Raw genomic sequence first — 56,315 nt, 5'->3', positions numbered from 1 at the left:
CAGGCCGGCGCGCCCGACCGCGGCGGCGACATCCTGCCGCTGGTCAAGCAGCTGATGAAGCACCCGGACTTCTCCATCAAGAACCCCAACCGCGCCCGCAGCGTGATCTTCAGCTACTGCAGCGCCAACCCCGGCGCGTTCCACCGCCCCGACGCGGCCGGCTACGTGTACTGGAGCGAGCGCGTCATCGAGCTGGACGCCATCAACCCCCAGGTGGCCGCCCGCCTCGCCCGCGCCCTCGACCGCTGGAGCAAGCTGGCCGAGCCGTACCGCAGCGCCGCGCGCGAAGCGATTGCCCGCGTGGCCGCCAAGCCCGACCTGAGCAAGGACACGCATGAGGTGGTGACGCGTGCGCTGGCCGGTAACTGACAAACAAGGAACACAGGAAGCACATGGCTCAACAACAGAAGATCTCCCTCACCCGCTACCTCGTCGAACAGCAACGCGCCGACGGCCTCATTCCCGGCCAGCTGCGCCTGTTGCTCGAAGTGGTGGCCCGCGCCTGCAAGAGCATCAGCCAGGCCGTCAACAAGGGCGCGCTGGGCGGAGTGCTCGGCACCGCCGAGAGCGAGAACGTGCAGGGCGAGATCCAGAAGAAGCTGGACATCATCGCCAACGAAGTGTTGATCGAAGCCAACGAATGGGGCGGCCACCTTGCGGCCATGGCCAGCGAGGAAATGGACAGCATCTACGTGGTGCCCAACCGCTACCCGCAGGGCGAATACCTGCTCATGTTCGACCCGCTCGACGGCAGCAGCAACATCGACGTGAACGTGAGCATCGGCACCATCTTCAGCGTGCTGAAGAAACCCGACGACACCCCCGGCGTGCAGGAAGCCGACTTCCTGCAGCCCGGCACCCAGCAGGTGGCCGCGGGCTACTGCATCTACGGCCCGCAGACCACCCTGGTGCTCACCGTGGGCAACGGCGTGGCCATGTTCACGCTCGACCGCGAGCAGGGCAGCTTCGTGCTCACGCAGGAAGACATCCAGATCCCGGCCGACACCAAGGAATTTGCGGTCAACATGAGCAACATGCGCCACTGGGACGAGCCCATGAAGCGCTACATCGACGAATGCCTGGCCGGCAAGGAAGGCCCGCGCGGCAAGGACTTCAACATGCGCTGGATTGCCAGCATGGTGGCCGACGTGCACCGCATCCTGATGCGCGGCGGCGTCTTCATGTACCCGTGGGACAAGCGCGAACCCGAAAAGGCCGGCAAGCTGCGCCTGATGTACGAGGCCAACCCCATGAGCTGGCTGGTCGAGCAGGCCGGCGGCGCCGCCACCAACGGCAAGCAGCGCATCCTGGAGCTGCAGCCCACCAAACTGCACGAGCGCGTGAGCGTGATGTTGGGTTCGCGTAACGAAGTCGAGCGTTTGACCAAGTACCACGCCGAAAAGGCCTGACGGTGTTGCTATAATCCGAGGCTTCGCCGGTGTAGCTCAGTCGGTAGAGCAGCTCATTCGTAATGAGAAGGTCGGGTGTTCGATTCATCTCTCCGGCACCAAGTCAGTCAAGGAAACCTTGCTATCGAATAGATAGCAAGGTTTTTCTGTTTGGGCCTGTGTAGCCACGGTGTAGCCGACAGCACAGGGTTTCGGCATGGCTTCAACCACGCGCTGCCGCTTCGAAGTGCACCCGCGCTTGCGCCGCCCACACCTCGGGCCGCAGCACTTCGCCCACCAGCAACACACCCCCGGACAAGCCCGCCGCGGCGGCGCGCTGCATCGCCACCACCGGCGCCTCGTCACCGTCATAGCGCACCACCGCGCAGCCCTGCACTTGCTCCAGCGCCGCGAGGCGCCGCAGCATCGCCGCCCTGCTCGTCGCCATCATCTGCGCTGCTCCAACCGGTCGATGCGCGCCTCGAATTCGCTGGTCTCAATCAGGCGGCCGAGGATGGACAGCACGTTGGCCAGCTTGGAGACCTCGGCCGGCTCGCGCTGGCCGGCTTTGCCTTCGCGGTACAGCCGGGCCAGTTCGCGGCGAACGTCGTTCGCCGTGGCCAGCGGCAAGCGCAGACGGGTGGGGGGTGGCGGCGCATCGCGAGCATCGGCGCGGCCTTGGGGAAAATCGATTGTGCTTTTCGGTGCCATGTGAATGCCTTAAATGGGCCTGGGCGCGCCTCTTGCGCCCAGGCCAAGGGTTGCATCAAGCCGGCGCCGTCGCGGCGCGCTGCGCCTGTTCCCGCGACACCGCGGCGGCATCCAAGGCGCCGAAGCCGAACACGCGGTATCCGGCCGACTGGCGCTCGTTGCCAGCGAGCACCGCCGCGAGGATGCGACGTGCGGGCCACACGTCGGCGTCGAGACTGGCGACAAGCACGCCGGCCACCTGCGCGAGCCCACGGCGCGCCCACTCCACGACGGCGCGCCCCGCGGCGATGTCGATGCTCTCGCCCGGGTTGTCGTCGCACTTCGCCTTGTCCCACGCGCTGCGAACCACCTGCAACTCGTGGTCGGCAATCAGGACCGGCGAGCGCAGCAAGGCCAGCTCGATGCGCTGGAATTCCGGGCCGGCCTGGATGGCCCGCAGGGTGTCGCCGCGCTCCGCGATGGACAGGCTGCGCCACCACTGGCGAATCTCGACATCCTTCATGGTGTCGGCGAAGTTGCCGGCGGCCAGCTCCGGCACCGCGACGAGCGCGGCATACCGCGCATCGAGCGCGGCGGCCACCCGTTCAACCTCGGCCGCGCAAGCGCTCACCGTGCGCACGGCCGCATTGACCAGCGGCTCCAGCTTGCGCACGCGGCCGGCCGCGCTCAGGTTGTCGTCGAGCCCGATGGCGGCGGCGGCTTCCATGTAGTCGCTCACGGCATCGACGGCGGCGCCGAAGTAGTGGCCCGCGCCGCTCTGCCGGTCCTGCTTCATCAGGTTGGTCTGACGCACGACGGCGCCGTTGGCAAAGCGGATTTCGAACTCGTTGCTCGCGTTCAAGGTTTCGGCGATTTTCATGATGGTTACTTCCATGTAGTTGATAGAGGAGTGAATTGAATGAATTGAGGTAGGGCTGACCCCGAGCGGACAGACCTAGCCTTCCTGCTGGGCCTTCACATGCATCGACGTGACCCGTCGCGTTACATGACCCGGCAGCCGTTCGACGTTCGGGCGCTACCTTCGCCACCCTTACCCCTTCTTCCACGTCTATCCCACAGTAGGGGGTCTTCCCTCGTCGCTGCTGTCTTTTCCCGACCAACGAGGTGCATGCGACCGGCCGTTGCTACGGCTCGGCCAAATCGTCCAGCGGCTTCGTCGCAAGCCAATCCGAGAGCTTCCTGAAGTCGTTGGCCGTGAGCCAGTAAAGCCCCGGCCAGCACCGCTTCCCGTCACGATCCACGGACGCCAAACTGCAGTCGCACGGGATGTGCAGACCCCGGCGCCGCAACTCGGCCACCAGGGCCGGGCCGTTGCTGCAACCGGCAATCGCGTCCAGCCGTTCGCGCCGCACATCGACGCCGCGCATCAGTTCGATGAGGGCGCGCAGGTGCCGCGGGTTGAGCGTCCCCAAAAAGACGCCGTCGGCGTCTCCTCGCGTCTCGGTGGTGGGTGCTGCATTCATTTCGCGCCCTCCCCGCAGAGCTTGCGGATTTCGGACATCGGCCACGCCAGGCGCCCGTTGATGCGAAGCGGATTGATGGGACCCGCCGACGAGAGCGACCAGCACCGGAGGGTCTGGGGGCGCCTGTTCAGGTACCAAGCGGCCTGAGCGGTGGGCACGTTCGGGCGGGTTTCGGCTTCCAACGTCGGGAAAGCCTGTTGCGATTGATTCGACATTGATTCATCCAAAAAAAAACCGCACCAGCGAGGCCGGTGCGGCTTGATGAAACCGCCTGGCGGCGGTCTGATGGGAGGGGGCGGAATGTTGTTAGCTTCGTCGGCTATCACCTCTTTGCGCAAAGGACGTAAAAAAACCAGCGGCGGCGCTGGTTTGTTTGATTGCTGGAGCGCATGCGCAAAAGAACGCACGCAGTTCTCCCTCAACTCTTGCCGCTTGAGCGGAACCATGCGGCTGTCAGTCACCGCATGGGTACACGGCCTTAAAAGCCAGCGGCCTGCGCTGGATCCGTGCGACCAGTTGGAGCTCTCAGTTGCCCGACTGCAGGCACTTCTCCATTCACAAACGTATTTTATGGTTGCTGTTCATGACGTGCTCCAGTCATGTGGCCAGCGCACCACATCGACTGCATGCAGTGGATTTGCCTGGAACTTCTGCCGCTGTTGGTCGAAGGCGCCAACCGGGCCAAGCGGCAGGAGTCCATCATTTATCGCTGGGCGCCTGGACCGCCCCAGTCCTTATAGGCCGCCCGTCTGGGGCATGATGGAGCCATCAATCATCGATATGGCGATCTATACCTTGGGAGGTCAGAAATGGCAAAGCGATTGGTCTTGTTCAACCACAAAGGTGGCGTCAGCAAAACTACGACCGTCTACAACGTGGGATGGATGCTCGCCGCGCAGGGACATCAGGTCCTGCTGGTCGACGCCGACCCGCAATGCAATCTCTCCAGCTTGATACTCGGCGATGACTTCGACGCGTACTATCTGGAAGACGCTACGCGACTTCAGAACATCAAGGACGGTGTCGCGCCGGCCTTCAGGGGTAAGCCAACGCCCATTCAAGCTGTGAGCTGCAGGTCTCCAGCCGGTCAGCCTCGATTGCACCTGCTGGCGGGCCACGCAACGCTTTCCGAATATGACGCGTCGTTGACCTTCGCCCAGAACTCCAATGCGCTAGCCACTTTGCAAAACCTCCCCGGCGCGTTCAACGAATTGATCCGCAAAGTTGAGGAAGCTAATCAGATCGACTACACCATCATCGACCTCAACCCGGGGCTAAGCGCGGTTAATCAAAACCTGTTCTTGAACTCGGACTTCTTCCTGATTCCAACCAACCCAGACCCGTTTTCCATCATGGCGCTGGAGACGCTGGAATCCATCTTCCCGCGATGGGCGAACTGGAAAGTGGCCAACGAGGCAGTGTTCCAGGATTCAGCCTATCCACTGCGGCCGGGCTTGCCGAAATTCGCCGGAACGGTGGTCCAGCGCTTCAACGTTCGTAAAGGGCGAGCGGCAGCCCCGTATCGCGACAACATTGGCGAGATCAAGGCGGTCACCAAGGACCGGCTGTATCCCGCGCTCCGAACGGCGGGGCTCACGCTGCCCGACAACGACTACCCGGCCGCGCTGCGCGATGGGGGCTTCTGCTTGGAGGAGGTCCCGGACTTCGGCGCTTTGCTGCCGCGCTCCCACGAAGCGGGCGTGCCAGTGTTCGCGCTGCAGAACGCCGACCTTGTGGGCTACACCGGTCCCGTGTTGGCCAACGCGATCCAGAAGCGTGAGCAAATCCGAGGTCAGTTCAACAATGTTGCCGCCGTGCTTCGGGATCTCATGGTCTGAAGTCATGCTCAATGCGAAACTGGTCTTTCACAAAAACATCCAGCAGGCGAACGACCTCGGGGCCCTCTACGCCCAGCTGAGCCACATGGTCGAGATTCCCGAACAGTTCGACGATCTTTTGCGCTCGCAGATCGTCAATGCGGTCAGCGCATTCGACAAGCTGATGCATGACTTGATTCGCATTGGCATGGTGAAGATGTTCGAGAACCAGAGGCCGTCAACGAGCAAATACTTGGGCGAGAGCATAGCCATCCGTCATCTGCCTACGCTGATGGCCACTGCAGTCCCACCACCCGCTGTTCGGTTCGAGGAAATCGTCCGCGAAAAGCTCAGCGTGTTGTCATTCCAGGACCCTACGAAGCTCGCCGATGGCCTGAGCTTCATCTGGAATGCAGATCAAAAGTGGCAGCAAATTGCTCTAGGCCTCGGAATGTCCGATACCGACGCCAGGCTCACGCAGAAGCTGATCGCCACGCGCCGAAACGCCATCGTGCATGAGGCAGACCTTGATCCGGTGAACAACCAAAAACAAGCCATTACGCGGGCAGAAGCCACGGACATCGCCAACTTCCTTTTGGCTCTGGGCAATCGAATCTGTGACCTAGTTATCTGACCTGCATCCCGACATCGCCCAAAGCTGTCACGCGGCAGCACCGCCGACGAGGCGCAGCTTGCCGGGCTCTTCGTCAGGCCACACACACCACGCCGACCAGACCCAAGTTGTGCGATTCGATTAAAGTTATTCACGGCGTTCAACTCAGTGGCCATTGCTTGTGGCCAGCGTACGACGTCAGCCGCCTGGCCCCGGCCTGCTGGAGCAGGCCGTGCGAGCACTTGCCCTCAAGAAGCACAGACAAAGACCAGCTGCATTGGCCTGATTACTTTTCCGGCGACGCATGCTGGACGCACTGCGTTCCACCATATCAACAGATTGCCATGGTTACTCACAGCGAGCAACGCAGTGCCTCGCGCAACGTCTCGGATCTGCAACGCGCTCCCCTGCTCGCGACCTAGTGCGCCAAACGGACTACTAGTGCGCGAGGCGGACGGGGGTAGTCCGCCAGCCGAACATAAACCAGTCATTGAACCTATCAATAAGAAGAAGAGAGCGCGAGCGCGAAAAACGCCGTCGGCTTGGATGCCCAGACCGCATCTTCACCGCCAGTCTGCCGAGCACCTAGCCCTCCGAAGCGCGCCCATTCCCGCGTTGAAGGAGAACGCGTGCGCGACTCCGTGCGTCGGTTAAGAAGGCCCGAAGCTGCTGCCCGACAACATGAGGGCCACCCCACGCCTGCGCTTCTATGGCGGCCGCACAGCCCGCGACGCCACGTCCCCCTTCAGGCCAACCATTCGGGGCCCCTGCGCCCGTTTTAGACGCTTGGCGCCCTGGACTGAATCGGCGACTACTTCACGCAGCAGCACCACCGACCACGCGCAGTTTCCCGGGTGCGATGTCGGGCACGTACACGACACCGGTCAGACCGATGATGTACGCCTCGATTTGCTCCATGAACGGGCGCAGCGCGTCAATGCTCCGCGGCCGGTAGCCCTCGGCGGTGGCGCTGGGCTTGTGGCCCATGACCTGGGCAATGGCGCCTGCCGGCGCTCCAGCAGCTTCGCCCAGCAGCGAGAACGAGCGGCGCAGGCCGTGGATGGTCAGGCCCTCGATGCCGGCGCCCTGTAGCGCCTTGGCGTGGCTTGAGCGGGCATCGGCGATGCGGCCCGACTTGCTGGCGCTGGCGAACACGTACGGGCCGACCCTCGGCAAGCTGGCCAGCAGTTGGGCAAGGTAGGGCGTCAGGGGAATCGTGCGGGTCGCGTCCACCTTGTCGGCGATGGTCAGCTTGCGCCATTGGAAATCCACGTTCGCCCAGGTCAAAGCGGCCAGTTCTTCGCGGCGCGCCCCCGTCAGCAGCAAGGCGCGCAGGTAGGCCGATGCGGCGCTGTTGCCGAGTTGCGCCACGCCTGCCCACCAGCCGGGCACTTGCGCGGCCTCCAGAGCGTCGGTGCGGCGCGTATTGCTCGGCAGGTTCTCCACGATGGCGGCGGCCCTGCCGGCCTCGCGGTCGGTCTGCCCCCGGTATTCGGGACGGCCGGCACACCAGCGCAGAAAACCACGGAACATCATCAGGGCGCGAGCCGCCTGATGCTTGCCGGCCAGGGCTTCGCGGTCGTACCAGGCCTTCAGGCTGTCCTCGTTGATGGCCGCCAGCGGCAGCGCGAGCAATGGAGAGAGCGGCCCCGGCCGCGTCAGCCCCTCCCCTCTCTTTTTCTTCACCCCGCCGGGCGCCGCCATCGCCTTCAGGTCGGCCAAGTAGCGCGGCTTCCATGCTTCGCGGCGCTTGGGCCTGCCACGCTCCAAGTACAGCGGCCACACCTCGCCCACGGTGACGGCATGGGCCGCAGCGGCCGCAGCCCGTGCGGCCTTGTCGGCGGCTTGCTGGCGCTCGATTTCTCGCGGGTCCAGTCCGTTGTCCAAGACCACGGCCAGGCGGCGTGCCTCGGCACGCGCCTGCTCGATGGACCAGACGCGCACGTCGCCAATCGTGCGGCGGATGGTCTCGCGGTTCAGCTTGGATTCGAACACGAACGACTTCGAGCCGGTGTTCGTCACGCGCACACGCAGGCCGGGTACCTGGCTGTCGCGCAGGAAGGCCTGGGCCTTCTGGTCGGTGCGGCAAGTCAGGCGCTCGATGACGCCAAGGGTCAGGTTCACGCGCTGCGTGGTGTCGGGCGCTTCGTTTTTCTTCGGTCGGGCCATGTGCGGTGCTCCGGTCGGAAGTGGCTACACCGCAAGCCGTGTAGCCACCGTGTAGCCAAAATCGCCCAATTTTGGGGAATATCGATCAACGACTAACTGTACATTCAGCCAGCAATTCTACTGTAAGTTGTTGATTTATATCGATTCTATCTACGAAGCTCAACGCAGGCAAACAGGCCTATCCCATCATTCGTAATGAGAAGGTCGGGTGTTCGATTCATCTCTCCGGCACCAAATAAAAAGCCCCGTTGCTATCAGGACGATAGCGACGGGGCTTTTTTCTTAGGCGATGTAGTAGCCAATGTAAGAGGATTTGAGGCATGACTCTGATGCTGTCGCATTCCACGCCGATTCCTACCCGCCATGCGCTTTGGCGCCCGCTGTGCTTGGCCACTGCCCTGTTGGCCATCGCGATCTTCCCAGCCGCGGCGCAACACCCGGTCTATCGCTGCGAGACGAACGGCAAGGTCAGCTACTCGGACGCCCCATGCGTCGGGGCCAAGGTGATCGACGCGACACCCACGCAAGGCATGGACAAGATGAGCGGGCAGTCCCGCAAAGGCCGCGAGGTGCAGCGCGAAGAGTTCAATACGACCTTCGACAACGCACTCCGTCCGCTCCATGGCCGCTCGCATGCCGACATGGACGTGATGCGTCGCCGCGTCAAGCTGCCCAGGGACGATCAGGCCCAGTGCGCCAATCTCGACAATCGTCTATCCCAACTGGAGTCGGACGCAGCGGGAGCATCGGGCGAAGCAAAGGCTCGTGCCGATGTCGACCTTTACAAGGCCCGCAAGCGATTCTTCGATCTGAAGTGCTGAAACGCGCTTTGCACGCACGGCATCCGGGCGGCAAGCACCGCCGTCCACTCCGCCGGAGTGACCGGGCCGCCGCGTTCCGCTCTTGATCATGTCCCACTCCACGTCGTAAGACCCGCTCGCGAAAGGCTGTCTGATCCAGGTCGCCAGGCTATATACGAGCGATGCCTTCGACATCATCGATTTCGGCAAAGTTGGTGATCTTCACGGCACCATCGGGAAAGCGAGCCACTACCTCCAATTCGCCGCCCATCGCCTTGATGTGGCTACGCAGGGTCGAGAGGTACTATCCGTGCGTCGCTCCAGCTTCGCAATCGACGGCTGCTGCACGTGCAAAACCTCGGCGAGCACCTTCTGAGAAAGATCGCGCGCTTGACGCAGTTCGAAGAGCGGCATTTCCGCCAGCATTTCCTGCGCCTTGGCGTTGGAGCGTGCCTGAACATCGGGCTCCATCTTCGCTCGCAGGTCTGCAAATTTCTTAGCCATTGATCAGCCCTTCCTTTCGAAGTTGTTCAAGGTGTTCGTCATAGCGGCGATCACAGAGATGCAGTTGCGCGGTCGCTTGCGTGAGGCCGCCGCATCAATCGATCTGCGCGAACAGGCGAAAATCCGAGACATCGTAGTGCACCCACCCCACTCTCCGGAGCCCGCATGCCACCCGCATCTCCCGCCACCCACCCCCACTACGACCGCCTGATCGCCGCCGCCCGCGCCCTCCCCCCGCTCCGCGTCGCAGTCGTCCACCCAGCCAACGCCGTCTCCCTCGAAGCCGCCTTGGCTTCAGCCGCCCTCGGCCTCATCGCCCCCACGCTGGTCGGCCCCTGCGCAAAGATCGAAGCTGCCGCACGCGAAGCCAACGCAGACCTCTCGAACATCCCCATCGTCGACGCCCCGCACAGCCACGCCGCAGCCGACGCCGCCGTCGCCATGGCCTTGCGCGGCGAGGTCGATGCGTTGATGAAGGGCAGCCTCCACACCGACGAGCTGATGGGCGCGGTGGTGCGGTGCGAAGGGGGCCTCCGCACATCGCGGCGCATCAGTCATTGCTTCGTGATGGACATTCCGGGCCACTCGCAGCCGCTGATCATTTCGGACGCCGCCATCAACATCGCGCCCACGCTCGATGAAAAGGTCGACATCGTGCAGAACGCGATCGACCTGGCGCATGCGCTGCTGATGCCGGCGGTGCGCGTGGCGATTCTCTCGGCCACGGAGACGGTCAACACCAAGGTGCCTTCCACGCTGGATGCCGCCGTGCTGTGCAAGATGGCCGACCGCGGCCAGATCACCGGCGCGCAGCTCGACGGACCGCTGGCCATGGACAACGCCATCGACCCTGAGGCAGCGCGCATCAAGGGCATCGTCTCGCCGGTGGCGGGCCGCGCCAACGTGCTGATCGTGCCCAGCCTGGACGCGGGCAACATGCTGGCCAAGAGCCTGAGCTTCCTGGGCGGGGCCTATGCGGCGGGCATCGTGCTGGGCACCCGGGTGCCGGTGATCCTGACGAGCCGGGCCGACTCGGAGCCGGCACGCCTGGCCTCCTGCGCGGTCGCTTCGATGCTGGCCAAGGCGGGGCGCGAACGGCTCATCAAGGCGGTGGGCTGAAAAGAACCCCCGCCCGCCTACCTCGTTACGGCTGAAACAACCGAACTACGACTTGTATGCCAACGCGGCGCTGACTCGCCATAGGTAGTTTTCCGGCACGCAAGATTGCCGCGCATGCGCGCCAAGTGGCCGCGGAAAGCGCATCATCGCGCTGGACGGACCCCCGGTTCAGACTGTGCGAGGCAGCATGACAAGGTTCAAGAAGGTCTTCTGGATCGGCACTGGGCTCGCCGTGCTGGGTGCGCTTGCCGCTTTTGCGGTGCTCGACGAGCTGAAGACCTCCCGATGGCAATCGGCCCTGTGGCGCGACTTTGCCAGCGGCGCGGGCTTCACCGTCGACAACGGCGCCAGCGACGCCATCCGCTTTCCCCATTCCGGCCCTTACGACGCGCGGCTCGGCTACCACGATCTCCCCGGCTTCATCGAACGCCTGCAGCCGCAGGGCTTTGCCATCACGCGCCAGGCGCGCATGTCGCCGCGGCTCGTCGAGCTGCAGGAGCGCGGGCTTTTCACGCCCTACCGCGAGAAGAACCAGGCCGGCTTGACGGTGCGCGACTGCCGCAACACGGCGCTGCTGCACACGCGCGTGCCCCAGCGCGCCTACGAGCGCTTCGAAGACGTGCCGCCGCTGCTGGTGAGCGCCCTGCTGTTCGTCGAAGACCGCCACCTGCTCGATGCGGAGCCGGCCCAGCGCAACCCTGCGCTCGATCCGGAACGCTTTGCCAAGGCCGCGGTCGAGCAGGGGCTGCGGGTGTTCAGCCCGGGCGCGACCGCGACCGGCGGCAGCACGCTGGCCACGCAGATCGAAAAGTACCGCCATTCGCCGCAGGGCCGCACCGGGTCGGTCCGCGAGAAGCTGCGCCAGATGGCCTCGGCCTCGGTGCGCGCCTACCAGGACGGCGACGACACGCTCGCGCGGCGCCGCCAGATCGTCGTCGACTACCTCGACACGGTGCCGCTGGCCGCGCGCCCCGGCATCGGCGAAGTGCACGGCATGGGCGACGGCCTGTGGGCCTGGTATGGGCGCGACTTCCGCGAGGTCAACCGCCTGCTCGCCGACAACGCGGAAGGGGCGACCACGCCCACGCCCGAGGCGCTCCAGCGCCAGGCCGAGGCCTTCAAGCAGGCGCTGTCGCTGATGATCGCGCAGCGCCGCCCCTCGCAGCACCTGCTCGGCGACGGCACGGGCCTGGCGCGGCTGACCGACAGCTACCTGCGGCTGATGGGCGATGCGGGCCTGATCGCGCCCACGCTGCGCGATGCGGCGCTGCCGCTGCCGCTGAATCTGCGGCCCGAACTGCCGACCAGGCCGCGCACGGATTTCGTCCAGCGCAAGGCCACCATCGCGCTGCGCACCCACATCTCCACGCTGCTCGACGTGCCCCGCGCCTACGACCTGGAACGGCTCGACCTGGAAGCTGAAACCAGCCTGGACGGCGAAGCGCAGGCGCTCGCGGCGCAGGTGCTGACCGGCCTGCGCACGCCCGCCGCCGCCAAGGCCGCGGGCTTGTTCGGCGCCCACATGCTCGACCCGGGCGCGGACCCGGCCCCGCTGATCTACAGCTTCACGCTGTTCGAGCGCGGCGCCCAGGCCAACCTGCTGCGCGTGCAGGCCGACAACATCAACCAGCCCTTCGACGTGAACCAGGGCGCGCGGCTGGACCTGGGCTCCACCGCCAAGCTGCGCACGCTGGTGAGCTACCTCGAGATCGTGGCCGAACTGCATGCCCGCTGGTCGGACCTGGGCGCCGCCCAGCTCGCTGCGCTGGCGAACAACCCACGCGATCCGCTGGGCATGTGGGCGCGGCAGTACCTGTTGCGCGCCAAGGATCGCCGCCTCACGCCAATGCTCGAGGCGGCCATGGAGCGCAAGTATTCGGCGAACCCGGGCGAATCCTTCTTCACAGGCGGCGGCCTGCACCAGTTCGAGAATTTCGAGCGCTCGCGCAACAGCGAATCGATGACGGTGCGCGAGGGCTTCAAGCATTCGGTCAACCTGGTGTTCATCCGCCTGATGCGCGACGTGGTGCGCCACCGCATGTTCGGCGGCGCATCGGATGCTGAGACCCTGCTGAAGGATCCGGCCGACCCGCGCCGGCGCGAGATGCTCGAGCGCTTTGCCGACCGCGAAGGCTCGGCCTACCTGATCCGCTTCTATCGCAAGTACCAGCGCCAGTCGGCCGCGGGCGCGGAGGCGCTGCTGCTGCGCAGCCTGAAGCCGTCGGCGCCGCGCCTGGCAAGCGCGCTGTTCACGATCGAGCCCGAAGCCAGCGAAGAACGGCTCGACGAGCTGCTCACGCAGCGGCTGGGCAAGGGCGCCGGCTCGCCGCGCGCGCTGCGGGCGCTGCACACCACCTACTCGGGCCTGTCGCTCGCGGACCGCGGCTACGTCGCACGCGTGCATCCGCTGGAGCTCTGGCTGGTGGGATACCTGCGGCGCCATCCCGGCGCAACCCTGACCGAGGTGCTGGACGCGAGCGCGAGCGAACGCCAGGAGGTCTACGCCTGGCTCTTCAAGACGCGCCACAAGAGCGCGCAGGACAAGCGCCTGCGCGAGCTGGTCGAGCTCGATGCCTTCGCGGAAATCCATCGCTCGTGGCAGCGCCTGGGCTACCCCTTCGAATCGCTGACGCCGTCCTACGCGAGCGCCATCGGTGCCTCGGGCGACCGGCCGGCCGCGCTGGCGGAACTGATGGGCATCATCGCCAGCGACGGCGTGCGGCGGCCTGTGCAGCGCGTCGGCGCACTGCACTTTGCGCGCGACACGCCCTACGAGACGCGGCTCGAGGCGCAAGGCGCGGGCGCCGAGCGCGTGCTGCCCGCCGAAGTGGCCGCAACGGTGCACCGCGCGCTGGTGCAGGTGGTGCAGGACGGCACCGCGCGGCGCCTGAAGGACGCACTGGTGGACGCGAACGGCCGCGCGATCGAGATCGGCGGCAAGACCGGCACCGGCGACCACCGCTACGGCCACAACGGCCGCGGCGCTGGCGCGGGCCCGGAGCGCAAGATCAGCCGCTCGGCCACCTTCGTGTTCACCATCGGCGACCGCTACTTCGGCACCATCATGGCCTACGTGAACGAGCCCTACGCCGCCCGCTACCGGTTCACGAGCGCACTGCCGACGCAGCTGCTGAAGTCGCTCGGGCCGCAATTGCTGCCGGTGCTGGAGCGCGGGGGGTGCGGAGGGGACTGACTCGCCCCCCGCAGCAGGTATTAAAAAAACCGATGCCTGCAACAAGCTATCGATAGCTAAGCTGGGGAATCGACGCCCCTCGACAGCGCACGGGCCACGCGCCGCGCGACGAGGCTCCTTCATCGATCGATCCATCCCCAGGTGCCACACACGATGACATCCCTCCTTTCCGATGAACGGCAGGCCGATGCCTTGCCTGACGACGATAACGACAACAGCAACCCTCTTCTCCCCTCACCCGCCGGCCAGCTGACCCGCCGTGCCTTCCTTGCGGAAAGCGGGACGACCGGCATCGCCGGCATCCTGGCGTCCGCGCCCATGGCGGCGTCTGTCGCATCGGCCGCGCAGGCGGATGCCAATGCAGCGCCGCCCTCTTCGTCTTCCATGGCCCTGGCCCTGCGCGTCAACGGCAAGCCGCATGTGCTGCAGGTCGATCCGCGCACGACCCTGCTCGACCTGCTGCGCGAGCAGATGGCGCTGCCGGGTACGAAGAAAGGCTGCGACCACGGCCAGTGCGGCGCGTGCACGGTGCTCGTCAATAACCGCCGCATCAATTCCTGCCTGGCGCTCGCGCTCTCGCATGATGGCGCGGACGTCACCACCATCGAGGGGCTGGCGCGCGGCAGCGAGCTGCATCCGATGCAGGCCGCCTTCATCAAGCACGACGGGTTCCAGTGCGGCTATTGCACCTCGGGGCAGATCTGCTCGGCCGTGGGCATGCTGCGCGAGGCCGAACAGGGCGCACCGAGCCATGTCACGACCGATGTGCGGCGCACCGGGCCGGTGGCGCAGCTGAGCGACGCCGAGATCCGCGAGCGCATGTCGGGCAACATCTGCCGCTGCGGCGCCTATCCCGGCATCGTGGCCGCGGTGCGCGAAGTGAGCCTGATGCCGCGCGCGGGCAACAGCCGAAGGAGCCGCGCATGAAGCCCTTTGCATTCACCCGCGCCACCGACGTGGACACGGCCGTTCGGGCGGCCACGCAGCCCGGCGCCCGGTTCCTGGCCGGCGGCACCAACATCGTCGACCTGATGAAGGAAGGCGTGGAAGCGCCCGATCAGCTGGTGGACATCAACCGCCTGCCGCTCGCGGCCATCGAGGCGCAACCTGGTGGCGGGCTTCGGCTGGGCGCGCTGGCGCGCAACAGCGACACGGCCAGCCACCCCGTGCTGCGCACGCGCTATCCGCTGGTGGCGCAGGCCATTCTTGCGGGCGCCTCGGGCCAGCTGCGCAACGCGGCCACCAACGGCGGCAACCTGCGCCAGCGCACGCGCTGTCCCTACTTCTACGACGTGACCCAGCCCTGCAACAAGCGCGAGCCGGGCACGGGCTGCAGCGCGCTGCAGGGCTTCAACCGCAACCACGCGGTGCTGGGCACCAGCGCGAAGTGCATCGCGAGCTATCCGGGCGACATGGCGCAGGCGCTGCACGCGCTCGATGCGGTGGTGCAGCTGCAGGGGCCCTCAGGCCGCAGGACCATTCCGATTGCGCAGTTCCACCGCCTGCCGGGCGAGACGCCCGAGCTCGATGCCAACCTGGCGCCCGGCGAGCTGATCACCGCCATCGACCTGCCGGCCGAAAGCGCCCGCTTCGCACAGCGCTCGCATTACCTGAAGGTGCGCGACCGCGCCAGCTATGCCTTTGCGCTGGTGTCGGTGGCGGCCGCGCTCGACATGGAGGGCAGCCGCATCCGGCAGGCGCGCATCTGCCTGGGCGGCGTGGCGCACATGCCCTGGCGCGCGCGCGGGGCCGAGGCGCTGCTGCAAGGCGCCGAGCCCAGCATGGCGCTGTTCCGCCAGGCGGCGGAGGCTGCGCTGGCCGGTGCCACGGGCTTCGAGCACAACCGTTTCAAGATCGAATTGGCCAGGCGAAGCATCGTGCGCGCGCTGGAAACCACGAGCAGGAGCACGGCATGAACAGGCAAGCGACTCCCTTCATCGGGCGGCCGGTCGACCGCGTGGACGGCCGCCTCAAGGTGACCGGCCAGGCGCGCTATGCGGCCGAGTTCTCGTACCCGGGGCTGGTGTACGGCGTTGCGCTGGGCAGCACCGTGGCGGCCGGGCGCGTGCGCGACATCGACACCGCGGCGGCGGAGCAATTGCCCGGTGTGCTGCTGGTGCTCACGCACAAGAACGTGCCCAAAATGGCGCCGCCCGCGCCCGAAACGCCGCAGAACCGCTTCACGCGCGCCACGCCGCTGCTGCAGGACACAGCCATTCACCACCACGGCCAGCTCATCGGCTTTGTGGTGGCCGAAACGCTCGAGCAGGCGCGCCATGCGGCCACGCTGGTGAAGGTGAGTTACGACGCGGCGCAGCCCCGCATCGGCTTCGACGCCAACGTCAAGAACGCCTATGCGCCGGCGGCCATCAACGCCGGCTACAAGACCGACACGCGGCGCGGCGACCTCGACCAGGGCCTGCGCGCCGCAGTGGGCACGGTCGATGCGGTCTACAACACGCCCATCGAGCACCACCATCCGATGGAGATGCACGCCACCGTGGCCGCATGGGAGGGCGACGACAAGGTCACGGTGCACCACTCGCTGCAGATGGTGAGCGATGCCGCCCCGGCCATTGCCGCCACCTTCGACATTCCGCGCGAGAACGTGCGCGTGGTGTGCCCGTTCGTGGGCGGCGGCTTCGGCAGCAAGATCCTCACGCGCGACAACGCGATGCTCACGGTGCTGGCCGCGCGCCTCGTGAAGCGGCCGGTCAAGCATGTGCTCACGCGGCAGCAGATGTTCATGGTGGTCGGCCTGCGCCAGCACAACCGCCAGCACATGCGCCTGGGTGCGGATGCGAGCGGCCGGCTCACGGGGCTGGGCCACGACACCGTCACCCACACTTCGGTGCACGAGGAGTTCGTCGAGCAGACCGGCGTCATCTCGCGAATGATGTACGAGGTGCCGAACTCTCAGGTCACCCACCGCGCTTTTCGCCTCAACGTGCAGACGCCGAAGTGGACCCGCGCACCGGGCGAGGCGCCCGGCAGCTTTGCGCTCGAATCGGCGATGGATGAACTCGCCGAGCAGCTGAAGATCGACCCCGTGGAACTGCGCGTGAGGAACGACGCCAGGACCGACCTCGACACGGACAAGCCCTTCGGCAGCCGCTCGCTCGTCGAATGCATGCGAATCGGCGCCGAGAAATTCGGCTGGAGCAATCGCAGCGCCATGCCGCGCAGCCGCAGGCAGGGCCACTGGCTCGTGGGCTACGGCATGAGCGCGGCATCGCGCGGCGCACCGCATCGCGGCGCCTCGGCCAACCTCTTGCTCACGCGCAGCGGCCGCGACGTGCGCGCGGTGGTGGAGATGTGCGCGACCGACCTCGGCACCGGCAGCTACACCGTCATTGCGCAGACCGCGGCCGAGACGCTGGGCCTGCCGCTCGACAAGGTGCAGGTGCGGCTCGGCGACTCGGCCCTGCCGCCCACGCCCGGTTCGGGCGGCTCCTGGGGCGCCAACACCTTCTGCACCGCGGCGCTCGCGGTCTGCGAAGCGGCCAAGCAGCAACTGCGCGAGAAGGTCAGCCTGCGCTTCGTGCGCGAACCCAGCGTGGCGGAGCTGCTGCAGGCGGCCCAGCTGAACGAATGGCGCGCCAGCAACACGGCCACGCCGGGCGCGGACATCGCCGCCTGGTCGCACTATGCCTTTGGTGCCAACTTTGCCGAAGTGTGGGTCGACGAAGACCTGGGGCTGGTGCGCGTGCCTCGCTACCTGGCGGTGATTGCGGCCGGGCGCATCCTCAACCCCAAGACCGCGGCATCGCAGATCATCGGGGGCGTCGTCTGGGGCATTGGCAACGCGTTGATGGAAGAGTCGGTGCTCGACGAGCGCAGCGGCCACTTCGTCACGCGCACGCTAGCCGACTACCACGTGCCCGTGAACGCGGACATCGGCGATGTGCAGGTGCACTTTGCGCCCGAAACCGACACCCGGGTCAACCGCATGGGCGTGAAGGGCGTGGGCGAGATCGGCATCACCAGCGTGGCCGCCGCCATTGCCAACGCGGTGTACAACGCCACCGGGCGCCGCGTGCGCGACCTGCCCATCACGCCCGACAAACTGCTGACGCCGATCCAGGCATGACGTGGGCGCGGCCGGTGATGACGCCCAACGGCATCGCGCTGTCGCCTGACGGCCGCACGCTTAGGGGGGCCTGTCCAGGCCTGAACGACGCCTTGGCCGGGTCTTCAGGACACCACCTGGTAGTACAGGTTCTGCGGGTGCTTCGCCTGCGCGAAGAAGAACCAGCGCTCCGCAAGCAGGCCGGGCGCCTGCACCAGCACCGCCAGCAGCCACGGCCACACGGCCCCGCCGGCAACGCCCCACAGCAGCAGCAGCGAAGGCAGCACGAAGGCCAGCAGCAGGAAACCGAGCTTCATGTTCCTGAGCGCGGCCAGCGTGGCACCATGAAAGAACTCGCGCGTGTTGAACGAGCCGGCCGACATGCCCATCGACTTTTGCACGAGCTTCCCGGCGCGGATGCCGGTGGCCGATTGCAAGGTCGACTTGTGGCGGATCGCCGCATTGCGCCTGAGCGCCCCGCTGCGTGCGGCCCATGCCGCGAGCGTGGCGGCGAGCGCGCAGGGCCCGAACAGCTGCACGAAACCTGTTTCGCCCGCCAGCGCCGCCATCGCACAGGCCAGCACCAGCCCCGACGACAGGCCAATGAGCGTGAAAGTGACGACGGTGAGCGGATGCGCCCATTCCTCGATGAAGCGCAGGCACGCATAGATCATGGCGGTGCAGTACCAGAGCGCGGCGGCGCCGCACAGCACCAGCACCGGCAACAGCCACGACCACGGCGCACCAGCGCCCAAGCGCAGCGACAGCCACCACAGCGCCACCAGCGCGATGAAGCCCGGCAGCACGATGACTTCGCGCGACATCCACGAGGTGCGCCACATCAGCACGGCGCGCCATGCGCGGCTCTTGCGGCCCAGGTGCATGAACGAGGCCGCGAGCCCGGCTGCGAGCAGCACTTCGGCCACGCCCAGTGCCAGCGCGAGAAAGCCGGGCGCGAGCGCGAGGCCCAGCAGCACTGCGAGCGCAAGCGCGACGACCAGGCCCTGCGCGGCGCCGGCCAGCGTGGTGAAGAAAAGAATGGAGAACGCGGGATGCATCGGGCTACTCCTGCGTTTCGATCGAAGGGGTGGTCTGCTGCGTGACGCGGCGCGGCAGGTACTGGTTGGCCGGGCTGGTTTCCCACTCGGGCATCAGCTGGTAGCCGCCGCGTTCGCGGATGGCCCTGGACACTTCGGAGTCCGGGTCCTTCACGTCGCCGAACAGGCGCGCGCCGGTGGGGCAGGCCTTGACGCAGGCGGGCTTGCGGTCTTCCTTGGGCAGGTGCTCGTCGTAGATGCGGTCGACGCAGAGCGTGCACTTGGTCATGACCTGGCGCTCCTCGTCGAGCTCGCGTGCGCCGTACGGGCAGGCCCATGCGCAGTACTTGCAGCCGATGCACTTGTCGTAGTCGACCAGCACGATGCCGTCTTCCTTGCGCTTGTAGCTGGCACCCGTGGGGCACACGGGCACGCAGGGCGGGTCTTCGCAGTGCAGGCAGCTCTTGGGGAAGTGAACCGTCTGCGTGGCCGGGAAGGTGCCGGCCTCGTAGGTCTGCACGCGGTTGAAGAAAGTGCCGGTGGGGCTGGCGCCGTAGGGCTGCGCATCCGCAAGCGGGCCGGCGCTGCCGGAGGTGTTCCACTGCTTGCACGAAGTGACGCAGGCATGGCAGCCGACGCAGACGTTGAGGTCGATGACGAGGGCGAGTTGCTTGGCGAGGGTTTCGCCCGGCTCGGCGCGCACGGATTGACTCCCTCTCCCGCTTGCGGGAGAGGGTTGGGGTGAGGGTGCAGCGGCCCGCATCACGGCACTGCTTCCAATGCCAGCGCCGCCGCCCTCACCCCAGCCCTCTCCCGGAGGGAGAGGGGGCAAGACCGAAGAAACCGGGGCCATCAAGTCCTTGAGCCACTGCATCATTTCTTCCCCCTCCCCGCAAAGTACGTCAGCACGCTCGCCGCCTTCCCCAGCACTCCCGGTGCGCTCGGCATGCTCGCCATCTGCGGAAAGCTTTCTTCCGGCTCGCCCGGTTCCGCGGGCCGTATGCGCACGCGCACGTCGTACCAGCCGGCCTGCCCCGTGACCGGATCCGAATTGCTGATGCGGCCGCTCGCGGTGCCTGCGCAAGGCAGTTCCTCGCTGATCAGGTGGTTGAGCAGGAAGCCCTTGCGCGCCTCGTCCGCACCCGGCGCCAGCTGCCATGCGCCATCGGCCTTGCCGATCGCGTTCCAGGTCCACACGGTGCCGGGCTCCACCGCCTCGCTGTAGCGCAGCATGCAGCGCACCTGGCCCCATTGGCTTTCGACCCAGCACCAGCCGCCATCGGCAATGCCCGCGGCCTGCGCGGTGAGCGGGTTCACGTGAAGATAGTTGTGGCTGTGGATCTGCCTGAGCCACGCGTTCTGTGAATCCCACGAGTGGTACATCGCCATCGGCCGCTGGGTGATGGCATTGAGCGGGTACGCATCGAGATCGGTCGAGGCCTCCTCGAGCGGCGGGTACCAGAAAGGCAGCGGATCGAAATACGTGTCGATGCGCTCGCGCAGTGCATCGGGCGGCTGCCGGCCCGGGCTCTTGCCCTGTGCGGCCAGGCGGAAGCTCTGCAGCGTGTCGGAGTACAGCGCCAGCTGCACCGGGTCGTTGCGCTGGCGCCAGCCCTTGTCCTTTGCAAAGTCGAGGTACTCGCGGTTCCAGTTGCGCATGTAGTGCATGGTCTCGGGCATGTGGTACTGGAACACGCAGTTGTTCTGTGCATACGCTTCCCACTGCTTGGGGTTGGGCTCGCCGCGCAGGTGCTCGGTGCCGTCCTTGCCGCGCCAGCCCATCAGAAAGCCGATGCCCGGCTGCGGCTGGAAGTTGACGACAAAGTCCGGATAGCCCGAAAACTTGCGCCCGCCCTCTGGCGTGGTGAAGGCCGGAAACTTCAGGCGCGAGGCCAGCTCGATCAGCACTTCCTGGAACGGCTTGCACTGGCCGGTGGGCGGCACCACCGGAATGCGCACCGAATCGACCGGCCCGTCGAATTCCGAGATCGGCCGGTCGAGCATGCTCATCACGTCGTGGCGCTCAAGGTAGGTGGTGTCGGGCAGCACCAGGTCGGCAAAGGCCACGGTCTCGCTCTGGAAGGCGTCGCACACCACCAGGAAGGGGATCATGTGCTCGCCCTTCTCGTCCTTGCGGTTGAGCATCTCGCGCACGGCCATGGTGTTCATGCTGGAGTTCCAGGCCATGTTGGCCATGAAGATCAGCAGCGTGTCGATGCGGTAGGGGTCGCCCTTGACCGCGTTGGTGATCACGTTGTGCATGAGCCCGTGCGCCGACAGCGGGTGCTCCCACGAGAACGCATGGTCGATGCGGATCGGCGAGCCGTCGGGGTTGATGGCCAGCTCTTCCGGGTTGGCCGGAAAGCCCAGCGGCGCGGCATTGAGCGGCGTGTTGGGCTGGATCATGCCGGGGTCGTTGAAGGCGCGGTAGTTGGGCACGATGTGGCGCGGGTACGGCGCCTTGTGGCGGAAGCCGCCGGGCGCGTCGATGGTGCCGAGCACGCTCATCAGCACCGCCAGCGCGCGCACGGTCTGGAAGCCGTTGGAATGCGCTGCGAGCCCGCGCATCGCGTGGAAGGCCACGGGCCGCGCCTGCGTGCTCGGGTGCTCCTTGCCCCAGGCATCGGCCCATGGAATGGGCAGCTCGAAGGCTTGCCTGAGCGCGGTCTCGCCCATCTCGCGCGCGAGCTTGCGGATGCGCTCGGCATCGATGCCGGTGATGGCCTCGGCCCACTCGGGCGTGCAGCTGGCCACGCGATCGCGCAGCAGCTGGAACGAGGGCGCGACGCGCGTGCCGTCGGCCAGCGTGTAGTGGCCCTCGAGCGCGGGATCGCAGCCGTCGGCAATGCCTTCGGGGTAGGCGTTCTTCACGCTGCCTTGGCTCAGGTCCCACACCAGCTTGTTGTGCGGATGGCGGCCATCGCCGGGCGGTCCGCGCGTGGGGTCCGGGTCGAAGGCGAACAGGCCCTGGCGCTCGCAGTCGTCCAGCACCACGAGCTGCGGCGCATTGGTGAAGCGCTTCAAGAAAGCGTGGTCGATCAGGTCGCTCGCGATCAGCTCATGCAGCAGCGCCATGAACAAGGCGCCGTCGGTGCCGGGCTTGATCGGAATCCACTCGTCCGCAATGGCCGAGTAGCCCGTGCGCACCGGGTTGATCGAGATGAAGCGTCCGCCCGCGCGCTTGAACTTGCTGATGGCGATCTTCATTGGGTTGCTGTGATGGTCCTCGGCCGTGCCGATCATCACGAACAGCTTGGCGCGGTCGAGGTCGGGCCCGCCGAATTCCCAGAAGCTGCCGCCGATGGTGTAGATCATTCCCGCGGCCATGTTGACCGAACAGAAGCCGCCGTGCGCCGCATAGTTGGGCGTGCCGAACTGGCGCGCGAACAGGCCCGTGAGCGCCTGCATCTGGTCGCGGCCCGTGAAGAGGGCGAACTTCTTCGGATCGGTCGCGCGGATCTTGCCGAGCCGCTCGGCCAGCATGTCGAAGGCGCGCTCCCAGCTGATGGGCTCGAACTCCCCGGCCCCGCGCTCGCTGCCGGCCTTGCGCAGCAGCGGCTGCGTCAGGCGCGCGGGCGACACCTGCTTCATGATGCCCGAGGAGCCCTTGGCGCAGATCACGCCCTTGTTCAGCGGATGCTCGGGGTTGCCGTCGATGTAGCGCACCTCCGGGCCATGCTCGCCTTCGCGCAGGTGCACGCGGATGCCGCAGCGGCAGGCGCACATGTAGCAGGTGGTGGTCTTGACCTGGGTGTCCGCCGTGGGCGTGGGGGCGGCGAGCGGATCGTGGACGGGCTCTCGGGACAGGAAACTGAACACTGGCGGTCCTTCGTTTTATTGTGCGGGGCTGCGCCGATGTTAGAGAGCATCGATCAAACGAAAAAGCGGAGAATATCGCTCACGATGACCGGAAAAACAGATCAGCAGCACACCGCGCAGCGGCTTCGGCTCAACCTGCGCCAGCTCGAGGTGTTCGTGGCCACGGCCCGGGGCGGCAGCACGCGCGCCGCGGCCGACCGCGTGGCGCGTTCGCAGTCGGCCGCGAGCAGCGCGCTGGCCGACCTGGAGTCATCCGTGGGCGCGCTGCTGTTCGACCGGCTCGGCCGCCGCCTGGTGCTCAACGAGAACGGCCGCGCGCTGCTGCCCAGGGCCCAGGCCCTGCTCGACCAGGCCGGCGAGGTGGAGGCGCTGTTCAGCGGCGAGCATGCGGCGCCGCTGCGCGTGGCGGCCAGCTTCACCATCGGCGAATACCTGCTGCCCGAGCGCGTGTCGCAATGGACGGCGCTGCATCCGCAGAGCCAGGTGCACCTGCACATTGCCAACACGCGCGACGTGATCGAGGCGGTGGCGGGGTTCGACGTGGATGTCGGCTTCATCGAGGGGCCGCAGACGCACCCCGACCTCGTGGTGCGGGCATGGCGCGAGGACGAGCTGGTGATCGTCGCTGCGCCGGGGCATCCGCTCGCCAGGCGCATTGCCACCCACCATCAGCTCTCGCAGGCCACCTGGGTGCTGCGCGAGCACGGCTCGGGCACGCGGCAGGTCACCGATGCGTGGCTGATCCAGAACCTGGAGCAGGTGCGCGTGGGCTTCGAGCTCGGCAGCACCGAGGCCATCAAGCGCGTGGTGGCTTCGGGCACCGGGCTGGCCTGCCTCTCGCGCTACACGGTGGCGCAGGCGCTGGAAGACGGCCATCTGATCGAGCTGCGCACGCGGCTGCCGGCCGGCATGCGGCGGCTGGCCACGGTGATGCACCGCGACAAGCTGCTGGGCCGCGCGACGGCGGATTTCCTGCGGCATTGCGGGGCGACCGTGCCGCGCATGCCGGCCGCGCGTTAGCCCCACGCGAACGCGCTCAGGCCGGCCGCGACAGCAGGTGCACGTATTCGTACTGCGCCGTGTTGATGGTCGACACGCGGTACTCCACCGGCTTGTCGCCGAAGGTGAGCGCGGTGCGCCGCACCTCCATCACCGGCGCGCCCGGCGCCACGCCCAGGATGCGCACCACGCTGCGGTCGGCCGCCATCGCGCGTGCGCGTTCGCGCGCCAGCGTCACGGTGATGCCGAACTCGGTCTGGTACAGGTGGTAGATGGTGCTCGGCCGCTCGCGAAAGCGCTTCTCGGTCAGGCCCTTGAAGAGCAGCGCCGGCAGCGTGAGCCGGTCGTGGATCACCGCCCGGCCCTGCAGCAGCAGCCGGTTGTCGATCTGGATGGCCGGCTCGCCGGTTCGCAGCCCCAGCGCCTGCGCCGGCTCCTCGTCCATGCGCATGCGCTCGAAGGCGACAAACTCCACCTGCGGCGCCTGCCTGAGGCCGTCGCTGCGCTCCACATGGAAGAACTGGAACATGAAGCGGTCGTCGTTGTGCACCGCCACGAAGGTACCGCGCCCCTGCCGCCGCACGAGGATGTGCTCGGCCACCAGGTCGTCGGTGGCGTGGCGCAGCGTGCCGATCGACACGCCGAGCGCCGCCGCCAGCTCGCTCTCGCTCGGCAGCACGCTGCCGGCCGCGCAGCGCCCCGACTCGATGGCGCGCAGCAGCGAGCGCTTGACGAGCCGGTAGAGCGGCGCGCCCGCCGACTCGGCGGGAATCGGTTCGAACGCGGAGATGTCTGTCGAGCGGGGCATGGCGCATTGTGGCGGCCGCATCGCGATTCATCCAAGTCATTCATATGACCTGTTTGACACGCGGAGACGCGCACTCGGACACTGGCCCGGCTGCAAATTCTCAGCGAGTCACAACAGGAGACAACGATGATTCATTTCGTTCTGCACGACGCGAAGGACACGGTCGCGGTCGTGGTGGTGGAAGGCGTCAAGGCCGGCATGTCGCTCAGCGGCTGGATCATGGACGAGGACCGCATGACCAGCGTCGATGCGCGCCAGGACATCCCGATCGGCCACAAGGTCGCGCTCAAGGACATGGCGCCCGGCGACACGGTGTGGAAGTACGGCATCGACATGGGCAAGGTGGTCGCGCCGATCAAGGCCGGCGAGCACGCGCACGTCCAGAACATCAAGACCAAGCGCTGGTAAGACACCGCCCCGCTTCGCCCACTTCCATTCCCCCACGAATCAGAAAGCACCGCATGTCCATCATTTCCAAAGACACCACCTTCCTCGGCTACCGCCGCGAAAACGGCCGCGTCGGCGTGCGCAACCACGTCATCATCCTGCCGCTGGACGACCTCTCCAACGCGGCCGCCGAAGCGGTGGCCCACAACATCAAGGGCGCGCTGGCCATTCCGCATCCCTACGGCCGCCTGCAGTTCGGCGCCGACCTGGAGCTGCATTTCCGCACGCTGATCGGCGCGGGCTGCAACCCGAACGTGGCGGCCGTCGTCGTCATCGGCATCGAGGACAGCTGGACGCAGAAGGTGGTCGACGGCATCGCCGCCACGGGCAAGCCGGTGGCCGGCTTCGGCATCGAGGGCCATGGCGACCACGACACCATCCTGCGCGCGAGCAAGGTGGCGCGCGAGTTCGTGCAGGTGGCCAGCGAGAAGCAGCGCGAGCCCTGCGGCATCCACGAGCTGTGGGTGTCCACCAAGTGCGGCGAGAGCGACACCACCTCGGGCTGCGGCTCCAACCCCACCGTGGGCAACGCCTTCGACAAGCTCTACGAGACCGGCAACACGCTGGTGTTCGGCGAGACCTCCGAGATCACCGGCGGCGAACGCATCGTGGCCGACCGCTGCCGCACGCCCGACGTGAAGGAACGCTTCATGTTCATGTTCAACCGCTACCAGGACATGATCAACCGCCACAAGACCAGCGACCTGTCGGACTCGCAGCCCACCAAGGGCAACATCGCGGGCGGCCTCACGACCATCGAGGAAAAGGCGCTCGGCAACATCCAGAAGATCGGAAAGAAGTGCATGGTGGACGGCGTGCTCGACAAGGCCGAGGTGCCCACCGGCCCGGGCCTGTGGTTCATGGACTCGTCCAGCGCGGCGGCCGAGATGGTCACGCTGTGCGCCGCATCGGGCTACGCGGTGCATTTCTTCCCCACGGGCCAGGGCAACGTGATCGGCAACCCGATCCTGCCGGTCATCAAGATCTGCGCCAACCCGCGCACGGTGCGGCTCATGAGCGAGCACGTCGACGTCGACACCTCGGGCCTGCTGCAGCGCGAGATGACGCTCGACCAGGCCGGCGACCAACTGCTCGAATGCATGCTGCGCACCGCCAACGGCCGGCTCACCGCGGCTGAAGCGCTGGGCCACCGCGAGTTCGTGCTGACGCGGCTGTACGAGTCGGCCTGACGGCGCCCGCGCGATGGCAGGCATCATGAAGCGGATAGTGATTGCGGAGTTCATGGACGCCGCCGCGGTTGCGCAGTTGCGCGAGCGGCACGACGTTCTCTACGACGTGGCGCTGGTGGACGACGGCGCCCGGCTCTACAAGGAAGCGAAGTGGGCCCATGCGCTCATCGTGCGCAACCGCACGCAGGTGCGCGGCGAACTGCTGGATGCACTCACGCAGTGCACGGTGGTGGGCCGGCTGGGCGTGGGCCTGGACAACATCGACGTGGCGGGCTGCGAAGCACGCGGCATCCGGGTGATTCCGGCCACGGGCGCCAATGCACTGAGCGTGGCCGAGTACGTGATCGCGAGCGCCATGCTGCTGCTGCGCGGCGCCTACGGCTCCACCGCCGCGGTGGCCGCGGGGCGCTGGCCGCGCAATGCGCTGTCGAACGGGCGCGAGCTCGCGGGCAAGACGCTCGGGCTGGTCGGCTTCGGTGCCATCGGGCAGCTGACGGCGCGGCTTGCGCAGGCGCTCGGCATGCGCACGGTGGCCTTCGACGCCATGATGGACGGCAGCCACCCCGCCTTCGCCGCCACGGGCACGCAGCCGCTGGGCCTCGATGCACTGGTGGCACAGGCCGACGTGGTGAGCCTGCACCTGCCGCTGGTGGACGGCACGCGCAACCTCTTCCATGCGCCGCGCATCGCGGCCATGAAGGGCGGCGCGGTGCTGGTCAACACCTCGCGCGGCGGCATCGTCGACGAAGCCGCCGTGGCGCTTGCGCTGCGCGAAGGCCGGCTCGGCGGTGCGGCGCTCGATGTGTTCGAGGCCGAGCCGCTCGCGGCCAGCCCGCATTTCGAGGGCTGCCCCAATCTGCTGCTGACACCGCACATCGCGGGCGTGACGGCCGAGTCGAACGAGCGCGTGAGCAGCCTCATTGCACAGAAGGTGCTGGAGGCGCTGGAACCATGACGATGCTGAGTCTTGAGAAAGCGCGGAGCGCCGTGGCCGCGGCCTTGCGCGCGGCCGGCGCGAACGAGGCAATGGCGGCGGCCGCCGCACGCGCCCTGGTGCTGGCCGAGGCGCAGGGCCTGGGCTCGCACGGCCTCTCCCGCGTGGCCCAGTACGCCACGCACCTGCGCAATGGCCGGGTGAATGGCAATGCCATGCCGGCGCTGCGCCGCCAGAAAGGCGCGGCCGCGCTGGTCGATGCGCACGAGGGCCTGGCCTTCGCTGCCTGCGAGATGGCCGTTGCCGAGGCCATCGGCCGCGCGCGCGACTTCGGCATTGCGATTGCGGGCGTCACGGACAGCCACCATTGCGGCGTGGTGGTCGACCATTTGCGGCCGGTGGCCGAAGCCGGCATGGTCGGGCTCGGCTTTGCCAACTCGCCGGCCGCGATGCCGGCGGCCGGCGGGCGCCATCCGATCTTCGGCACCAATCCGGTGGCGGCGATGTTCCCGCGCCGCGATGCGCTGCCGCTCGCCATCGACCTGAGCCTTTCGGAAGTGGCGCGCGGCAAGGTCATGGTGGCCGCGAAGCAAGGCAAGGCCATACCGATCGGCTGGGCCGTCGACCGCAACGGCCAGCCGACCACCGATGCACAGGCTGCGCTCGAAGGCTCGATGCTGCCCATTGGCGCGGCCACCAGCCCCAAGGGCGCGATGCTGGCGCTGGTGGTCGAGTTGCTGGTGACGGCGCTGATCGGTGCACAGTTCGGCTTCGAAGCGTCGAGCTTCTTCGAGGACGCCGGCAACCGGCCACGCATCGGCCAGGCCTTCATCGTCATCGACCCCGGCGCGCTCGCGGGATCTGCGGGCTACCTCGACCGCGTCGAGGTGCTGGTGGCCGAGATGCTGCGCGACGACGGCGTGCGCCTGCCCGGCGCGCGGCGCGAGGAACTGCGGCTGCGCGCCGAGGCAGAGGGCATCGAGGTGCCCGAGGCGCTGCTCGCGCAGTGGCGACGCTAGGCGCCACGACCCACACAACAACAGGAGACAACACGATGAAACGACGCGAATGGATGCAGGGAACCACCGCCCTGGCTGCGGCGGGATCGCTGGGCACGCTCATGCCGATGCTGGCCCGCGCGCAGGGCGGCGACTACCCCAAGCCGGACACCACGCTGCGCTACGTGGTGCCCTTTCCGCCGGGCGGCCTGACGGACGTGATGGCGCGGCAGATCGGCCAGCAGCTGGGCGAGCGCTGGAAGGTCAACGTGCTGGTGGACAACCGGCCCGGCGGCAACGGGCAGATCGGCGCCGACCTGGTGGCCAAGGCGCCGCCCGACGGCAACACGCTGCTCGCGGTCACGCTGACGCACGCGGCCAACGTCACGCTGTTTCCGAAGTCGCCGTTCAGCTTCCAGAAGGACCTGCGGCCGGTGGCGCTGCTGGCCGGCAGCCCGATGCTGATCGTGGTGCCCGTGGCCAGCCCCATCCAGGACATGAAGGGCCTCGTCGAGGCGGCGAAGGAGCGCAAGCTCAATGCCGGCTCCAGCGGCAACGGCACGCCGCCCCACCTGACGCTCGCGCTCTTCAACGACCTCAACAAGTCCAACATCCAGCACGTGCCCTACAAGGGCGGCGCTCCGTGCATCACCGACCTCATCGGCGGCCAGCTCGACGTGGTGTTCTCGAACATCCCGGAGTCGATTGCGCATGTGAAGGGCGGCAAGCTGCGCGCGCTCGCCATCGCAAGCAAGACCCGCTACCCCTTGCTGCCCGATGTGCCGACCACCGCCGAAGCCGGCATGCCCGCGCTGCAGGTCGAGAACTGGACCGGCATGATGGCGCCGGCCGGCATGCCCGATGCCGCGGTGCAGAAGCTGGGCGCGGAGGTGGTGAAGATCCTCGCGCAACCCGGCCTCGATGAACGCATGCGCCAGCAGGGCTTCGTGATCGATGCGCGCGGGCCGGACCGCTTTGGAGCGTTCCTGGCTGACGAGATCGCGCGCTGGGCGCACGTCATCAAGGCGGCGGCTATCCAGCCTGGCTGAGCCGCAGCAGCCGCGCGGTGTGCCGCGCGATCACGGCCTCTTCGTCGGTGCGCAGCACCCAGGCGCTGACGGTGCTCCCGGGCGTGGTGAGCCGCGCATGCCCTGCGCGGTTCGCCTCCGCATCGACGCGAAGGCCGAGCCAGCCGCACTGCAGAAGGATGCGCTCGCGCAGCGCGGCGGCGTTCTCGCCGATGCCGCCGGTGAACACGATGGCATCCACGCCGCGCAGCGCCGCAGCCAGGCTGCCCACGTGCTGCACCACCTGCTCGATGAAATGCGTGATGGCTTCGGCGGCAGCGGGCGCAGCCGAAGCCTCCAACTCGCGCATGTCGCTGGAAATTCCCGAGAGCCCCAGCAGGCCCGACTCGCGGAACAGCAGCTTCTCGACATCGTCCGCCGACATGCCCTGCGAGCGCATCAAATACAGCACCACGGCCGCATCGAGGTGCCCGCAGCGCGTGCCCATGGTGAGGCCGTCGAGCGGCGAGAAGCTCATCGTCGTGGCCACCGATCGGCCCTCGGCCATGCCGCACATCGATGCGCCGTTGCCCAGGTGCGCGACGATCACGCGCTGCCGTGCCAGCTGCGGCGCCAGTTGCGCGAACTGCGTCACGATCGATTCGTAGGACAGGCCGTGGAAGCCGTAGCGCCGCACGCCTGCATCGTGCAGCGCGCGCGGCAGCGCGAAGCGGCGGTTCACATCGGGCTGGCTGGCATGAAAGGCGGTGTCGAAGCACGCCACCTGCGGCACGCCGTCGAAAGCCTTCATGGCCGCGCGCACGCCCGCGAGGTTGTGCGGCTGGTGCAGCGGCGCAAGCGGCTCGAGCGCAGCCAGTTCGGCCAGCACCGCATCGTCGATGCGCACCGGCGCCACGAAGTTCGCGCCGCCATGCACGATGCGATGGCCGACCGCCGCGATGCGGCCGCCGTCGCCTTGTTGTGCATGCCATTCGAGCAGCGCGGCCAGCGCGCCCTGGTGCGAGCGGCTGTCGCCTTCCAGCGCCGCGTCGTGCAGCGTGCGCCCGTCGGCATCGCGCACGCGCAGCCGCGCCTTCAGCCCCGCGCCCAGGCCATCGGCCTGGCCCGACCAGCGGGCGGCAGGCAGCGCACCGCCCTCGGCCGGCGCCTCGAACAGCGCCACCTTGATCGACGACGACCCGGCGTTGAGGGTGAACAGCGAATCGGTCAGACGTAGTCCTTGTACTTGTCGAGGAAGCGCACCGGCTTGGACAGCGCATCGCGGCGGAATGGATCGCCGAGCTCGCGGGTGCACATGATCTCGATCACGCAGGTCTTCTTCTGGTTCATCTGCATGTCGATGGCCTTCTTCAGTGCCGGGCCCACGTCCTCGAGCCGGTCGACCACGATGCCCTCGGCGCCCATGGCCTTGGCAATGCCCGCGAAGCTCTCGCTCTCGAGCTCGCCCGCGACGAAGCGGCGGTTGTAGAAGTCGACCTGGTTCTTCTTCTCGGCGCCCCACTGGCGGTTGTGGAAGACCACGGCCGTCACCGGGATGTCATGCCGCACGGCGGTCATGATCTCGACCATGCTCATGCCCCAGGCGCCGTCGCCGGCATAGGCCACGGCCGGACGGTCGGGCGCCGCGCACTTGGCGCCGATCATGGTCGGCAGCGAGTAGCCGCAGTTGCCGAAGCTCATCGGCGCGAAGAAGCTCCTCGGCTCCTCGAAGCGCAGGTAGCTGTTGGCAATGGCGTTGATGTTGCCGATGTCGGTGGAGACCATCACGCGCGGCGGCATGGCCTTCTCGAGCTCGCGCAGCACCTGGCGCGGATGCAGGTAGGTGCCGCCGGTGGGCGTCTTCTCGCCCTTGGCCTCTTCGATGGCGTCGAGGCTGAATTGGTCGCGCTCGTGGGTCCACTCGTCGAGCTCCTTTTCCCATGCGGCTTTTTCGGCCTTGATCTTTTCGGCGCGCTGGGCCTTGGTGGCATCGCAGGCCAGGGTCTTGCCCTGCAGGCGCTTGAGCAGCTCATTGGCGGTGGCCTTGGCATCGCCGTGGATGCCGACGGTGATCTTCTTCACGAGGCCCAGGTTGGTGTGGTCGGCTTCCACCTGGATGATCTTCGCGTCCTTCGGCCAGTAGTCCATGCCGTGCTGCGGCAAGGTGCCGAAGGGGCCCATGCGCGAGCCGAGCGCCAGCACCACGTCGGCCTGCGCGATCAGCTTCATTGCGGCCTTGGAACCCTGGTAGCCGAGCGGGCCCGCGGCGAGCGGATGGCTCGCGGGGAACGAGTCGTTGCGCAGGTAGCCGTTGGCCACGGGCGCGCCCAGGCGCTCGGCCAGCGCCTTGCACTCTTCGACCGCATCGCCCATCACCACGCCGCCGCCCGAGAGGATGACCGGAAACTTGGCCGAGGCCAGCAGCTCGACGGCCGCATTCAAGCTGTTCTCGCCGCCCGCGCCGCGCTCCACGCGCATGGGCTTCGGGATCTCGGTGGTGATCTCGCCATAGAAATAGTCGCGCGGGATGTTGAGCTGCGTCGGGCCCATCTCGGAGATGGCGCGGTCGAAGCAGCGCGCCGTGTACTCGGCCATGCGCTTGGGGTTGTTCACATGGCCCTGGTACTTGGTGAACTCCTGGAACATCGGCAGCTGGTTGGCTTCCTGGAAGCCGCCCAGGCCCATGCCCATGGTGCCGGTCTCGGGCGTGATCATCACGACCGGGCTGTGCGCCCAGTAGGCGGCCGCGATGGCCGTCACGCAGTTGCTGATGCCGGGGCCGTTCTGGCCGATCACCACGCCGTGGCGGCCCGACACGCGCGCATAGCCGTCGGCCATGTGGGCGCCGCCCTGCTCGTGCACCACCGGGATCAGGCGGATGCCGGCGGGCGCGAAGATGTCCATCGCGTCCATGAAGGCCGAGCCCATGATGCCGAAGATGTCGGTCACGCCGTTGGCGACCATGGTTTCGACGAAGGCCTCGGAGGGCGTCATCTTCTGCACGCCGGCGACGGCTTCGCGGGTGGGTGCGGCGGGTTGCTTCTGGCTCATGGAAGGCGTCTCCTGAAGGGAATGGGGCGGTCGGCGGGTTTCAAAAGCCGGAACGGGTTGTTCCGATTTCTCTCCGGCGGAATATAGGACGGCAAGTCCTTGGCGTCAAACAATTTACAAAAACCGGTACGTCTTGTCTTGTTTTTTGTAAAAAGACTATGATCCGGCCCATGAAGATCGTCAAGGGGCCCACGCCCGAAACCCTGGAGCCGGCGCCGGGCGACACACCCACCATGCGCCTGTTCGGACTGCTCGAAGTCATGGCCGCCAAGGACCAGCGCTACTCGCTGCAGGGCCTGGTGGAAGAGACCGGCATGCCCAAGCCCACCCTGCACCGCATGCTCCAGCAGCTCGAAGGCGCAGGCCTGCTGCAGCGCGAGGGCGACGGCCGCCACTACGGCATCGGTACGCGGCTGCGGCGGCTGGCCGAGAACCTGCTGCTCAACGACAGCCTCCACGGTGCACGCCATACGGTGCTGCGTCAACTGGTGGAAGAAATCGGCGAGAGCTGCAACCTCACCGCGCTCTCGGGCAGCGAGGTGGTGTACCTCGACCGCGTGGAAACCGCCGCGCCGCTGCGCTTCTACCTGCACTCGGGCTCGCGCGTGCCGGTGCACTGCTCGGCCAGCGGCAAGATCTTTCTCGCGCAGATGAGCGCAGCGCAGCGCCGCCGCCTGCTCTCCAACGCGCCGCTGGAGCCCTACACGCCCCGCACGCTCACCGACCCCGACGCGCTCGAAAAGGAAGTGCAGCGCGTGCGCAAGGACGGCTACGCCATCGACAACGAAGAGTTCCTGCCCGGCCTGCTGTGCATTGCGGCGCTGGTGCCTTCGGGCGACGACGGCCCCTCGAACCTGTGCATCGCGGTGCAGGCGCCGGTCATGCGGCTCGATGCCGCGAAGGCGAAGGCGCTGCTGCCGGCATTGCAGCGTGCTGCCGAGGCGCTGAGCCGCATCGATGCCGACGCGGGCACCACCAGCCGCGCGCAGGCCTGATCCACTCCATTTATGGAAAACCCATCGTGACCGACATCGCAGACCTTCGGCCCGACCGCATGCTGAGCGTGCGCGAGGTGTTCGGCATCGACACCGAGCTTCAGGTGCCCGCCTTCAGCGAACGCGACGACCACGTGCCCGAAGTCGATGCCGTCTACCGCTTCAATCCCGACGTGACGCTCGCCATCCTTGCGGGCTTCATGCGCGACCGGCGCGTGATGGTGCAGGGGCTGCACGGCACCGGCAAGTCGACCCACATCGAGCAGGTGGCGGCGCGGTTGAACTGGCCCTGCGTGCGGCTGAACCTCGACGGCCACATCAGCCGGCTCGACCTCGTGGGCAAGGACGCGGTGGTGCTGCGCGAAGGAAAACAGGTCACCGAGTTCCAGGAAGGCATCGTGCCGTGGTCGCTGCAGCGGCCGGTGGCGCTGGTGTTCGACGAGTACGACGCGGGCCGGCCCGACGTGATGTTCGTGATCCAGCGCATCCTGGAACAGGGCGGCAAGTTCACGCTGATGGACCAGAACCGGGTGCTGCACCCGCACCCCTTCTTCCGCCTCTTCGCCACCGCCAACACGGTCGGCCTGGGCAACCTCAACGGCCTGTACCACGGCGCGCAGCGGCTCAACCATGCGCAGATCGACCGCTGGAACATCGTGGCCTCGCTCAACTACCTGCCGGCCGATGAAGAGATCGCGATCGTGCAGGCGCGCGTGCCTTCGCTCGCCGGCGATGCGGGGCGCCGGCTGGTCGCATCGATGGTGGCCGTGGCCGATCTCACGCGCAAGGGCTTCGCCGCGGGCGACCTCTCCACGCTGATGTCGCCGCGCACCGTGATCACCTGGGCCGAGAACGTCGAGATCTTCAAGGACCCGGCGCTGGCGTTTCGCCTGTCCTTCGTCAACAAGTGCGACGACGCGGAGCGGCCGCTCGTGGCCGAATATTTCCAGCGCTGCTTCGACCAGGAACTGAAGGAGTCGCACCAGCTGTCGCCGGGCTCGCAAGAATGACCGACATGCCCGCGAGCGCCGTGCAGCGCCGCGTGCGGCAGGAGGAGCAGGTCGCCGAACTCTGCGCAGGCGTGGTGCGCGCCTTCTGCGGCGAGCGCGACCTGCACTTTCGCGGACGGCGGCTGCACCGCGGCCGCGTGGCGCTGCCGTGGTTCGCGCCGCACCTGCACCCTTCGCCCGAGACCGACGACTTCGCCTCCTTCCGCGGCGTGGCCGATGGGTTGGCGCTGCGGCTCACGGTGTCCGATGCCGCGCTGCACGAAAGCCTGCGGCCCGAAGAACCGGTCGAGCGCATGCTGTTCGAGATGCTCGAGCAGTTCCGCGCCGAAGCCATGGCGCCCGAGATCATGGCGGGCATGCGCCGCAACCTGCGGCACCGCCATGAGCAGTGGTCGCTCGCCTTCCACCATTCGGGCCTGACCGACACCGCGCGCGGCCTGCTGCTCTATGCCGTGGCGCAGATCTGCCGCGCCCGCGTGAGCGGCCAGCAGGTGGTGGAAGAAACCGAAGACATGCTCGAAGCCACGCGCTTTCACCTTGCGCCGCTGATCGGCCACGCGCTCGCAGGCCTGCGCCGCGACCGCGCCGACCAGGCCGCCTACGCCGTGCACGCACTCGCCATCGCGCGCACCGTCGCCGCGATGCTGCACGAGGCCGGCGAAGACAGCAGCGACGCACGCGACCCGCATGTGGACGACAAGCGCAGCGTGTTCATGCTGGTCGCCGACATGGACCGCGAGATCATCGAACGCTTCACCACCGCCGAGTCGGGCCGCAGCGCGGTGCTCGACGGCGCGGGCGGCGCCTACCGCGTCTTCACCGCCGCCTACGACCGCGAACACGACGCCGCCGCGCTCGCGCGCAGGGAAGTGCTCGCCGGCCACCGCGAAAAGCTCGACCGCCGCATCGCCGCGCAGGGCGTGAACATCGCGCGCCTGGCCCGCGAACTGCGTGCCCTGCTCGCCGACCCCACGCGCGACGGTTGGGACAGCGGCCAGGAAGAAGGCTTGGTCGACGGCCGCCGGCTCGCGCAGCTGGTGGCCTCGCCGACCGAGCGCCGGCTGTTCCGCACCGAGCGCCTCGAGCCGGTGGCCGACTGCATGGTGACGTTCCTGATCGACTGCTCGGGTTCGATGAAGGAGCATGCCGAATCGGTCGCGATGATGGCCGACGTGTTCGCGCGCGCGCTGGAGCAGGCCGGCGCGGCCAGCGAAGTGCTGGGCTTCACCACCGGCGCCTGGAATGGCGGCCGTGCGCAGCGCGAGTGGGTGCGTGCCGGCAGGCCGCCTCACCCAGGCCGCCTCAACGAGCGCTGCCACATCGTCTTCAAGGCCGCCGCCACGCCCTGGCGCCGCGCACGCCCCGCGATGGCGGCGCTGCTGAAGGCCGACCTGTTCCGCGAGGGCATCGACGGCGAAGCGGTCGACTGGGCCTGCACGCGCCTGCGCGAGCGGCCGGAGGCGCGCAAGTTGCTGCTGGTGATTTCCGACGGCTCGCCGATGGACAGCGCGACGCACCTGGCGAACGATGCGCACTATCTCGACCACCACCTGCGCGACGTGGTGGCGCGGCAGGAGCAGCGGCGCGACATCGAGATCGCGGGCATTGGTGTCGGGCTCGATCTGAGTCCGTACTACAGCCGTAGCCATGTGCTGGACCTTGCTGCCTCTGCCGGTAACACCATCTTCCGCGAAGTGATCGACTTGATGGCGGGGCGGCATCGGCGCTGAGGCTAGCTGAGCGCTGCTGTTCAGGGCGGCGCTCCCGCCGACGGGGTACCTTGCTCCGCGAATGTCCTCCGGCCTGCGGCCTCCCCCTTGATTTCGCTGCGCAAGGCACCCCATCAGCGGGAGCGTTGGACAGAGCAGTCGTTGATCAGCTGTGCACCCAGAGCGTGCCCTTGTGCACAGAGCATCGGGTGCTCCCCGCAGCGAAATCAAGGAGGAGGCCGAAGGCCGGGGGACATTCGCGGAGGGGAGTACCCGGTGATCTGTGCACGCGCCCTGAAAAAACCGAAACATTTAGAACTACATCCAAGTCCCCGATTGACAAAACAACCGATCAGTCCAAACATCGCGTCTCACATCCAGGAACAACGTTCCAATATTTGGAACACCAAAAGCCTCATGGATTCCACCCTCGCCAAAGGCCTTGCCGCCATCGAATGGATGACGCGGCAACAGCGCGACTGCCGCGTCACCGACCTCGCCCAGGCCTTCGGCATGGCACGCAGCAACGCGCACCGCACGCTGCAGACCCTGGTCGAGTGCGGCTGGGCCGTGCAGGACCCCGACACCAGCGCCTACCGTCCGAGCCTGCGCCTGTTCGAGCTCGGCGCACTGGTTTCCGAAGCCACCGACATGGGTTCGCTGCTGCGGCCGCACCTTGCGGCGCTGGCGCAGCAGACCGGCGAGACCATCCACCTTGCGGTGCTCGACGGCGCCGAGATCGTCTACCTCGACAAGTTCGACAGCCCCCTGCCCGTGGCCGCCTATTCGCGCATCGGCGGCCGGGCGGCCGCGTATTGCGTGGCCTCGGGCAAGGCCCTGCTCGCCGCGGCCGGGCCGGACCTTTCCGCGCTGCACGAGCGGCTCGGCACGCTCGCGGCGCACACCAAGAACAGCATCACCAGCTTCGATGCCCTTCTCTCGGAACTCGAACGCACGCGCGTTCGCGGCTATGCGGAAAACCGCGAGGAATGGCGCCTGGGCGTCTGCGGTCTGGGCGTGCCGGTGTTCAACGCGCGCGGCGAAGCGGTTGCGGCCGTCGGCATGAGCGTGCCCTCGATCCGCTTCGCGCGGACGCAGGCGCGCGGACTGGCCGACCGCCTCATGGCCTGCGCGCGCGACGCGAGCGTCACGCTCGGCTACCGGGCAAGCCCGGTGCCCGCGACGCCGCTGTCGGCATCCACCACAAGGAGAAGGAGACTCGAATGAACCTGTTGTTCCCCGCCCCCTGGCTGCGCGCTGCGCTGCTGGCCGCGGCCACCCTGGCTCTGCCCTTTGCCGTGCAGGCGCAAAACGGCACCGACTATCCGAACAAGCCGATCCGGCTCGTCGTTCCGTACCCGCCCGGCGGCGGCACCGACGTGATCGCGCGCATCGTGCAGGAGCGCTTCTCGTCGCTGCTCGGCCAGCAGGTGCTCATCGACAACCGCGGCGGCGCGGCCGGCTCCATCGGCACCGAGATCGTGGCCAAGGCCCCGCCCGACGGCTACACGGTGCTGTTCACGCTGTCCTCGCACACCATCAACCCGGCGATCTACACCAAGCTTTCGTTCGACACCGCGAAAGACTTCGCGCCCGTGGGCCTGGTCGCCTCGCTGCCGCAGATCCTGGTGGCCAACACGCAGTTCGCGCCCAACACGGTGGCCGAGCTGGTGGCGCTCGCCAAGGCCAAGCCGGGCTCGCTTTCCTTCGCCTCGGTGGGCAACGGCTCGCCCGGGCACCTGGCGGGCGAGCTGCTGAAGCTGCGCACCGGCACCCAGATGACGCACATCCCCTACCGCGGCGGCGGCCCGGCCGTGACCGACGTGATGGGCGGGCAGGTACCGCTGCTCTGGGTGTCGATTCCCGCGGCCGCGCAGTTCGTGAAGGCCGGCAAGCTCAAGGCGCTGGCGGTGTCGACCACCAAGCGCAGCGCCGCCTTCCCCGACGTGCCCACGATGCAGGAGGCGGGCATTGCCGATTTCGACGTCGACTCCTGGTACGCGGTGTTCGTGCCCGCGAAGACGCCGCAGCCCACCATCGACAAGCTCAACCGCGTCATCAACACGGTGGTCAAGGAACCGGAGATCCGCGACAAGCTGCTGGCGCAGGGCAGCGAAGGCGTCGGCGGCACGCCGGAGCAATTGGGCAAGGTGGTGACCACGGAACTCGTGCGCTGGCAGAAGCTCGCAAAAGAAGCCAGCATCAAGGTGGACTAGAGCTCGCCCCCAGGCTCCGCGCACTTCGTGTCGCTTCTCCCACCCCCTACCGGGGGCAACACCAGCGGCCCGGCAAAGCCGGTTCCGCGGTGTTCCCCGACTGAATACGCAAGGCAAAGATGACGACTATGGAACATTCCCCCTCCTCCCCCATCGCCGAACTGGTGGCGCGCGCCCGCGCCGCGCAGCGCATCTACGAAACCTGGTCGCAGGCACAGGTCGACACCGCCGTGGTGGCCGCGGGCTGGGCCATCATCGAGCCGGCGCGCAACCGCGAGCTGGCCGAACTGGCGGTGGCCGACACCGGCGTGGGCAATGCCCCCGACAAGGTGCGCAAGAACCACCGCAAGACCTTCGGCCTGCTGCGCGACCTGCGCGGTGCGCGCTCGGTGGGCGTCATTTCGGAAGACCCGGCGCGCGGCATCATCGAGATTGCGCGGCCCGTGGGCGTGGTGTGCGCGGTCACGCCGTCCACCAACCCGGGCGCCACGCCGGCCAACAAGATCATCAATGCGCTCAAGGGGCGCAACGCGGTCATCGTCGCGCCCTCGCCCAAGGGCTGGTCGACGGCGGCGCGGCTGATCGAGTTCATCCATGCGCAGTTCGACCGCATCGGCGCGCCGCGCGACCTGGTGCAGCTGCTGCCCTCGCCGGTCAACAAGCAATCGACGGCCGAGCTGATGCGCCTGTGCGACCTGGTGGTGGCCACCGGCTCGCAGGCCAACGTGCGCGCGGCCTATGCCAGCGGCACGCCGGCCTTCGGCGTGGGCGCGGGCAACGTGGCGGGCATCGTCGACGAAACGGCCGACGTGAACGCGGCGGCCGACCGCATCCTGCTTTCCAAGACCTTCGACAACGCGACCAGCTGCTCGTCGGAGAACAGCCTGGTGATCGTGGACGCGGTGCGCGCGCAGATGCTCTCGGCGCTGAAGGACCGCGGCGCGTTCATGCTCGCGGCCGCGCAGAAGGCCACGCTGCAGTCGCTGATGTGGCCGGATGGCAAGCTCTCCGCCGCCGTCATCGGCCAGTCGGCGCGCGTGATCGCCGAGCGCGCGGCGGCCCTCGATGGCGCCAACCGCGAGGGCTGGCTGGCCATTGCGGCGAGGGACCCGCGCGTCCTCATGGTGGCCGAGGACGGCGTGGGCCACGCGCATCCGTTCTCGGGCGAGAAGCTGAGCCCGGTGCTCGCGATCTATTCGGCACGCGATTTCGACGAGGCTGCCGCCACGGTCGAGCGCATCTATGCCTACGAAGGCGCGGGCCATTCGGTCGGCCTGCACAGCACGGTGCCCGAGCGCGCGTTGAGGCTCGGCCTCACGCTGCCGGTGTCGCGCGTGATCGTCGACCAGGCGCACTGCATCGCCACCGGCGGCAGCTTCGACAACGGCCTGCCGTTCTCGCTGTCGATGGGCTGCGGCACCTGGGGCAAGAACAACTTCTCCGACAACATGAACTATCGGCACTACCTGAACATCACGCGCGTGTCGCGGCCGATTCCGGAGCGGGTGCCCAGCGAGGACGACATCTTCGGCGCCTACTTCGCCGAATACGGTGCAAGCTGAACGTGGCGGCCTCCACCGTTCATGAGCTGATCGAGCTGCAGGCGGCGGCACGGCCGCAGGCGGTGTATGCGCTTTCCACCGAGGGTGGGCGCAAGAGCATCGGCTTTGGCGAGCTCGCGCGTGGCTGCCGTACGGTGGCGGCGGTGCTGCACGCGCATGGCGCGCGGCCGGGCGATACGGTGTCGGTGGTCATGCCCAACGGCCTGCAGACGCTGCGCCTGCTGCTCGGCGCCATGCATGGCGGCCTGTGCGTGAACCCGGTCAACCTGCTGTCGCAGCCCGAGCAGATGCGCTATGTGCTCGCGCATTCGGATTGCCGCGTGGTGTGCGTCGCGCCCGAATGGGAAGCACGCGTGCGCGCGATGCTCGATGGCATCGGCCGCCCGGTCGAGCTGCTGGTGGCGAGCCCCGACGCCGATGCGCTGCCGGGCGAAGCGCAGGAGGCGCAGGCGGAGCCCCTGCATGAGGCTGCGCCGCCCGCCGCCGGCGACGTGGCCCTGCTGATGTACACCTCGGGCACCACCGGCATGCCCAAGGGCGTGATGCTCACGCAAGGCAACCTCGCGGCCAACGCGCATGCGATCAGCGCCGAGCATGCGCTGCAGCCCGCCGACCGCGTGCTGGCCGTGCTGCCGCTCTATCACATCAACGCCTTCGCCGTGACCATGCTCGCGCCGCTCGCCCATGGCGGCAGCCTCGCGATGCCGCCGAAGTTCTCGGCCGGGCGCTTCTGGCAGCAGGCGGCGGACACGCGGTGCAGCTGGATCAACGTGGTGCCCACCATGATCTCGTACCTGCTCGAAGGCGAGGAGCCGCCGCCCGCGCAGACCGCTGCCATCCGCTTCTGCCGCTCGGCATCGGCCGCGCTGCCGCCGGAGCATCACCGTGCCTTCGAGCAGAAGTTCGGCATCGGCATCGTCGAGACCATGGGCCTCACCGAAACCGCGGCACCGTCTTTTTCGAACCCGCTCGATCCCGCGCTGCGCAAGCTCGGCTCGGTGGGCCGTGCCTCGGGTTGCGAGGCGCGCGTCATCGATGCCGCGCTGGCCGAGGTGCCCGACGGCAGCACCGGCGAGCTGGCCATCCGCGGCCCCAACGTGATGCGCGGCTACTACAAGAACGAGGAAGCCACGCGCGCGAGCTTCACGCCCGACGGATGGCTGCGCACCGGCGACCTCGGCCACCGCGATGCCGATGGCTTCTTCTTCGTGACCGGCCGCATCAAGGAACTGATCATCAAGGGCGGCGAGAACATCGCGCCGCGCGAGATCGACGAGGCGCTGCTGCGGCACCCTGCGGTGCTCGAGGCCGCGGCGGTGGGCGTGCCCGACCGCCACTACGGCCAGGAGATCGGCGTGTGCATCGTGCTGCGCGACGGCTGCGCCTGCACCGAAGACGAACTGCGCGCCTTCAGCGCCGAGGCGCTCGGCCGCTACAAGGCACCGGGCCACTACCGCTTTGTCACGGACCTGCCGCGCGGGCCTTCCGGAAAGGTGCAACGGCTGAAGCTGCTGCCGCTTTTCGACCTATGACGTTGGCGGAACTGCTGGTGCCGCCGCTGGCGCCGGCGCTGCTCGCCTACAGCCTGTGCGTGGTGTTCGCGGCCGGCGTGGTGCGGGGCTTTGCGGGCTTCGGCTTCTCGGCCGTCACGGTGGCGGGGCTCTCGCTGGTGGTGTCGCCCGCGCTCGTGGTGCCGGCCATCTTCATGCTCGAGATCCTCGCGAGCCTGAGCCAGCTGCGCGGCATTGCACGCGATGTCGACATGCCCTGGCTCGGCTGGCTGATGCTGGGCAACCTGCTGTTCATTCCGCTCGGTGTCGCGCTGCTGGCCTGGCTGCCCGAGACGCCGCTGCGCCTGCTGATCGGCGCGCTGCTGATGGCCGCCGCCTTGCTGCTGCGCGCGGGAACGCGTGCCACGCTGGTGCCCACGCGCGCGGTGCGCTTCGCGGCCGGGCTGGCCTCGGGCTTCATCAACGGCGTGGCGGCCATCGGCGGCATTGCCATTGCGGTGCTGCTGAGCACCACCGCGATGGCGCCGGCCGCCCTGCGCGCCACCATGATCGCGCTGCTGCTCTTCAGCGACGTGGTGTCGCTCGCAAGCGCCGCGCTCATGCCCGCGGCCGCGCATGCCGCGTCGGGCCACCTGCTCGGGGCCGGCACGCTGAAGTGGGCGCTGTGGCTCGCGCCCGCGATGCTGGCCGGCATCTGGTGGGGCCAGCGCTCGTTCAAGGGCGTGTCGCCCGCGCAGTTCCGCCGGCATGTGCTGAACCTGCTGGTGGCACTGGCGGCCGTGAGCGTGGCGCGCTCGGTGGCCGCGCTGGCCATGGCCTGAGCGGCAAGATTCCGCACGGCAGCGCCCGCGCTGGCTATGCTGCGCGCGACATGCTGACTTCTTCATTCTTTTCTCGGCCACCGGGACGCGCGCTTGCGGCGGCCACGGTGCTCCTGTTTGCATCGGCAGGTGCCGCCGCCGAATCGGCTTGCCTCAACACCGCCGCGCGGATTCCGCCGCCGCGCGCTCTCGCGATGGCCGCCGCCGCGCAGCGCGAGCACGAGGCTTTCGGCGCGCAGACGATGGACGCCGAAGGCCGGCTCATCGAATCCGGCCGTTCCGAAGCCGAGGATTCGCGCCCCACGCTCGCAAGCGCCGCGCCGTGGCAGCGCGTGCTCGGCTACTGGGAGGCGGTGCCGCAGCCCCGCACCCCGCTGCCGTCGCTGGTGCGCTTCGGCGCGCTGCAACCGGCCGACCGCACGCTGCTGCTGCAGGCGCTCAGCCAGGCCAGCGCCTCGCACCTGCGAGGGCTGGGCGTGGGGCTGGACCAGGGCCTCGACGCGGCCGAGCTGCGTGCGATGGCCACCGCGGTGAACCGCGTGGCGGCGATCGACACGCCATGGTCGGCGGCCTTCGTGAGCTGGCTCGCGCAGCAGGCGGGGCTGGGCGCGGACGAGTTCGTGTTCTCGGAAGCGCATGCGGACTACGCAGGCGCCGCCTGGCAGGCCGGCACGGCCGAGGCCGCCGGCCACAAGACGCGCTACGCGATGCGCGCCTGCGACCTCGCGCGCACGCCGCCGCGCGTGGGCGACCTGGCCTGCCACACGCGCGGCGCGGCATCGGAGCTCGACAGCTTCGAAAGGATCGGCGCCGTGCTGGCAACGCGGGCCACGGGCGGCGAGCCGCTGCCGATGCATTGCGACGTGGTGGTGAAGGTCGACGAGCGGGGCTTCGACACCATCGGCGGCAACGTGCTGCAGTCGGTCACGCGCAGGCGGCTCGACTTTGCCCCCGGCACGCGGACGCTCGATCCCAGCTATTACCTGCCCGCCGGCTGCACCATCGGCGCGGCGGGCTGCACCGAGCGCCACATGAGCTGGCAGCCGTGGTCGCTGCTGCTGCAGTGGCGCTGAGGCGTCGCACCGCAAGCCAAAGGGCCTGCGCTCAGAGCAGCGTGCCCATGCGCTGCGCGGCGGCCTTGAGCGCATCGATGCGCTTCACCGCCTCTTCCATCGACATGCGCGCGGTCGGCGCGTGCACCGCGAGCGCCGCGCGCACCTGCCCGGCCGCGTCGCGCACCGGCACCGCCACGGCCACCAGCCCCGCGATGAATTCCTCGCAGTCGCGCGAATAGCCGCGCCTGGCGATCGCATCGCATTCGGTGCGCAGCGCATCGGCCTTGACGAGCGTGTTGGCCGTCATGCGCGGCAGCGGCAGCCGGTCGATCAGCGCGTCGCGCTCCTTCTTCGGCATCTGTGCGAGGAACAGCTTGCCGCTCGCGGTGCAGTGCAGCGGCACGTGCGAGCCGACGTCGAGCGTGAGCCGCAGCGGCCACTTCGCCTCCACGCGGTCGAGGTACAGCACCTGGGCGCCGTCGAGCGTGGTGAGGTTGCAGGTCTCGCCCACCTGCCGCACGAGCTCGGACAGCACCTCGTGCCGCAGGCCGCGCACCGTGCCGTGGTTCAGGGTGTCGAAGGCCAGCTTGCGCAGCGCGGGGCCGACGCTGAACGAACGCTCGTCCACGTCGCGCGCCAGGAAGCCGGTGGCCAGCAGCTGGGTGCAGATGCGGTGCGCCGTGCCCTTGGGCAGCCCCAGCTGCGCGGCCAGGTCGGCGAGCGTGAGGGCGCGGCCTTCGCTGGCCAGCAGGGCCAGCAGGCGCAGGCTGCGCTCGGCCGACGAGCCGGAGGCGGACTCCTCCGCGGCGGGCACGGAAAGCGATGGCGAAGACACGGCGGCTGCGGGGCGCGCGGGACGTGGCATGCGGGTAAACCTTAAAAATGGAACATTGCGTTCCGAAAAACAATAACCTAGGATGCAAGCAAGCGAAGCGATTGTTCCACTCCCCGGGTGCCCTGCATGCGTGATGAAGAGTTCGACTACATCGTCGTCGGCGCCGGTTCGGCCGGCTGCGTGCTGGCTGGCCGGCTGAGCGAAGACCCGGCCACGCGCGTGCTGCTGCTCGAGGCGGGCCCGGTGGACCGGTCGCTCTGGATCCACCTGCCCATCGGGTACGGCAAGACGATGTGGAGCCCCACCTACAACTGGCGCTTCGAGACCGATCCCGACCCCAACATGAACGGCCGGCGCATCTACTGGCCCCGCGGCAAGACGCTGGGCGGCTCGAGCTCGATCAACGGACTGATCTACATCCGCGGCCAGCGCGAGGACTACGACCACTGGGCCGCGCTCGGCAATGCGGGCTGGGGCTATGACGAGGTGCTGCCCTACTTCATCCGCAGCGAAGGCAACGAGCGCGGCGCGAACGCCTTCCACGGCGGCGACGGGCCGCTGAAGGTGTCGGACATTGCAGCGAAGCACGAACTCATCGAGGCCTTCATCGGCGGCGCGCAGCAGATCGGCGTGCCGCGCACCGACGACTTCAACGGCGCCGCGCAGGAAGGCGCGGGCTACTATCAGCTCACCACGCACAAGGGCTGGCGCTGCAGCACCGCCAAGGCCTACCTGGTGCCGGCGCGCCACCGGCCGAACCTGCGCATCGAGACCGATGCGCTGGCCAGCCGGCTGGTGTTCGACGGCCGGCGCGCCGTGGGCGTCACCTATCGCCAGGGCGGCGAGATGAAAACCGCGCGCTGCCGCGCCGAGGTGCTGTTGTCGGCCGGTTCGATCCAGTCGCCGCAGCTGCTGCAGCTCTCGGGCATCGGCCCTCGCGCGCTGCTCGAGCGCATGGGCATTGCGCCGGTGCAGGTGCTGCCGGGCGTGGGCGAGAACCTGCAGGACCACCTGCAGATCCGGCTGGGCTACGAGTGCAGCAAGCCCATCACCACCAACGACCAACTCAACTCCTGGTTCGGCCAGGCAAGCATGGGCCTGGAATGGCTGATGCGCCGCACCGGCCCGCTCGCGGTGGGCATCAACCAGGGCGGCTGCTTCATGCGCGCGCTGAAGGACGCAAACGGCCGGCCGGTGGCCGCGACGCCCGACATCCAGTTCCACGTGGCCACGCTCTCGGCCGACATGGCGGGCGGCAAGGTGCATCCGTACTCGGGCTTCACGATGTCGGTGTGCCAGCTGCGGCCCGAGTCGCGCGGGCACGTGCGCATCCGCTCGCTCGACGCGGCCGAGCCGCCCGAGATGCAGCCCAACTACCTGGCCACCGAGCTCGACCGCGCCACCACCGTGGCCGGCGTGAAGGCGGCGCGCGCCATTGCCGAGGCGCCCGCGATGCGGCCCTACGTGAAGCGCGAGGTCAAGCCCGGCCCCGAGGCCGCGAGCGATGCCGAGCTCCTGGAGTTCTGCCGCAACAACGGCGCCACCATCTTCCATCCCACGGGCACCTGCCGCATGGGCAGCGACCCGCTCGCGGTGGTCGATGCGCGCCTCCGCGTCCACGGCGTGGCCGGGCTGCGCGTGGTCGACTGCTCGGCCATGCCCACGCTGGTGTCGGGCAACACCAACGCACCGGCCGTGATGATGGCCGAGAAGGCCGTCGACATGATCAGGGAGGACGTCAGGGCGGCAGCCGCCGCGACAACCACATCGGAGACAACGACATGAGCACAAGCGACGAGAAAGCGATTCGCAGGGTGGTGGCCTCGGCCCTGGTGGGCGCCACCATCGAGTGGTACGACTTCTTCCTGTACGGCGTGGTGGCCGGCATCGTGTTCAACAAGCTCTACTTCCCGGGCAGCGACCCGGTGGTGTCGACCTTGCTGGCCTACACCACCTTTGCCGTGGGCTTTGTCACGCGGCCGCTGGGCGGCGTGATCTTTGGCCACTTCGGCGACAAGATCGGCCGCAAGAGCATGCTGATCATCACGCTGATGATCATGGGCGTGGCCACCTTCCTGATCGGCCTGGTGCCCACCTATGCGCAGATCGGCCTCGCGGCGCCCCTGCTGCTGCTTCTGCTTCGCGTGGCGCAGGGCATCGGCCTGGGCGGCGAATGGGGCGGCGCGGTGCTGATGGCGTATGAATACGCGCCCAAGGGCAAGCGCGGCTTCTATGCCTCGCTGCCGCAGATCGGGCTGGCCATTGGCCTGTGCATGGCCTCGGGCGTGGTGGCGCTGCTGTCGTGGCTGCTGACCGACGCGCAGTTCCTCGCATGGGGCTGGCGCATCGCGTTCCTGATTTCCGGCGTGATGGTGGGCGTGGGCATGTACATCCGGCTGCACGTGCAGGAAACGCCGGAGTTCGCGGCCGTGAAGGCGCGCAACGCGGAGCTGCGCATTCCGTTCATGGACATGCTGCGGCGCTATCCGGGCAACGTGCTCAAGGGCATGGGCGCGCGCTACATCGACGGTGTGTTCTTCAACATCTTCGGCGTGTTCTCCATCAACTACCTGACCGGCACGCTCAAGATCAGCCGCACCGACGCGCTGCTGGGCGTGATGGCCGCGGCCGTGGTGATGATCTTCTTCATTCCCTTCTTCGGCCGCCTGTCCGACCGGATGGGGCGCGGCAAGGTCTACATGTGGGGTTCGCTGATCACGGCGGTGTCGGCGTTTCCGGGCTTCTGGCTCATGACGCACAGCGGGGGCAGCGTGCTGCTGGTGTGGCTCGCGATCATCATCCCGTTCGGCATCCTGTATGCCTCGGTGTACGGGCCGGAGGCGGCGCTGTTCTGCGACCTGTTCGATGCCAAGGTGCGCTACACCGGCATCTCCTTCGTCTACCAGTTCTCGGGCATCTTTGCCTCGGGCATCACGCCGATCATCGCCACTGCGCTGCTCAAGTCGGGCGGCGGCCAGCCGTGGCAGATCTGCATGTACGTGCTGTTCGCCGGCGTGGTGTCGGCGGCGTGCGCGTGGATGATCGGGCGCTCCGCATCGCCGGCCGATGCGCCGGTGGCGGTGGCCTCGCGCTGAGGGCGAGGGGCGGTGCGGTCGTCAGTTGAGGGCGCGTACACAGGCCACCGGGTACTCCCCTCCGCGAATGTCCCCCGTCGGCGTGATCGCGCCCTGAACAAAGCAGACCGCAGACAGGATCTCAGGAGGTCCTGCCCATGGCAAGCGCGCGCACCACGGCCGCAGTGCGCGTCTCGACGCCCAGCTTCACGTACACATGCTCCAGGTGCTTGTGGACGGTGCGCGGGCTGATCTCCAGCAGCGCGGCGATCTCGGCGTCGGTCTTGCCGCGCGAGAGCCAGTGCATGACGTCGCCCTCGCGCGGTGTGAGGCCGGCCAGCGGGGCATCGGAGAGCGGCACATCAGGCAGCGGAACCGCGGCGCGGCAGGCGAGCCGGTACAGGAAGGCCACCGCCACCGCATGCTCCAGCCCCGCGCGCCGGTAGCGGTCGGCCTGCCATGCGGCGCGGCGGAACTCGCTGCGGCCCGGTGCCTTGGCGGCGATGCGCGGACTTGTGCGCAGGCCGCTGCTGCCGGCGCCATGGGGCCGCATCGGCGAATGCCCGGACTCCAGCTGCTCCAGCAGGCGAAGCGCGCCCGCTCGGTCGTTGCGCATCAGGTGTGTCATGGCATGCCCCTTTCACGGTGCATACGCATTGCTGCGTATGGCGCCTGCACGCATCGAGACGCAGGATGCTCGCAGGCCCTTTGCCACCAAAGTTCACCACCAAAGCAGTATAGGCAGACACGGGGCGCGCAGGCCGCCTGCCGGCGGCGGGGATACACATGGCCATCGACGAAACACGGTTTGACGCCTGCATGGGTAGCCCCCGGCCGGCCCCTGCCGGCCGGCCTAGCCTTCGAATCACGCCCGAAAGGGCATTCCAGGAGCCACCATGTCACGCCAATACATCGACTGCCGCGAGTTTCCAAGCACGATGAACTGCAGTGTCGCGCTCTCCGCCGATAGCGAGAGCGAACTGCTCGATGCCGCCGTCCAGCACGCCGTGGCCGTCCACGGCCATGCCGACACGCCGGAATTGCGCGCGCAGCTCGCAAGCATGTTCAAGACCGGCACGCCGCCGCTGCAGGCGCCTGCGCAGGCGACCCCCGCCTGAGGCTCCTGCGGGTCTCGGCCGCCGTCTCCGCACGGCGATGAATACCTTCGGGTGCGTTCGATGAGCACCCGTCGATGAAGTCCGGGCAACCCGGTCGATCGCTGCCCTGCCCGCCAAGCGCGCTTTCCGAAGTCGCGCTATGGTTCGCTGCCACCCACGGCGAACCCCAGAGAAAAGGCAGGGCCCATGATCGATCTCAACATCAACGGCCAGTCCGTTGCCGTCAACGCGCCCGAGGACATGCCCCTGCTCTGGGCATTGCGCGACATCGTCGGCCTGACCGGCACCAAGTTCGGTTGCGGCATCGCCCAGTGCGGCGCCTGCACCGTGCACCTCGACGGCCAGCCCGTGCGCTCGTGCGTGCTGCCGGTCGGATCGATCGGCAAGAAGGCCATCACCACCATCGAAGCCGTCTCGCAGACCCCTGCGGGCAAGAGCATCCAGAAAGCCTGGCTCGACGTCGACGTGGTGCAGTGCGGCTACTGCCAGTCCGGCCAGATCATGTCGGCGGCCGCGCTGATCCAGCGCACGCCCAACCCGAGCGATGCCGACATCGACCTGGCCATGGCGGGCAACGTCTGCCGGTGCTGTACCTACTCGCGGATCCGCGCGGCCATCAAGCAGGCCGCAACCGGCAAGGCCGAGGTGCTGCAGTCGGTGGTTGCCATGCCGGCCAGGAGCGCATCGTGAAGCCCGCCGCAGGCATCAGCCGGCGCAGCGCCCTGCAGGCCGGCGGCCTGGCGCTGGCCTTCACCTGGTTCGGCGCGGGCAAGGCCTTTGCCGCGATCAGCCCCAGGCAGCAGCCGGGCGACGCGGCCGCCGCGCTCGCGGACGGCAACCCGGCATTCGCGCCCAATGCCTTTGTCCGCATCGATGCCGACGGCGGCGTGCGCCTCGTGATGCCGATGGCCGAGATGGGCCAGGCAATCTACACCGGCTCGGCGATGCTGCTGGCCGAGGAACTGGGCGTCGAGCTCGACCAGGTGCGCGTCGAACATTCGCCGCCGAGCGAAGCGCTCTACGGCATGCCGCTGCTCGGCGGCCAGATCACCGGCGGCTCGACCAGCACGCGCGGCACCTACGGCGTGCTGCGCGAGGCGGGCGCGGTGGCGCGCACGCTGCTGGTGGGCGCCGCCGCCGCGCAGTGGAAGGTCGACCCCGCGGGCTGCACGGTCGCGCGCGGCGTGGTGAGCCACGCGGCCTCCAACCGGCAGCTCGGTTTCGGCGCACTCGCCGGTGCCGCTGCCAAATTGCCGATGCCGGAAAAGGTGACGCTGAAGGAGCCGAAGGATTTCAAGCTGATCGGCCAGCCGCTGCGGCGCGTCGATTCGGCCGGCAAGGTCGACGGCTCCACGCAATTCGGCATCGACGTGCGCCTGCCGGGCATGAAGGTGGCCACGGTCAGGGCCTGCCCCACGCTCGGGGGCGTGCTGGCCTCGGTGGACGACAAGGCGGCGCGGGCGATTCCCGGCGTGGTCGACGTGCTGCGCATCAAGGACGCGGTGGCCGTGGTGGGCGAGCACTTCTGGGCCGCGAAGCGCGGACTCGATGCATTGAAGGTGCAGTGGACGCCGGGGCAGAACGCCGCGCTCACCACGCAGCAGCTGCGCGCGTCGCTGGCCAACGCGCTGGCCAAGGACAAGGCCATCGTCGGCAAGGAAACCGGCAAGCGGCCCGAAGGCACGCTGGTGCAGGCCACCTACGACCTGCCGATGCTGGCCCACGCCACGATGGAGCCGCTCAACACCACGGTGCACGTGCGGCCCGACCAGTGCGAGATCTGGGTCGGCACGCAGGTGCCGACGCGCTGCGTGAGCGCCGCGGCCAAGATCGCGGGCGTTGCTGAAGACAAGGTCGTGCTGCACAACCAGTACCTGGGCGGCGGCTTCGGCCGCCGGCTGGAGACCGATTCGGTCGAGCAGGCCGTGGCCTTCGCCAAGCAGGTGCCCTACCCGCTCAAGGTGGTATGGACGCGCGAGGAAGACATCCGCCACGACATCGTGCGCCCGATGTACCACGACGACATCTCGGCCGTGGTCGACGGCGACGGCCAGATCCTCTGGTTCGGCGACCGCATCGCGGGCGGCACGGTGCTGGGCCGCTGGGCCCCCGCCTTCATGGGCAAGGACGGCATGGACAGCGACCTGATCGAATGCGTGGCCGAACCTTGCTACGACCTGCCGAACCTCAAGGTCGAGTGGGTGCGGCACGACATGCCGGCGGGCCTGAACGTCGGCTGGTGGCGCGGCGTGGGGCCGACGCACAACCTCTTCGTGATGGAGAGCTTCATCGACGAGCTGGCGCACCGCGCGAAGAAAGACCCCGTGGCCTACCGGCGCGCCATGCTGAAGAAGAACCCGCGCACGCTCGCGGTGCTCGACCTGGCGGCCGGCAAGATCGGCTGGGGCCAGGGCGCGCTGGCGGCGCGCGTCGGACGCGGCGTGGCCGTGGGCGATGCCTTCGGCAGCCGCGTGTGCGCCATCGTCGAGGCCGAGGTCACGCCGCAGGGCGAAGTGCGCATGCGGCGCGCGGTGGTCGCGGTCGATTGCGGCATTGCCGTGAACACAGGCTCCATCGAGGCGCAGATCCAGGGCGGGCTGCTGTTCGGGCTGAGCGCGGCGCTCTTCAGCGAGATCACGCTGCGCGAGGGGGCCATCGAGCAGAGCAACTTCCACGACTACCGGATGCTGCGCATCAACGAGGCGCCGACGGTCGAGGTCCACACCGTGAAGAGCGGCGAAGCGCCCGGCGGGCTTGGCGAAGTCGGCACCGCCATCGCCGCGCCGGCGCTGGCCAACGCGATCTTCGCGGCGACGGGCGTGCGGCTGCGCGCGCTGCCGGTGAACCGCGCACTGCTGGCGCAGGACAAGGAGGCGCTGAAGAAGAAGATCGCCGATGCGGGGCCCTCCGGGCTCGGCGCAAGGAGTGCAGCATGAAGCGGCTGTTCAACCTGCTGGTGGCGGTGTTCGTCGTGGGTGCGGCGCTGTATTTCTTCCTGAACCGCAGCGACAAGTCCGAGGGCGAGGCGCCGGTGCTGGCCGGCGCGCCCGCCAATGCGGCGCTGCTCGTGCGCGGCGAATACCTCACCAAGGCGGCCGACTGCATCGCATGCCACACCGTGCCCGGCGGCAAGGGGCAGCCCTTCGCGGGCGGCCTGCCCTTCGTGCTGCCTTTCGGCACGATCTACTCGTCGAACATCACCGCAGACCCGGAAACGGGCATCGGCAAATGGAGCGACGACGACTTCGTGCGCGCGCTGCACGATGGCGTGCGCGCGGACGGAAAACGCCTGTACCCGGCGTTCCCGTACACCTCGTACACCGCGCTGAGCCGCAATGACGTGCTTGCGATCAAGGCCTACCTGTTCAGCCTGCCCAAGGTGAGCCAGCCGAACCGGGAGGCCGACCTGGGCTTTCCGTTCAACCAGCGCTGGGCGATGGGCTTGTGGAACGCGGCCTTCTTCAAGAGCAGCCGCTTCGAGGCCGATGCGTCGAAGCCGCCTGCGTGGAACCAGGGCAAGTACCTTGCCACGGCGCTCGGCCACTGCGCGGAATGCCACACGCCGCGCGACTTCGCCTTCGCGATGGATGCGGACAACAACCTCGCGGGCGAATCGATCCAGGGCTGGCGCGCCTACAACATCACGTCGGACGCGAAGCACGGCATCGGCGCCTGGAGCGATGCCGAGGTTGCCTCGTACCTGACGACCGGCCACGCAGCGGGCCGCGGCTCGGCCTCGGGGCCGATGGGCGAGGCGGTGGAGCACAGCCTGCAGTACCTGAAGCCGGAGGACGCCTCGGCGCTCGTGAGCTATCTGCGCACGGTGCCCGCGAAGGCCGGCAAGAACCCGATCGAAGTCGATGCGAAGGCGCCATGGGCCGTGGCCGCGAGCGCGGCAGCGCCCGCCACCAGCACGGCCGAAGGCCACGAGCAGGGGCTGCGGCTCTTCGCCGCGGCGTGCGCGAGCTGCCACCAGTGGAACGGACAAGGCCAGCAGAGCGCCAACGCGTCGCTGCTGGGGACGCGCGGCGTGAACGACCCGGACGGCGCCAACGTCACGCAGATGATCCTGCAGGGCGTGAAGATGCGCGTGCGCGACCAGGAGGTCTACATGCCGGCGTTCGGCAAGGCCTACACGGACACCGAGGTCGCGGCGCTCGCCAACTACGTCATCGCGCAATTCGGAAACAAGCAGGGCGCAGCGGTGACCCCGGAGTTCGTGGCGAAGCAGCGCACGCGCTAGGAAGGGAAAACGGGGGATGCCCCTACGGCCCGCGGCCCCACCCCCGATGCTGGAACAATGCGCCCATCATGGACGGCCTCGATCTCATCAAAACATTCCGCGAAGTGGCGTTCCGGCGCAGCTTCTCCCGCGCGGCCATTTCGCTCGGCATGTCGAAAGCCACGGTCAGCCGCTACGTGGCCGAACTCGAAACGCGCAGCGGCGTGCGCCTGCTCAACCGCTCCACCCGTTCGCTGAGCCTGACCGATGCCGGCCAGGTGCTGCTCGACCGCAGCACCGAGCTGGTGGCCATGGCCGAGAACACGCTCAACGACCTGCAGGCCCACGGCTCGCACCCGCAGGGGCGGCTTCGCATGAGCGCGCCGCACGGGCTGATCGCGGGCTGGCTGTCCGACGTGATCGCCGAGTTCATCCAGCTCTACCCCGACGTGTACGTGAGCCTGGTGTTCACCAATGACGACCTCGACCTGATCGAGGAAGGCATCGACATCCACCTGACGGGCGGGCGCATCGACGACATGAACCTGATCGTGCGCCGGCTGGTGCCTTTCGACATGGTGGTCTGCGCGAGCCCGGCCTACTGGGCCCGGCGCGGCATTCCCGCGGTGCCCGAAGACCTGGGCCGCCACGACGTGCTGAGCTACTCGGCCAAGCCCACCACCCACCTGCCCTTCGAGACCGGCGGCAAGGCGGTCGAGGTGCCGGTGCACAGCCGCATGGAGGCCAACGACGCCGTTGCGCTCATCGAGCTGGCGCTGCGCGGCGCGGGCGTGGCCTACGTGCCCGAGCCGCTGGCGCAGTCGCACCTGGAGCGCGGCGCGCTGGTGCCGGTGCTGCGCGAGCACATGCCGAGCGACCACTGGCTGTATGCCGCCTACTCGCAGCGCCGCCACAACAGCGCCGCGATGCGCACCATGCTCGACTTCCTGGAGCAGTCGATGGCCCGGCACGGCAATCCGCCCGCGATGCCGCCGCTGCCGCCCGCGCTGCAGGTGCTGGCCTCTCCTCCCTCTTCTTCTGTGGCTGCTGCCGCTACATGCGCCCTTTCCAGGGTACCAGGCGCCGCTCGAGCCACCGCATCAGCAGGTCGAACAGATAGGCCACCACGCCGATGACGATGATGCCCATGATGACGATGTCGGTGCGCAGGAAGTTCGACGCGTTCAGCACCATCTGGCCCAGGCCCATGTTGGCCGCCACCATCTCGGCCGCCACCAGCGTGGTCCAGCCGAAGCCGATGGCAATGCGCATGCCCACCAGGATGTCGGGCAGCGCCGACGGCAATATGACGTGCCGTATCACCTGCATGTAGCTCGCACCCATCGAATACGCGGCATTGATCTGCTCCTGCGACGCGCTGCGCATGCCCGAGCGCGCGGCCAGCGCCAGCGGCGCGAAGCAGCTCAGGAAGATCAGCAGCACCTTGGGCAGCTCGTCGATGCCGAACCAGATGATGATCAGCGGCAGGTAGGCCAGCGGCGGCAGCGGCCGGTAGAACTCCAGCGGCGGATCGAAGATGCCGCGCCAGAAGCGGCTCATGCCCATGGCAATGCCCACCGGAATGGCCGTGATGCAGGCCAGCAGGAAGGCCGAGAACACGCGGAACATGCTCGCAAGGAAGTGCTGCCACAGCGGCTTGTCGTTGGCCTGGCCCGTGAGGTATTCGTAGAACTGCTGGAACACCGCCTGCGGCGTGGGCAGGAAGAGCGGCTTGACCCAGCCCATGTTGGTCACGAGGAACCATAGCGCCACCAGCGCCACCACCGTGACCACGCTGATGGTCACGCTCGAGCCCTCGCCCGGCACCTTGAAGGCGCTGGTCTTGAGCTTGGCGCCGGCCGGCGTAGGCTGCGGTGCGGCGGGCTTGGAGGGCGGTGTCATGGCGACGGGCGTTGCAATGGTGGCCTCAGGCATGGGCAGCCTCGCGATGATGAATGATCGAAAGAACCTCTTCGCGCATGCGGATGAACTCGGGCTCCGACTTCACCTTGCGCGAGTCGCCATGCGACAGGAACTGGCGCGAGAACGGAACCTCGTCGTAGATGTGCGAGATGCGCCCCGGGCTCGGGCTCATCACGATCAGCCGGGTGGCCAGGAACAGCGCCTCCTCGACCGAATGCGTGATGAAGAACACCATCTTGTTCGACTTGGACCAGGCCTTGAGCAGGATCTCCTGCACCTGTTCGCGCGTGAACGCGTCGAGCGCGCCCATGGGCTCGTCCATGAGCAGCACGGCCGGGTCGCTGGCCAGCGCGCGCGCAATGCCCACGCGCTGCTGCATGCCGCCCGAGAGTTCGTACACCGCGCGGTCCGCGTACTGCTGCAGGCCCACCAGCGCGAGCTTTTCTTCCGCGACGCGGTCGCGCTCGGCCTTGCCAGCGCCGGCCAGGCGCAGGCCCAGCGCCACGTTGTCGCGCACGTTGAGCCAGGGCATCAGCGCATGCTTCTGGAACACCACGCCGCGGTCGGCGCCGGGGCCGACCACGGGCTTGCCGTCGAGCAGGATGTCGCCGGTGGAAGGCGGCAGGAAGCCGGCGATGCTGTTGAGCAGCGTGGTCTTGCCGCATCCCGAGGCGCCGAGCGCCACGACGAAGTCGCCGTCGCGCATCGTGAGGTTGACCGGCGCCAGCGCCTGCAGCGTGCCGCCCTTGACGGCGTAGTTGACCGTGAGGTCGCGGATGTCGAGCGTGGGCATGCGGCTTACTTCCCCATGGCTTTCTCGACGTAGGCCGTGGTCACGAAGGCGCTGTAGTCGGGCTTGACCTCCTGCACCCGGCCCTGCTCCTTCAGGAACGCCGCCGTGCCCGCCATCGCCTTGGCCGCGCCGCCGCCCAGCCAGGTGGGCGAGACCTGCTCGGCCATGGTCGGGAAGCTGTAGAGCGCCATCGCGGCCGAGACGTCCTTCGGATCGGCCTTGGTCCATTTGGCCATTGCCTTGGTCTGCGGCGAATCGGGCGTCCAGCTCTTGCCGCTGGCCTTGTATTCCTCGTTCGCGCGGTTCAGCGCCTTCACGAAGGCGATCATGAACGGTTCGTTGGCCGCGGCCCACTTGGCGTTGACCACGATGCCCTCGAAGGTGGGCGCGCCGCGCTTGCCGATGCTGCCCGAGGTGGCGATGGTCTTGCCCGTGCCCTTGATCTTGGAAAGCACCGGGTCCCAGATGAAGGTGGCGTCGATGTCGCCGCGCTCCCAGGCCGCCGCGATCTCGGGCGGGCGCATGTTCATCACGTTGACGCTCCTGGGGTCGACGCCGTCCATCTTCATGCCGGCCATGAGCTGGTAGTGCGCGGTCGAGACGAACGGCGTGGCCACCTTCTTGCCGGCCAGGTCCTTCATGCTGTTGATGCCCGACGCGTTGCGCGCAACCAGCGCCTCGGCGTTGGCGATGTCGGCCGAGATCCAGAACAGCTTGATGTCCTGCCCCTGGCTGGCCGCGGCCGTGAGCGGGCTGGAGCCGGTCTCGCCCATCTGCACGTCGCCAGAGGCCATGGCCCGGATCACGTCGCCGCCGCCCGAGAACATGCGCCAGTTGATCTTGTAGCCCGTGGCTTTCTCGACCTCGCCCGATTCCATGACGAGGCGCAGGGGGACCAGCATGTCCTGGTGGGCGAAGGTGAGTTCCTTGGCCTGCTGTGCAAAAGCGCTGCCGCACAAGGCTGCCAGCGTGGTGGCCAGGACGGCCAGTTGCAGGGGGAGACGGCGGGACATGGTCATCGGGTTTCTCCGGTAGGTGAATCTCGCAGCGACTTTGCACTCATCGCATCCCGCCAGGAAGTACCAGCACCGGGGCGAACATGGAGCCAGCCTGTCCGTGAATACCCTTGTTCTGGTGCGATGGCTGTTTGGTGTGCACGGGGGAGGTGCGTTTTTTTGTTTTCCGGGGCCGGGTCTCGCCCCGGCGGGCGACCTACTTTTCTTTGCTTCGCTGTATGGACCGGGGACCTGGGTAACAGGTGTGCGGGGACATAGTAAACACCTTGGGCGCTCAGTTTGAGGTGGCGGGATTGCGCAGATCCAGCCGCATGAAGCG

Annotated in this window: 49 protein-coding genes, 1 tRNA gene and 1 pseudogene (1 of these 51 running past the window's edge); 33 read left to right on the top strand and 18 right to left on the bottom strand. The window is 68.1% G+C overall.

Annotated elements, in window-relative coordinates:
• The 3 genes from pepN to AC1DSC_RS26370 form a co-directional block, all read left to right on the top strand.
• Positions 1 to 369, top strand: partial view of an aminopeptidase N gene (pepN, locus tag AC1DSC_RS26380; RefSeq protein WP_369663234.1) — the final stretch only. 2,346 nt of this gene lie to the left of the window's left edge; 369 of the gene's 2,715 nt are visible here — the last part of the coding sequence; the start codon falls outside the window, past its left edge; it ends in the stop codon at positions 367 to 369.
• Between the two features lie 23 nt (positions 370 to 392).
• Positions 393 to 1,409 (top strand): class 1 fructose-bisphosphatase, encoded by a 1,017-nt coding sequence (locus tag AC1DSC_RS26375; protein ID WP_018905443.1) that lies wholly within the window; start codon positions 393 to 395, stop codon positions 1,407 to 1,409.
• Between the two features lie 25 nt (positions 1,410 to 1,434).
• A tRNA-Thr gene (locus AC1DSC_RS26370) sits at positions 1,435 to 1,510 on the top strand.
• Between the two features lie 101 nt (positions 1,511 to 1,611).
• On the opposite strand, the gene AC1DSC_RS26365 is transcribed toward AC1DSC_RS26370, so the two are convergent.
• From AC1DSC_RS26365 to AC1DSC_RS26345, 5 genes are all read right to left on the bottom strand, one after another.
• Positions 1,612 to 1,839, bottom strand: a complete 228-nt coding sequence (locus AC1DSC_RS26365) for a hypothetical protein (protein WP_369663235.1) — start codon at positions 1,837 to 1,839, stop codon at positions 1,612 to 1,614.
• Complete coding sequence (locus tag AC1DSC_RS26360) at positions 1,836 to 2,099, bottom strand: hypothetical protein (protein WP_369663236.1); 264 nt, start codon at positions 2,097 to 2,099, stop codon at positions 1,836 to 1,838. Before AC1DSC_RS26360 ends, AC1DSC_RS26365 begins: the two co-directional genes overlap by 4 nt.
• A gap of 55 nt (positions 2,100 to 2,154) precedes the next feature.
• The gene (locus tag AC1DSC_RS26355; RefSeq protein ID WP_369663237.1) at positions 2,155 to 2,958 is read right to left on the bottom strand and encodes a hypothetical protein; all 804 of its coding nucleotides are present in this window, start codon (positions 2,956 to 2,958) and stop codon (positions 2,155 to 2,157) included.
• Positions 2,959 to 3,223: 265 nt separating this feature from the next.
• Positions 3,224 to 3,562 carry a hypothetical protein gene (locus AC1DSC_RS26350; RefSeq protein WP_369663238.1) on the bottom strand — a complete coding sequence of 113 codons (339 nt, stop codon included), beginning with the start codon at positions 3,560 to 3,562 and terminating at the stop codon, positions 3,224 to 3,226.
• Entirely contained in the window at positions 3,559 to 4,008 is a 450-nt protein-coding gene (locus AC1DSC_RS26345; protein WP_436287887.1) for a hypothetical protein, read from the bottom strand. Before AC1DSC_RS26345 ends, AC1DSC_RS26350 begins: the two co-directional genes overlap by 4 nt.
• A 363-nt stretch (positions 4,009 to 4,371) precedes the next feature.
• Between AC1DSC_RS26345 and AC1DSC_RS26340 the strand changes: the two genes are divergently transcribed.
• Together AC1DSC_RS26340 and AC1DSC_RS26335 are read left to right on the top strand one after the other, a co-directional pair.
• Entirely contained in the window at positions 4,372 to 5,400 is a 1,029-nt protein-coding gene (locus AC1DSC_RS26340; protein WP_478131942.1) for a ParA family protein, read from the top strand.
• Positions 5,339 to 6,013 carry a HEPN domain-containing protein gene (locus tag AC1DSC_RS26335; RefSeq protein ID WP_478131941.1) on the top strand — a complete coding sequence of 225 codons (675 nt, stop codon included), beginning with the start codon at positions 5,339 to 5,341 and terminating at the stop codon, positions 6,011 to 6,013. Before AC1DSC_RS26340 ends, AC1DSC_RS26335 begins: the two co-directional genes overlap by 62 nt.
• A 795-nt stretch (positions 6,014 to 6,808) precedes the next feature.
• Here the strand turns inward: AC1DSC_RS26335 and AC1DSC_RS26330 are convergent.
• Entirely contained in the window at positions 6,809 to 8,161 is a 1,353-nt protein-coding gene (locus AC1DSC_RS26330) for a tyrosine-type recombinase/integrase (protein ID WP_369663241.1), read from the bottom strand.
• Between the two features lie 320 nt (positions 8,162 to 8,481).
• Here AC1DSC_RS26330 and AC1DSC_RS26325 point away from each other — a divergent pair, with 320 nt between their 5' ends.
• The gene (locus tag AC1DSC_RS26325) at positions 8,482 to 8,982 is read left to right on the top strand and encodes a DUF4124 domain-containing protein (protein ID WP_027730098.1); all 501 of its coding nucleotides are present in this window, start codon (positions 8,482 to 8,484) and stop codon (positions 8,980 to 8,982) included.
• 148 nt (positions 8,983 to 9,130) lie between these two features.
• On the opposite strand, the pseudogene AC1DSC_RS26320 reads toward AC1DSC_RS26325, so the two are convergent.
• A pseudogene (locus AC1DSC_RS26320) lies at positions 9,131 to 9,465 on the bottom strand (XRE family transcriptional regulator).
• A gap of 165 nt (positions 9,466 to 9,630) precedes the next feature.
• Here AC1DSC_RS26320 and AC1DSC_RS26315 point away from each other — a divergent pair.
• The 5 genes from AC1DSC_RS26315 (at position 9,631) to AC1DSC_RS26295 (ending at position 17,867) form a co-directional block, all read left to right on the top strand.
• Positions 9,631 to 10,584 (top strand): bifunctional enoyl-CoA hydratase/phosphate acetyltransferase, encoded by a 954-nt coding sequence (locus AC1DSC_RS26315; protein ID WP_369663242.1) that lies wholly within the window; start codon positions 9,631 to 9,633, stop codon positions 10,582 to 10,584.
• 187 nt (positions 10,585 to 10,771) lie between these two features.
• Positions 10,772 to 13,777, top strand: coding sequence for a transglycosylase domain-containing protein (locus AC1DSC_RS26310; protein ID WP_369663243.1), 3,006 nt, complete (start codon positions 10,772 to 10,774; stop codon positions 13,775 to 13,777).
• A 153-nt stretch (positions 13,778 to 13,930) separates the two neighbouring features.
• Positions 13,931 to 14,704 (top strand): 2Fe-2S iron-sulfur cluster-binding protein, encoded by a 774-nt coding sequence (locus AC1DSC_RS26305; RefSeq protein WP_369663244.1) that lies wholly within the window; start codon positions 13,931 to 13,933, stop codon positions 14,702 to 14,704.
• A complete protein-coding gene (locus AC1DSC_RS26300; protein WP_015866587.1) occupies positions 14,701 to 15,693 on the top strand; it encodes an FAD binding domain-containing protein in 993 nt (330 codons plus the stop codon). Before AC1DSC_RS26305 ends, AC1DSC_RS26300 begins: the two co-directional genes overlap by 4 nt.
• Positions 15,690 to 17,867, top strand: coding sequence for a xanthine dehydrogenase family protein molybdopterin-binding subunit (locus tag AC1DSC_RS26295; protein WP_369663245.1), 2,178 nt, complete (start codon positions 15,690 to 15,692; stop codon positions 17,865 to 17,867). Before AC1DSC_RS26300 ends, AC1DSC_RS26295 begins: the two co-directional genes overlap by 4 nt.
• A gap of 104 nt (positions 17,868 to 17,971) precedes the next feature.
• On the opposite strand, the gene AC1DSC_RS26290 is transcribed toward AC1DSC_RS26295, so the two are convergent.
• The 3 genes from AC1DSC_RS26290 to AC1DSC_RS26280 are packed head-to-tail and all read right to left on the bottom strand — an operon-like array spanning position 17,972 to position 22,702.
• Entirely contained in the window at positions 17,972 to 18,904 is a 933-nt protein-coding gene (locus AC1DSC_RS26290) for a dimethyl sulfoxide reductase anchor subunit family protein (RefSeq protein WP_369663246.1), read from the bottom strand.
• 4 nt (positions 18,905 to 18,908) lie between these two features.
• Positions 18,909 to 19,760, bottom strand: a complete 852-nt coding sequence (locus AC1DSC_RS26285; protein WP_436287888.1) for a 4Fe-4S dicluster domain-containing protein — start codon at positions 19,758 to 19,760, stop codon at positions 18,909 to 18,911.
• Complete coding sequence (locus AC1DSC_RS26280; protein ID WP_369663248.1) at positions 19,757 to 22,702, bottom strand: molybdopterin oxidoreductase family protein; 2,946 nt, start codon at positions 22,700 to 22,702, stop codon at positions 19,757 to 19,759. Before AC1DSC_RS26280 ends, AC1DSC_RS26285 begins: the two co-directional genes overlap by 4 nt.
• An 84-nt stretch (positions 22,703 to 22,786) precedes the next feature.
• Between AC1DSC_RS26280 and AC1DSC_RS26275 the strand changes: the two genes are divergently transcribed.
• The gene (locus AC1DSC_RS26275; RefSeq protein ID WP_209536099.1) at positions 22,787 to 23,722 is read left to right on the top strand and encodes a LysR family transcriptional regulator; all 936 of its coding nucleotides are present in this window, start codon (positions 22,787 to 22,789) and stop codon (positions 23,720 to 23,722) included.
• 16 nt (positions 23,723 to 23,738) lie between these two features.
• Here the strand turns inward: AC1DSC_RS26275 and AC1DSC_RS26270 are convergent, their stop codons facing one another.
• Positions 23,739 to 24,509 (bottom strand): GntR family transcriptional regulator, encoded by a 771-nt coding sequence (locus tag AC1DSC_RS26270; protein ID WP_015866593.1) that lies wholly within the window; start codon positions 24,507 to 24,509, stop codon positions 23,739 to 23,741.
• A gap of 126 nt (positions 24,510 to 24,635) precedes the next feature.
• On the opposite strand from AC1DSC_RS26270, the gene AC1DSC_RS26265 reads away from it, so the two are divergent.
• The 5 genes from AC1DSC_RS26265 to AC1DSC_RS26245 are packed head-to-tail and all read left to right on the top strand — an operon-like array spanning position 24,636 to position 29,127.
• Positions 24,636 to 24,917 (top strand): UxaA family hydrolase, encoded by a 282-nt coding sequence (locus AC1DSC_RS26265; RefSeq protein WP_015866594.1) that lies wholly within the window; start codon positions 24,636 to 24,638, stop codon positions 24,915 to 24,917.
• A gap of 53 nt (positions 24,918 to 24,970) precedes the next feature.
• Positions 24,971 to 26,146, top strand: coding sequence for a UxaA family hydrolase (locus AC1DSC_RS26260; RefSeq protein ID WP_018905424.1), 1,176 nt, complete (start codon positions 24,971 to 24,973; stop codon positions 26,144 to 26,146).
• 13 nt (positions 26,147 to 26,159) lie between these two features.
• Positions 26,160 to 27,101, top strand: coding sequence for a hydroxyacid dehydrogenase (locus AC1DSC_RS26255; protein ID WP_062366083.1), 942 nt, complete (start codon positions 26,160 to 26,162; stop codon positions 27,099 to 27,101).
• Positions 27,098 to 28,099: an Ldh family oxidoreductase gene (locus tag AC1DSC_RS26250; RefSeq protein ID WP_369663249.1), complete on the top strand. Its 1,002-nt coding sequence runs from the start codon at positions 27,098 to 27,100 to the stop codon at positions 28,097 to 28,099. Before AC1DSC_RS26255 ends, AC1DSC_RS26250 begins: the two co-directional genes overlap by 4 nt.
• Before the next feature lie 35 nt (positions 28,100 to 28,134).
• On the top strand, positions 28,135 to 29,127 hold the full coding sequence (locus AC1DSC_RS26245; protein WP_369663250.1) for a Bug family tripartite tricarboxylate transporter substrate binding protein: 993 nt from the start codon (positions 28,135 to 28,137) through the stop codon (positions 29,125 to 29,127).
• Here the strand turns inward: AC1DSC_RS26245 and AC1DSC_RS26240 are convergent.
• Both AC1DSC_RS26240 and xsc read right to left on the bottom strand, forming a co-directional pair.
• The gene (locus AC1DSC_RS26240; RefSeq protein ID WP_369664499.1) at positions 29,111 to 30,316 is read right to left on the bottom strand and encodes an acetate/propionate family kinase; all 1,206 of its coding nucleotides are present in this window, start codon (positions 30,314 to 30,316) and stop codon (positions 29,111 to 29,113) included. The two genes, AC1DSC_RS26245 and AC1DSC_RS26240, sit on opposite strands and share 17 nt — an antisense overlap.
• Positions 30,313 to 32,136, bottom strand: a complete 1,824-nt coding sequence (gene xsc / locus AC1DSC_RS26235; protein WP_369663251.1) for a sulfoacetaldehyde acetyltransferase — start codon at positions 32,134 to 32,136, stop codon at positions 30,313 to 30,315. Before xsc ends, AC1DSC_RS26240 begins: the two co-directional genes overlap by 4 nt.
• Positions 32,137 to 32,294: 158 nt before the next feature.
• Here xsc and AC1DSC_RS26230 point away from each other — a divergent pair, with 158 nt between their 5' ends.
• The 9 genes from AC1DSC_RS26230 (at position 32,295) to AC1DSC_RS26190 (ending at position 43,033) form a co-directional block, all read left to right on the top strand.
• Entirely contained in the window at positions 32,295 to 33,131 is an 837-nt protein-coding gene (locus tag AC1DSC_RS26230) for an IclR family transcriptional regulator (RefSeq protein WP_015866602.1), read from the top strand.
• Between the two features lie 26 nt (positions 33,132 to 33,157).
• Complete coding sequence (locus AC1DSC_RS26225; protein ID WP_369663252.1) at positions 33,158 to 34,141, top strand: AAA family ATPase; 984 nt, start codon at positions 33,158 to 33,160, stop codon at positions 34,139 to 34,141.
• On the top strand, positions 34,138 to 35,871 hold the full coding sequence (locus AC1DSC_RS26220) for a cobaltochelatase CobT-related protein (RefSeq protein ID WP_369663253.1): 1,734 nt from the start codon (positions 34,138 to 34,140) through the stop codon (positions 35,869 to 35,871). Before AC1DSC_RS26225 ends, AC1DSC_RS26220 begins: the two co-directional genes overlap by 4 nt.
• 396 nt (positions 35,872 to 36,267) lie before the next feature.
• Positions 36,268 to 37,077: an IclR family transcriptional regulator gene (locus tag AC1DSC_RS26215; protein ID WP_369663254.1), complete on the top strand. Its 810-nt coding sequence runs from the start codon at positions 36,268 to 36,270 to the stop codon at positions 37,075 to 37,077.
• Positions 37,074 to 38,066, top strand: coding sequence for a tripartite tricarboxylate transporter substrate binding protein (locus tag AC1DSC_RS26210; RefSeq protein WP_369663255.1), 993 nt, complete (start codon positions 37,074 to 37,076; stop codon positions 38,064 to 38,066). Before AC1DSC_RS26215 ends, AC1DSC_RS26210 begins: the two co-directional genes overlap by 4 nt.
• A 128-nt stretch (positions 38,067 to 38,194) precedes the next feature.
• Positions 38,195 to 39,628: an acylating sulfoacetaldehyde dehydrogenase gene (gene sauS / locus AC1DSC_RS26205; protein WP_369663256.1), complete on the top strand. Its 1,434-nt coding sequence runs from the start codon at positions 38,195 to 38,197 to the stop codon at positions 39,626 to 39,628.
• Positions 39,629 to 39,630: 2 nt separating this feature from the next.
• Positions 39,631 to 41,160: an AMP-binding protein gene (locus AC1DSC_RS26200; protein WP_369663257.1), complete on the top strand. Its 1,530-nt coding sequence runs from the start codon at positions 39,631 to 39,633 to the stop codon at positions 41,158 to 41,160.
• Positions 41,157 to 41,960, top strand: a complete 804-nt coding sequence (locus AC1DSC_RS26195) for a sulfite exporter TauE/SafE family protein (RefSeq protein WP_369663258.1) — start codon at positions 41,157 to 41,159, stop codon at positions 41,958 to 41,960. The genes AC1DSC_RS26200 and AC1DSC_RS26195 overlap by 4 nt, the downstream gene beginning before the upstream one ends.
• Before the next feature lie 50 nt (positions 41,961 to 42,010).
• The gene (locus AC1DSC_RS26190) at positions 42,011 to 43,033 is read left to right on the top strand and encodes a DUF2272 domain-containing protein (protein WP_369663259.1); all 1,023 of its coding nucleotides are present in this window, start codon (positions 42,011 to 42,013) and stop codon (positions 43,031 to 43,033) included.
• Positions 43,034 to 43,064: 31 nt separating this feature from the next.
• Here the strand turns inward: AC1DSC_RS26190 and AC1DSC_RS26185 are convergent, their stop codons facing one another.
• Entirely contained in the window at positions 43,065 to 43,880 is an 816-nt protein-coding gene (locus AC1DSC_RS26185) for an IclR family transcriptional regulator (protein ID WP_278880195.1), read from the bottom strand.
• 96 nt (positions 43,881 to 43,976) lie between these two features.
• Here AC1DSC_RS26185 and AC1DSC_RS26180 point away from each other — a divergent pair, with 96 nt between their 5' ends.
• Both AC1DSC_RS26180 and AC1DSC_RS26175 read left to right on the top strand, forming a co-directional pair.
• Positions 43,977 to 45,635, top strand: a complete 1,659-nt coding sequence (locus AC1DSC_RS26180) for a GMC family oxidoreductase (RefSeq protein ID WP_369663260.1) — start codon at positions 43,977 to 43,979, stop codon at positions 45,633 to 45,635.
• Positions 45,632 to 46,945 (top strand): MFS transporter, encoded by a 1,314-nt coding sequence (locus tag AC1DSC_RS26175; protein ID WP_436287890.1) that lies wholly within the window; start codon positions 45,632 to 45,634, stop codon positions 46,943 to 46,945. The genes AC1DSC_RS26180 and AC1DSC_RS26175 overlap by 4 nt, the downstream gene beginning before the upstream one ends.
• 121 nt (positions 46,946 to 47,066) lie before the next feature.
• On the opposite strand, the gene AC1DSC_RS26170 is transcribed toward AC1DSC_RS26175, so the two are convergent.
• A complete protein-coding gene (locus AC1DSC_RS26170; RefSeq protein WP_369663262.1) occupies positions 47,067 to 47,540 on the bottom strand; it encodes a helix-turn-helix transcriptional regulator in 474 nt (157 codons plus the stop codon).
• A gap of 280 nt (positions 47,541 to 47,820) precedes the next feature.
• Here AC1DSC_RS26170 and AC1DSC_RS26165 point away from each other — a divergent pair, with 280 nt between their 5' ends.
• The 5 genes from AC1DSC_RS26165 (at position 47,821) to AC1DSC_RS26145 (ending at position 53,400) form a co-directional block, all read left to right on the top strand.
• Positions 47,821 to 48,042, top strand: coding sequence for a DUF1059 domain-containing protein (locus AC1DSC_RS26165; RefSeq protein ID WP_018905405.1), 222 nt, complete (start codon positions 47,821 to 47,823; stop codon positions 48,040 to 48,042).
• Between the two features lie 186 nt (positions 48,043 to 48,228).
• Complete coding sequence (locus AC1DSC_RS26160; protein ID WP_015866616.1) at positions 48,229 to 48,732, top strand: (2Fe-2S)-binding protein; 504 nt, start codon at positions 48,229 to 48,231, stop codon at positions 48,730 to 48,732.
• Positions 48,729 to 50,978, top strand: coding sequence for a xanthine dehydrogenase family protein molybdopterin-binding subunit (locus AC1DSC_RS26155; RefSeq protein WP_369663263.1), 2,250 nt, complete (start codon positions 48,729 to 48,731; stop codon positions 50,976 to 50,978). The genes AC1DSC_RS26160 and AC1DSC_RS26155 overlap by 4 nt, the downstream gene beginning before the upstream one ends.
• Positions 50,975 to 52,285, top strand: a complete 1,311-nt coding sequence (locus AC1DSC_RS26150) for a c-type cytochrome (RefSeq protein WP_369663264.1) — start codon at positions 50,975 to 50,977, stop codon at positions 52,283 to 52,285. Before AC1DSC_RS26155 ends, AC1DSC_RS26150 begins: the two co-directional genes overlap by 4 nt.
• Before the next feature lie 68 nt (positions 52,286 to 52,353).
• Entirely contained in the window at positions 52,354 to 53,400 is a 1,047-nt protein-coding gene (locus tag AC1DSC_RS26145) for a LysR family transcriptional regulator (protein WP_015866619.1), read from the top strand.
• Here the strand turns inward: AC1DSC_RS26145 and AC1DSC_RS26140 are convergent.
• The 3 genes from AC1DSC_RS26140 to tauA are packed head-to-tail and all read right to left on the bottom strand — an operon-like array spanning position 53,318 to position 55,999.
• On the bottom strand, positions 53,318 to 54,199 hold the full coding sequence (locus AC1DSC_RS26140; RefSeq protein WP_436287891.1) for an ABC transporter permease subunit: 882 nt from the start codon (positions 54,197 to 54,199) through the stop codon (positions 53,318 to 53,320). The two genes, AC1DSC_RS26145 and AC1DSC_RS26140, sit on opposite strands and share 83 nt — an antisense overlap.
• Positions 54,192 to 54,980 carry a taurine ABC transporter ATP-binding protein gene (locus AC1DSC_RS26135; protein WP_015866621.1) on the bottom strand — a complete coding sequence of 263 codons (789 nt, stop codon included), beginning with the start codon at positions 54,978 to 54,980 and terminating at the stop codon, positions 54,192 to 54,194. Before AC1DSC_RS26135 ends, AC1DSC_RS26140 begins: the two co-directional genes overlap by 8 nt.
• Positions 54,981 to 54,985: 5 nt before the next feature.
• Positions 54,986 to 55,999: a taurine ABC transporter substrate-binding protein gene (gene tauA, locus AC1DSC_RS26130; protein WP_018905401.1), complete on the bottom strand. Its 1,014-nt coding sequence runs from the start codon at positions 55,997 to 55,999 to the stop codon at positions 54,986 to 54,988.
• Positions 56,000 to 56,315: the final 316 nt, after the last annotated feature.

It is taken from the genome of Variovorax sp. 01N425, from assembly GCF_056399465.1.
This window is presented reverse-complemented; position numbering and strand designations above follow the sequence as displayed.

Bases quoted from the DNA above. Each gene is read 5' to 3' on its own strand.
- AC1DSC_RS26375 (WP_018905443.1), top strand. From the start codon at position 393: ATGGCTCAACAACAGAAGATCTCCCTCACCCGCTACCTCGTCGAACAG.
- AC1DSC_RS26365 (WP_369663235.1), bottom strand. From the start codon at position 1,839: ATGATGGCGACGAGCAGGGCGGCGATGCTGCGGCGCCTCGCGGCGCTG.
- AC1DSC_RS26360 (WP_369663236.1), bottom strand. From the start codon at position 2,099: ATGGCACCGAAAAGCACAATCGATTTTCCCCAAGGCCGCGCCGATGCT.
- AC1DSC_RS26355 (WP_369663237.1), bottom strand. From the start codon at position 2,958: ATGAAAATCGCCGAAACCTTGAACGCGAGCAACGAGTTCGAAATCCGC.
- AC1DSC_RS26350 (WP_369663238.1), bottom strand. From the start codon at position 3,562: ATGAATGCAGCACCCACCACCGAGACGCGAGGAGACGCCGACGGCGTC.
- AC1DSC_RS26345 (WP_436287887.1), bottom strand. From the start codon at position 4,008: ATGGTTCCGCTCAAGCGGCAAGAGTTGAGGGAGAACTGCGTGCGTTCT.
- AC1DSC_RS26340 (WP_478131942.1), top strand. From the start codon at position 4,372: ATGGCAAAGCGATTGGTCTTGTTCAACCACAAAGGTGGCGTCAGCAAA.
- AC1DSC_RS26330 (WP_369663241.1), bottom strand. From the start codon at position 8,161: ATGGCCCGACCGAAGAAAAACGAAGCGCCCGACACCACGCAGCGCGTG.
- AC1DSC_RS26325 (WP_027730098.1), top strand. From the start codon at position 8,482: ATGACTCTGATGCTGTCGCATTCCACGCCGATTCCTACCCGCCATGCG.
- AC1DSC_RS26315 (WP_369663242.1), top strand. From the start codon at position 9,631: ATGCCACCCGCATCTCCCGCCACCCACCCCCACTACGACCGCCTGATC.
- AC1DSC_RS26310 (WP_369663243.1), top strand. From the start codon at position 10,772: ATGACAAGGTTCAAGAAGGTCTTCTGGATCGGCACTGGGCTCGCCGTG.
- AC1DSC_RS26305 (WP_369663244.1), top strand. From the start codon at position 13,931: ATGACATCCCTCCTTTCCGATGAACGGCAGGCCGATGCCTTGCCTGAC.
- AC1DSC_RS26300 (WP_015866587.1), top strand. From the start codon at position 14,701: ATGAAGCCCTTTGCATTCACCCGCGCCACCGACGTGGACACGGCCGTT.
- AC1DSC_RS26295 (WP_369663245.1), top strand. From the start codon at position 15,690: ATGAACAGGCAAGCGACTCCCTTCATCGGGCGGCCGGTCGACCGCGTG.
- AC1DSC_RS26290 (WP_369663246.1), bottom strand. From the start codon at position 18,904: ATGCATCCCGCGTTCTCCATTCTTTTCTTCACCACGCTGGCCGGCGCC.
- AC1DSC_RS26285 (WP_436287888.1), bottom strand. From the start codon at position 19,760: ATGATGCAGTGGCTCAAGGACTTGATGGCCCCGGTTTCTTCGGTCTTG.
- AC1DSC_RS26275 (WP_209536099.1), top strand. From the start codon at position 22,787: ATGACCGGAAAAACAGATCAGCAGCACACCGCGCAGCGGCTTCGGCTC.
- AC1DSC_RS26270 (WP_015866593.1), bottom strand. From the start codon at position 24,509: ATGCCCCGCTCGACAGACATCTCCGCGTTCGAACCGATTCCCGCCGAG.
- AC1DSC_RS26265 (WP_015866594.1), top strand. From the start codon at position 24,636: ATGATTCATTTCGTTCTGCACGACGCGAAGGACACGGTCGCGGTCGTG.
- AC1DSC_RS26260 (WP_018905424.1), top strand. From the start codon at position 24,971: ATGTCCATCATTTCCAAAGACACCACCTTCCTCGGCTACCGCCGCGAA.
- AC1DSC_RS26255 (WP_062366083.1), top strand. From the start codon at position 26,160: ATGGCAGGCATCATGAAGCGGATAGTGATTGCGGAGTTCATGGACGCC.
- AC1DSC_RS26250 (WP_369663249.1), top strand. From the start codon at position 27,098: ATGACGATGCTGAGTCTTGAGAAAGCGCGGAGCGCCGTGGCCGCGGCC.
- AC1DSC_RS26245 (WP_369663250.1), top strand. From the start codon at position 28,135: ATGAAACGACGCGAATGGATGCAGGGAACCACCGCCCTGGCTGCGGCG.
- xsc (WP_369663251.1), bottom strand. From the start codon at position 32,136: ATGAGCCAGAAGCAACCCGCCGCACCCACCCGCGAAGCCGTCGCCGGC.
- AC1DSC_RS26230 (WP_015866602.1), top strand. From the start codon at position 32,295: ATGATCCGGCCCATGAAGATCGTCAAGGGGCCCACGCCCGAAACCCTG.
- AC1DSC_RS26220 (WP_369663253.1), top strand. From the start codon at position 34,138: ATGACCGACATGCCCGCGAGCGCCGTGCAGCGCCGCGTGCGGCAGGAG.
- AC1DSC_RS26215 (WP_369663254.1), top strand. From the start codon at position 36,268: ATGGATTCCACCCTCGCCAAAGGCCTTGCCGCCATCGAATGGATGACG.
- AC1DSC_RS26210 (WP_369663255.1), top strand. From the start codon at position 37,074: ATGAACCTGTTGTTCCCCGCCCCCTGGCTGCGCGCTGCGCTGCTGGCC.
- sauS (WP_369663256.1), top strand. From the start codon at position 38,195: ATGGAACATTCCCCCTCCTCCCCCATCGCCGAACTGGTGGCGCGCGCC.
- AC1DSC_RS26195 (WP_369663258.1), top strand. From the start codon at position 41,157: ATGACGTTGGCGGAACTGCTGGTGCCGCCGCTGGCGCCGGCGCTGCTC.
- AC1DSC_RS26190 (WP_369663259.1), top strand. From the start codon at position 42,011: ATGCTGACTTCTTCATTCTTTTCTCGGCCACCGGGACGCGCGCTTGCG.
- AC1DSC_RS26185 (WP_278880195.1), bottom strand. From the start codon at position 43,880: ATGCCACGTCCCGCGCGCCCCGCAGCCGCCGTGTCTTCGCCATCGCTT.
- AC1DSC_RS26180 (WP_369663260.1), top strand. From the start codon at position 43,977: ATGCGTGATGAAGAGTTCGACTACATCGTCGTCGGCGCCGGTTCGGCC.
- AC1DSC_RS26175 (WP_436287890.1), top strand. From the start codon at position 45,632: ATGAGCACAAGCGACGAGAAAGCGATTCGCAGGGTGGTGGCCTCGGCC.
- AC1DSC_RS26170 (WP_369663262.1), bottom strand. From the start codon at position 47,540: ATGCGCAACGACCGAGCGGGCGCGCTTCGCCTGCTGGAGCAGCTGGAG.
- AC1DSC_RS26165 (WP_018905405.1), top strand. From the start codon at position 47,821: ATGTCACGCCAATACATCGACTGCCGCGAGTTTCCAAGCACGATGAAC.
- AC1DSC_RS26160 (WP_015866616.1), top strand. From the start codon at position 48,229: ATGATCGATCTCAACATCAACGGCCAGTCCGTTGCCGTCAACGCGCCC.
- AC1DSC_RS26150 (WP_369663264.1), top strand. From the start codon at position 50,975: ATGAAGCGGCTGTTCAACCTGCTGGTGGCGGTGTTCGTCGTGGGTGCG.
- AC1DSC_RS26145 (WP_015866619.1), top strand. From the start codon at position 52,354: ATGGACGGCCTCGATCTCATCAAAACATTCCGCGAAGTGGCGTTCCGG.
- AC1DSC_RS26140 (WP_436287891.1), bottom strand. From the start codon at position 54,199: ATGCCTGAGGCCACCATTGCAACGCCCGTCGCCATGACACCGCCCTCC.
- AC1DSC_RS26135 (WP_015866621.1), bottom strand. From the start codon at position 54,980: ATGCCCACGCTCGACATCCGCGACCTCACGGTCAACTACGCCGTCAAG.
- tauA (WP_018905401.1), bottom strand. From the start codon at position 55,999: ATGACCATGTCCCGCCGTCTCCCCCTGCAACTGGCCGTCCTGGCCACC.